The sequence below is a fragment of the Streptomyces sp. MMG1533 genome, assembly GCF_001279775.1.
Classification (GTDB): Bacteria; Actinomycetota; Actinomycetes; order Streptomycetales; family Streptomycetaceae; genus Streptomyces.
In genome coordinates, this window is record NZ_LGDG01000263.1 from 1 (window position 1) to 53,195 (window position 53,195).

Genomic DNA, 53,195 nt, shown 5'->3' on the forward strand with positions numbered 1-53,195 from the left:
GCGAAGCCCACCCCGCGCCCGTCCGCCACCGCGGTCACGTATCCGCGGTACACGGCGCACCACCCCCACAAACGACCGGCCCACGGTGCCACGTCGCCGGTCACCTACGTCCTGCTCATCACCGTGCCCGCGGTGATCGCCGTCGCCGCGCTGCGGCCGCGCTAGTGCTGACCCTGGAGGCACCCCTTGCCGGAATGGCTTGTTCTCACCCTCGCGATGCTGGCCGTCTGCGTCGTGGTGGTCGCCATCACCTTCGTACGGCACCGCAGGGCGCCCGAGGACGAGGACCCCAGCGAGACGCCGGACGTCATCGAGTACATGACGATGTGGATCGGCGTGGTGTACGCCATCGTCCTGGGTCTGGCCATCGCCGGTGTCTGGGAGGCGCGCAGCGCGGCGCAGGACCATGTCCAGGCGGAGGCGCAGGCCCTGCACGAGATCTCGGAGCGGGTCCGGGTCTATCCGACCGACGTCCGTGACCGTATTCGGGACGATGTCAACGCCTATGTCGGACACGTCGTGAACACCGAGTGGGAGTCGATGGCCGACACCGGTCAGGTCACCGACCGGGGCACCGAGCTCCTGGAGCGGGTCCGCACGGACGTCACCGACTACGAGCCGCGGACCGACTTCGAGGCCCAGGCCTACCAGCCGGTCCTCGACCAGATGGCCACCGCGGACCAGGCACGCAACTCCCGGGCGGACTCGGCGGCGCCCACCATGCCGGGCGTGGTGTGGTTCGGGCTCATCGGCGGCGGGGTGGTCACCATCGGGATGATCTTCGCGCTGCAGATCCGGCGCACGCCACGCGAACTGGTCCTCGCCGGGCTGTTCTCCGCGCTGATCGCCTTCCTGCTCTTCCTGATCTGGGACTTCGACGCGCCCTACAGCCGGGGCATCACGGCGTCGGCCGACCCGTTCCTGAGTCTCTTCCCGGACGCCAAGCGCTGACGACGCCCACCGGTACCGCCGCTGACAGGTGCCCACCACAGAGTCGGCCGGGAGACGCCCGGCACGCCGCCGTTGTCCCCCGGCCGCAGGAACGCGATCCCCTGAGCGGCCCACACGCTTGCCCCATTCGCGCGACTGCGATCGCGGAGACGCACACATGTTCCTAGCGTTTCGGTCATCGAGGTGCATTACCGGCGAAGCGGAAAAGGTCCGCAGCTGCTCCTCGGGGACCCGGAGGATTCATCATGCGCGCGATACGCGTGGCTTCGGCCGCACTGCTGGGCGTGAGCGCCCTGACCCTCACCGCCTGCGCCACCCAGGCGAGCGCCGAGACCTCCGGCTTCCGGGTCGCCGTCGTACCCACGACCATCGCGGCGGGCGGACAGGTGACCCTCCGCGCGACCGGCTGCGACCAGGACGTGTTCGTCTCCTCCGGCGTCTTCGACGACCTCACCATCCGCAGGACCCAGACGTCGGCCACGGCCATGGTCGACTGGGACGCCAAACCGGGCGCCATTTACGAGGTGACGTTCCACTGCGGCACCTTCTGGCAGAACGCGAGCCTCACCATCGCCGGCGGCCGCCCCATCCAGCCGACGCCGGTTCCGTTGACCCCCGACCGCGGTGTGCACGCCGGTGAGGGCGGCAGCTTCGCCGGGTTCGACCTCAAGGAGATCGGCCTGGGGGCCGCGCTCATCACGGGTTCGGTCGGGGCGGCGTACTACTTCTCCCGTCGCCGCACCGACGAGGACGGCGCCTGACGGCGCCGACCACGGCACGGGCCTTCGCCCCGGATCCCTGAAGGGACCGGGGCGAAGGCCCGTGCGGGTGCGATCCGGTGTCTCCGAAGGGGGGAGGTCAGACCGGTTTTTGAAGCTCTCGGGCCGTCAGATCCGCTTCTCGGTCCGACGGCGCATCCAGAACACGCCTGCGCCGACGACGGCCGCGGCCACGAGCCCGCCACCGATGGCGATGTCGGTCGGGGTCGCCCCGGTGGAGCTGCCGCCGCCGATACCGCCCTGGACACCGCCGATGACGGTGAAGGCGGCCGGGTTCGTCAGGGTCCGGCCGTTGCAGTTGACCGTGATGCTGTGCGAACCCGGACGCGCGTTGTCGTTGACCGTCGCGGTGCCCTTCGACGTCTGGTTGGCGCCGTGGATCGGCGTCAGCGTGGTGCTCGGGAACGCGTCCGAGGTCATGGTGCCGCCGGTGGGGCAGTCGTCGACGGTGACGGTCAGCTGCCCGCCGCGGGCGATGACACTGGGCAGGGCGACGATGTTGCTCGGGCTGACGCCCATGCCGTCCCGAGCGACGGCCGCGGGGGCGGCGAGCCCGAGAGCGGCGACGGCGGCGCCGGTGACCGCCAGGGCACGAGTAGTACGCATGTGATCCTCCGCGAGAGACGCCCCGGGAACCGTCCCCGGTCGATCGGCGAGAAAACGCCTCCCAGACAGACCCTCAGATGCCTGGCACGGAGCCGCATTTCGGGAATGGTCCGTCCTGGTGAGAGGACACGCCGAGCGATAAGCGCACAATCGGATATCTCCGCAGGTCACGGACCGTCAGAAAATTCCTGCCCGCGGCAACTCGGATGGCGCACCACAGGTGTCCGGGCCACCCGTTCGCGTCCGTCCCGTCGCCGGTTTCCCGCGCGGGACTTAGCGTTCTCGTATGCGCGAACAGACGTGGCGACGGCCGCGTCGAGAGGGGAAGTCGAATGTCTGCGTCCGAGCTGGCCGAACTGGCCGAAGAGGCGGAGCGGCGGAAGAAGCGCGCTCCCTGGGGCGTGATAGCGCTTGTTCTGCTGACCGGCCTCGCGCTCATTCGCAATGGCTCGGGAGAGTTCGACGTCGGGCCGCCGCAGCCCGCGTCGGCGGCCGCGGCGGACAGTCGCCTTCCCGACGGCGCCAGGGCACCCGATCCCCTCCCCTACTCCCTGCCCGACCGGGTCAGGCTCCCTGCGATCCAGGTGGACGCGCCGGTCATTCCGGTGGGCCTGGACGCGGACGGCTGGGTGGCCGCGCCGCCGCCGGAGGACCCGAACCTGGCCGGCTGGTTCACCGGCGGTGTCTCCCCCGGCGAGAAGGGCACCGCGGTCGTCGTCGGCCACGTCGACAACCAACAGGGGCCCGCCGTGTTCTACGGACTGGGGGCCCTGAAGAAGGGCAGTGGCGTCGAGGTCGCGCGCAAGGACGGAAAGACGGCCGTGTTCGAGATCTACGGCATCGAGGTCTTCGCGAAGAACGACTTCCCCGGCGACCGTGTCTACGGTTCCAAGGGCAGCCCCGAATTGCGGGTCATCACCTGCGGGGGCGGTTTCTCCAAGCAGAGCGGTTACGACGGAAACGTCGTCGCATTCGCCCGCCTGGTCGAGGTCCGCTGAGCGATCTCCGACCGGGCGGGCGGCGTATTCCGGTTATGTGTGCTGCCGTCGCGGGACGGTGATGTGGTAACCGGAATCGAGCAGTTGTGGCAGATATTCATGCAGCGCCCGGACACTCTGGGTGCGGTCGCCCCCGGCGTCGTGCGAGAGCACCACGACACCGGGGGCGGCGCCGTTCTCCACGCGCCCGACGATGGTCCGGGTGCCGGGGGTGGTCCAGTCGAGGCTGTCGACGGTCCAGGCCAGCGGTTCCATTCCGAGTTCGGCGCCGAGTTGGAAGGCGGCGCGGTTCCAGGCTCCGTAGGGTGCGCGGAACCACAGGGGCCGCTCGCCGTACGCCTCCTCGATGACGTCGCAGGTACGTTCCATCTCCGAGCGGATCCGCCCGCGGCTCAGGCGGGTGAGCATCGGGTGGGACCAGGTGTGGTTGCCGACGACGTGCCCCTCGTCGGCCATGCGGGACAGCAGGTCCCGGTTGCCGGCCGCCATCGCCCCGCACACGAAGAACATCGCGCGGACGTCGTACTTCGCCAGGGTGTCCAGGATGTCGGGGGTGAAGCGGCGGTCGGGCCCGTCGTCGAAGGTCAGCACCATGGAGCTGCCGCGTCCGGACACGCGCAGGAACGGCTCGCGCCGTACCAGGGTCCGGCCGGGCGCGGTCCGTGGCGGGCCGTATCCGGTCAGGGGCTGGAGGCGGTAGGCGGAGGGCTTGAGTGCGTGGCGCGCCCGGGGGCCGGAAGCGGGGAGGGCGCGCCGTACCGGCTCTTCGCCGTTGACCGCCGCCAGCACTCCGGCCGTGCCGGCCGCGCCGCAGACCGCGGCACCGGCGAGCAACGCCCGGCGCCGTGTGAACAGCCGTGTGAGCAACTGATCCTTCGTCATGACTCATCAGTCGCCCAAGGCGGACCCGGCGCACCGCAGCAACACCGGGGCGGCGGCACGATTCCACCCGCCCGGCCCATTCGCGGTGAACGCGGCCTCACCCGTCCCGGGGAGCACACCGTCAGCGGCGGCGCACCAGCGGGAACGGCAGCGTTTCGCGGATCGTCAGGCCTGTGAGGAACATGATCAGTCGGTCGACGCCGATGCCCAGGCCGCCGGTGGGCGGCATGGCGTATTCGAGAGTGTCGAGGAAGTCCTCGTCCAGTTCCATCGCCTCCGGGTCTCCCCCGGCGGCCAGGAGGGACTGGGCGGTGAGGCGGCGGCGCTGTTCGACGGGGTCGGTGAGCTCGGAGTAGGCGGTGCCGAGTTCGGTACCGAAGGCGACGAGGTCCCAGCGTTCGGCGAGCCGCGGGTCGGTGCGGTGCTGGCGGGTGAGCGGGGAGACGTCGGTCGGGAAGTCCTTGTAGAAGGTCGGCAGCTGGGTCCGCTCCTCCACCAGCCGCTCGTACATCTCCAGGACGACGTCCCCGCGCCCGTCGTCGGCGGTGTACGGCACTCCGGCGCGGTCGCACAGCCGGTGCAGGGCCGGTAGGTCGGTGTCGGCGTCGACCTCCTCCCCCAGTGCCTCGGAGATCGCGCCGTGGACCGTCCTGACCGGCCACGGCCCCGAGATGTCGTACTCCTTGCCGTCCTTGCGGGCCACGGGCGAGCCGAGGGCTGCGGTGGCGGCGCCCTGGATGAGGTCTCGGGTGAGGTCGAGCATCACGTCGTAGTCGGCGTACGCCTGGTAGGCCTCCAGCATCGTGAACTCGGGGTTGTGCTTGTAGGAGACGCCCTCGTTGCGGAAGGTGCGGCCCATCTCGAAGACCTTCTCCAGGCCGCCGACGCACAGCCGCTTCAGGTACAGCTCGGGGGCGATGCGCAGGTAGAGGTCGAGGTCGTAGGCGTTGATGTGGGTGGTGAAGGGGCGGGCGTTGGCGCCGCCGTGGATCTGCTGGAGCATCGGCGTCTCGACCTCCAGGTAGCCGCGCTCCAGGAGGCCCTGGCGCAGGGCCTGTACGGCGGTGGAGCGGGCACGGACCACCTCGCGGGCGTCGGGGCTCGCGACCAGGTCGAGGTAGCGCATGCGGACCTTGGCCTCGGGATCGGTCAGGCCCCGGCGCTTGTCGGGCAGCGGGCGCAGGCACTTGCCGAGGAGCTGCCACGAGGTGACGAAGACGGTGGGTTCGCCCTTGTCGCTCACTCCCGCCGGGCCCGTGGCAGTGATGTGGTCGCCGATGTCGGTGTCGGTCCTGAAGCGGTCCAGGCCGTCGCGCGTGAGGGCCAGTTGGTGATCCCCGGACCAGTCGCGCAGCGTGACGAAGACGATGCCGCCGAAGTCGCGCACCCGCATGATCCGCCCCGCGACGGTGACCCGCTCGCCTTCGCGGACGTCGGCGAGGGCGTGGGTGCGGGCCGGGACGCCCACCGGGTAGGGGTCGATGCCTTCGGCGCGCAGCCGGTCGAGGGTGCGGTGCCGGATGCGGACCTGTTCGGGCAGGTCCGCATCCGGTTCGGCCCCGGCCTCGTCCCCTCCGTCGAGGCCGAGCGCCGAGAGCGACGGCAGCCCTTCGGTGGTGGCCGGCCGCTGCCCGCCCTTCGGGTGCCCTTTTCCCCAGAGTTTGCGCAACGACGGCACGGAGACGAAGCCTTCGGCGATTCCGGAGGCCAGGCCGATGCGGGCGAGGGCGCCGGTCTCGCCGTAGCAGATGAAGCGCGGGTACCAGGCGGGGCGGTACTTGGCGTTGGAGCGGTAGAGGGCCTCCAGCTGCCACCACCTGGAGAAGAACAGGAGCAGGCGCCGCCAGAGTCTGAGCACCGGTCCGGCGCCGATTCGGGCGCCCTCCTCGAAGACCGAGCGGAAGACGGCGAAGTTGAGGGAGATCCGGCGCACGCCCAGTTTGGGTGCCGACGCGCACAGTTCGGCGACCATGAACTCCATGACGCCGTTGGGGGCGCCGCGGTCACGGCGCATCAGGTCGAGGGAGACGCCGTCCCTGCCCCAGGGCACGAAGGAGAGCAGGGCGAGGAGGTGGCCGTCCTGGCCGAGGGCTTCGACAAGGAGGCAGTCGCCGTCGGCGGGGTCGCCGAGGCGGTCGAGCGCCATGGAGAAGCCGCGTTCGGTCTCGGTGTCGCGCCAGGCGTCGGCCTTCGCGACGACCGCCTCCATCTCCTCGTCGGTGAGGGCGGAGTGGCGGCGGACGCGACAGGTGGCGCCGGTGCGGCGGACCCGGTGCACGGCCTGCCGGGTCACGCGCATCTCGCGGCCGTTCAGGTCGAAGTCGGGCACGTGCAGGATGGCCTCGTCGCCGAGTTGGAGGGCGCCGAGGCCGGCACGGGCGAAGGCCGTGGCGCCGTCTTCGGAGGCGCCCATCGCGGCGGGCGCCCAGGCGTGCCGGCGGGCGACGTCCAGCCACGTGGCGATGGCGTGCGGCCAGGCTTCCCGGTCGCCGACGGGGTCGCCGCCGGCGAGGCACACGCCGGCCTCGACGCGGTAGGTGACGGCGGCCTTGCCGCTGGGCGAGAAGACGACGGCCTTGTCTCGGCGGGTGGCGAAGTAGCCGAGGGAGTCCCGGTCGCCGTACCGCTTGAGGAGGGCGCGGATGCGGGCCTCCTCGTCGCCGTGCAGGGCGGCCTCCATGCGCTGCGAGCGGAAGAGCGTGGCGCAGGCGCTGAGCAGGGCGAGGGCACCGAACAGGCCGAGCAGGAAGAACAGGGGGCGGGGCGGGCGGCCGTCGTAGGAACCGCCGGAGACCAGACCGCCGCAGACCCGGTCGGCCGCCCACGCGAGACGCTGGCCGCGCGGCAGGGTGCCCGGGAAGACCTCGACCAGTCCCCAGCCGGCCAGGATCCCGACCGCCAGCCCGACGAACAGGACGGCGAGCGCCCGTCGTACGGCGGCCCGGCGCGAGGCGGCGTAGAACTCCCGCCGGGCCACGATCAGCAGGGCCAGCGCTAGGGCGCACACGACGAGGGACGGGATCGAGTCGCCGTACAGGCCCACCGCGACGCCGAGGACGTCGGCCAGGATCAGCAGGCCGAGGTAGACGACCACCAGCCACCAGGCGACCTTCTTGCGGGCGGCGGTCGCGGCGGCCAGCAGGAACAGGAAGACGGCGTAGGCGAGATTGGCGCTGACCGGGACGACCAGTTGGTCGAGGAACCGGACGACCGGGCGGAGCAGGGTGCGAAGGGGCGGGACGAGGGCGAGGAGCACACAGAGCAGTCCGAGGGCACCGAAGAAAGCGGCGCATCCCTCCGGCACCCTGCTGAGGTAGCCGGCTCCGGGCGGCCGCATCGGGGCCCTGATGTCCTTCGCCGGAGCGTCCTCCATGGTGGCACTCATGTTCCGACTGTAGGAACAGCCCGGCCTCCTCGCCCGTCGAGAAGTCCCGGGCGAGGGCAGGACCTGCGGTTTCCGATAGCCTCGCAGCCGTGACGGAACAGCAGCACTCGCACTCGCACTCTCACCGGTTCGAGCGGGGCACGGACGGCCCGAAGGTCATCGTGGTCGGCGTGGACGGCTCCGACTCCTCGCTCCGCGCCGCGGCATATGCCGGCGGGCTGGCCCGGCGCCAGCACGCGCTGCTCGCGGTCGTGTACGTGCAGCCGATGCTCGCGGCGGGCGCGGCGCTCGGGGCGCCGGTCGCCGACACGACCGACGAGATCGCCGAGGACCTGGTGGCGCAGATCCGGGAGGCGACGGAGCGGACCAAGGGGATATTCGATGTGCGCTGGGAGTTCCACACCTTCCGCGGCGACCCCTACAACGGCCTGGTGAAGGCGGCGGACGACCTCAAGGCGGACGCGGTGGTGGTGGGCGCCTCCGAGCAGGCCGGCCACCGGATCATCGGCTCGGTGGCGGTGCGGCTGGTGAAGGCCGGGCGGTGGCCGGTGACGGTGGTGCCGTAGCCGGGCGGCCCGCCCCGTGGCGGCCGGTGGCGGCAGGCCTGGTGCTCCGGCTCGCGCCGCGGGTCAGCGATATCCGCGCTTCTTCTGCTCGACCCAGACGACCGGGGCGCTCACGGCCATCACCGCCACCACGACGAGCAGCAGCCACGTCGGATGCCCGAAGAACAGCGACACCACGTACGTGACGATCGCCGCCAGGCCCGCCAGGCTCGCCAGGCTCGCCCACAACTCACGCCCGCTCATCGGTTCCCCCTCAACCCACCCCGCCCGACCACGCTCGGGAGCGTGATCTTTTCAGAGGGTGCGGAGGAAGTCGAGAAGCATCTCGTTGAGTGGAGGGCCATCTCCCGCAAGCGGCGCAGGATGTCCTGGTCGATGTCGTCGGCGGTCCGGTGCCGACCGTGCACGCCGCGCCCCATAGGCCGTGAGCCGGCCCTCGATGTCACCGGCGCCCAGCGTGCGCGCGAACTCGGCCCGGATCTCCCGGTTCCGGGGATCCGTGTACCGGACGTCGCCGGTCGCGGCCCCCGCAGGTGACCACCGCGCGGACGAGCTCCGGGTACTCCAGCACCGTGTCGGTGGCGATCACCCCGCCCATCGACAGGCCGACGAGGACCGCGGGTCCCGCGTCGAGGTGGCGCAGCAGGGCGGCGAGGTCATCGGCCCGGCGGAACGGCTCGGTGGCCACCGTCACCGCCGTCCTGGCGCGGGAACACACCCTCAACCGGCAGGTGGGCGGCGATCTGACCGGCGCCGAGGTGCGGGCGGGCGTGCGGGTGCCGACCGAGATGGTGCGCACCTTCGACCACGTGGACATCGACTGACCCGGACTACTTCCCCATCACCAGCCCGTCCTTCGCCGCACCCCGGCTCAGCACCACGTCCCGGATCCGGTCGCGCACCCCGCGCATCTCGGCGCCATGGGCGAGCGCCTGGTTGAGGTTCACCACCCGGCCGGCGTCGACGTCGAACACCTGCGGCACGAACTCCGCCTTCGTCACCCGCCAGCGCTCCCCCGGCCCGGCGGGCGGGGCGAACGTGAAGCGGCCGACGGTGGACTGGTTGCCGCGCGGGTCCTGTGCGCCCTGGTGGTTGAACATCTCGCCCGCGATCTGGTCGCCCATGCCGTAGATCACCCAGGTGCCGTTGACCTTTTCGTACGCCTGCGGGACGTGCGCATGGGTGCCGAGGATCAGGTCGATGTCGGGGCGGCCGCCGGTGCGGGCGGCCGTGAGTGCGCCGGCCAGGGAGAGTTGGCGCTCGTCGGGCTCGTCCTGCCATTCGGTGCCCCAGTGCATGGACACGACGACGACGTCGGCGCCCGCGGCCCGGGCCGCCCGGGCGTCCGCGACGATCTTGTTCTCGTCGATCAGGTTGACGGCCCAGGGCTGCCCCTGCGGGAGCGGGAACCCGTTCGTGTCGTACGTGTAGGCGAGGTGCGCGACCTTCGCGGGACCCGCGCGCAGCACCGTGACCGTGCGCGCCTCGGCCTCGGTGCGCGCCGAACCGGCGTGGCCCACGCCCACACGGTCGAGGGCGTCCAGGGTGCGGCGGATGCCGTCGGCCCCGTCGTCGAGGCTGTGGTTGGAGGCGGTGGAGCAGCCGTCGTAGCCGGTGGCGGCGAGGCCCGTGGCCACTTCGGGCGGGGACTTGAACGTGGGGTAGCCGGTGTAGTCGCCGTTCTCGCCGTAGACGGTCTCCATGTGACACAGCGCCAGATCGGCGCGGGAGACGAGCGGCTCGACGCCGGCGAGCATCGGACGGAAGTCGTAGCCGGTGCCGCCCGAGTCGAAGCGGGCGCGGTCGATGATGGAGCTGTGCGGGAGGACGTCGCCGGAGGCGACGAGCGTGAAGCCCTTGTCCTTGGTCGGCGCGGGATGTCCCGGCCGGGCGGGCGCCCCCTGGTCCTGGGCCTGACAGGCGGCGCCCGCGGCGAGGAGGGCCGTGAGGGCCAGGGCCACCTGCCGTCTGCGTGCAATCATCAGTTCACCCCACTGTGATCATATTTACTCACAAATAGGTATGATGCTGGAGACGCCCGCAAACAACCTTTTCGCCCTCTTTAGCCCGTCCGGAGCGCGCGAACGGCCGGATGCGGACCGTTCGTCGAACCGTTCGTCGACGCGATCGACCGTCCGCCGCAGACATGTGCGCCCGCCCTGTCCAGAAACGGCCCCCTGTTGTGCCATACGGCCATGACGGCCGGAACCACTCTCAGAAACGGGACGACCGCCGAGCACGAGCTCGCCGCACTGCAGCGGGAGCACGGCCGGCCCCTTTTCGCGCTCTTGCTCCGGCTCTGCGACGGCGACCGGCAACGCGCCGAGGACCTCGTGCAGGAGACCCTCGTCCGCGCCTGGCAGCATCCCGAGGCCCTGCGCGCCGACGACTTCGAGTCCGTACGGCCGTGGCTGCTGACCGTGGGACGGCGACTCGCGATAGACGCGCGGCGGGCCCGGCAGGCGCGGCCCCCGGAGGTCGGCGACGCGATCCTGGAGAACGCCCGGGTGTGCGGCGACCACGCCGAGCGGGCGGCCGCCACCCTCGATGTGCGCGAGGCTGTGAAGACACTCACTCCGGAGCACCGTGAAGTCCTGGTGCTGGTGTACTTCCAGGGGGCGAGTGTGGCGGAGGCCGCGGAAATCCTCGGGATTCCGCCCGGTACCGTGAAGTCCCGCGCGTACTACGCGCTGCGCGCCCTGCGCCGGGTGCTTCCCGGATATGCGGCCGACCTGCGGTGAAACCCATGGCCGAGTCAAACCTCCGTAAAGCGCCTTGCCCCTGACCCCGGTTGAGTAATCGGCTGTCCTCATCCGTGTTCCGCACTGGGGCCCGGCAACGGGCGACGCGCACGCACCGGAGGAAGGCAGGAAGGAATGCTGCACAGAGGTCAAGAGAGCACGGACGGCGCCGGTGGCGGCGAACTCACCGTCCCCATGGCGTGGTTGTACGCCGAATACATCGCCGACGAGCTACTGCGGTCCGGGGATCTGATGCCGCCGACGTCGTTCGAGTTCCGAGCCGGGCGGGACGCCCTCGCCCTGACCATCTTCCTGTCCGACACCGACGGTGAACTGTCCGGCATCCAGGTCGTCTCCCAGCTGGACAACTGGCTGTCGCTGACGGCGTACGACCAGCCGTGGCAGGACTGGGTGGACGAGCGGATGACCGCGCTCGCCGCCGACGCGGTCGTCGCCGGCGGCCCCTCCCCCGACCTCGATCTGGCCCGGGCGGCCTGGCGCTGGCTGGAGGAGACCGAGCTGCTCGCGCCCGATCTGAACGCGGTGCCGGGAGGCGGTCCGGTGATCGGTGAGGACGAAGGGCCCAAGGTATGGACGCCTGCCTGGCAGCTCGGGTTGCCTCTGGGACACCTCGCCATCCACCTTTTTTAGATTCGTTTCGACTCGGACCAATCCGCGGGTCCGGCCGCTCCGAATCGTTGGTTGCGATTCTGTGTGCGCCTTGAGTGATTCGGCGGCCTGGTGCGTACCGGTGGGAGCAAGGAGTAACCCCACCCGCACCCAACGGCACGAGGATTCGTCATGAGGTCCCTGGAGAGGCATCGCGACGTCGGCGCGTACGCGCTCGGCGTGCTGGACGAGGCGGACGCGTTCCGCTTCGAGGACCACCTCATGGAGTGCCCCCGCTGTGCGGCACACGTGACCGAATTCGGGCCCGCGACCCGGCAGTTGATGCTGTACCGACGGGCGACACCGCGCGTCGTGCACCCCGCGGCACAGCCCGGTCCCCGGATGCTGGAGCGGCTCCTCGGCGAGGTCGCGGCACGGCACCGGGCGCGCCGCAGGCGACTGTGGTACGTCGTGGCCGCGTCGGTGGTGCTCGCGGTGGCCGGCTCCGGAGTCGTGATGATGACGAGCGGCGCCGAGGGGGCCGCTCGGGTCACCGCGACCGACGAACGCTCGGGTGTGTGGGCCGAGGTCACCACCGAGGACGAGGCCTACGGCAGCGACGTGGAGCTCAAGGTCAAGGACGGCGCCGGCCCCCGCTCCTGTCTCCTCATCGCCATCGGCCACGACGGCTCCGAACAGACGATCACCAACTGGGACGTCCCCAGCCACGACGCCCGCCCCAACACCATGCGCGGCGGCTCGTGGATGCACCCCGACCAGATCGCCCGCTACGAGGTCCGCACGGCGGACGGGGAGCACCTGGTGACGCTCCGGTCCCGCCAGTAGGCGCGTACGCGAACCAGGGTCACCGAGGTGGTGCGACGCGTCTCCTGGCACCGGGCCAGGTCACTTGAGCAGCCGCGACAGCCTTCGGTCCGCCAGCGGCCTGCCGCCCGTCTGGCAGGTCGGGCAGTACTGGAGCGAGGAGTCGCTGAAGGAGACCTCGCGGATGGTGTCGCCGCAGACCGGACAGGGTTCGCCGGTGCGGCCGTGGACGCGTAGGCCGCTCTTCTTCTCGGCCTTGAGGCGGCCGGCCGCTACGCCCCGGGAGCGCTCGATCGCCTCGGTGAGGGTCGTGCGGAGAGCCTCGTAGAGTCTGCTCGTCTCCTCCGGGGTGAGGCTCGAGGTCGGTTTGAAGGGGGACATCTTCGCCGCGTGCAGGATCTCGTCGCTGTAGGCGTTGCCCACGCCGGCGATGAGGCTCTGGTCGCGCAGGGCTCCCTTGATCTGCCGGCGTTCACCGTCGAGCAGGGCGGCGAGGCGGGCCTCGTCGAAGTCGTCGGCGAGCGGGTCGGGGCCGAGGCGGGCCACGCCCGGGACCTGCTGCGGCTCGTGGACGACGTACACCGCGAGGCGCTTTTGGGTGCCCGCCTCCGTCAGGTCGAAGCCCGCGCCGGTCTCCAGGGCCACCCGCAGGGCGAGGGGGCCCTTGCCGGGGCGGGGCGGGCCGTCGGGGAGCCTGTCCTTCCAGTGGAGCCAGCCGGCGCGGGCCAGATGGGTCACCAGGTGCGGGCCGCCGTCCGTCTCCAGGTCGAGGAACTTGCCGTGCCGGTGCACGGCGGTGACCTCGCGGCCCTCGACGGCGGTGAGCGGAGGGTCGTACGTCTTCAGGACACTGATCGCCACGGGCAGCACCCGGACGATCTCGTGGCCGACCAGGTGCTCGGTGAGGAAGTCCTTCAGCGCTTCGACCTCGGGGAGTTCCGGCATACGTCCAGAGTGCCACCGGTTGCGGGAGTGCTCAGGTCCGCTCCGGCACCACGAACTCGCACCACACGCACTTGCCGCCGCCCCGCGCATCCACGCCCCACACGTCGGCGAGCAGGTCCACGAGAAGCAGGCCCCGGCCGGAGACACCCGACTCACCCGCGTCCCGACGGCGCGGCAGGGCGCTGGAGGAGTCCTCCACCTCGACGCGCAGACGGCGGTCGCTGCCGGTGAGCACCCGCAGGGTGACGATCGCGGAGCCCTCGGTGTGCATCAGGGCGTTGGTGATCAGTTCGTCGGCGGCGAGTTCGATCTCGTCGGAGAGCTGCCCGGCGCCCCAGGCGCCGACCGCGGCGCGGATCATGTGCCGGGCCTCGGTGAGGGCCTTGGAGTCGCCGGGTGCCACATGCTGCAGGAGCCGGGCCCCGGACCGGGGAACATCCAGGCCGCGGCGGCGCAGCAGGAGCAGGGCGACGTCGTCGTCGCCGGCGCGTACCTCGGCCACGTCGATCAGGCGGTCGGCGAGGGCGCGGACGTCGTCCGGGCCGGTGGCGATGAGGGACGTCAGGATCTGCATACCGTCGTCGAGGTCGGCGCCGGGCCGTTCGACCAGGCCGTCGGTGCACAGCAGCAGGGTGTGGCCGGGGTCCAGTTCGAGGGTGGCGACGGGGTATTCGAGGCGCCCGAACTCGGCGGACAGGCCGAGCGGAAGTCCGCCCTCCACGGAGACACGGCGGCAGCCGCCGTCGGGGCGGCGGACGAGAGGGTCGATGTGGCCGGCCCGGACCACCTGGACCACGCCGGTGGACAGGTCGGCCTCCGCGTACAGGCAGGTCGCGAAGCGGTCGGTGTCGAGTTCGTGGAGGAAGACGGAGGCCCGGGCCATCACCGTCGCCGGGTTGTGCCCCTCGGCGGCGTACGCCCTGAGGACGATGCGCAGCTGGCCCATGACGGCGGCGGCGTGCGTGTCGTGGCCCTGGACGTCCCCGATGACGGCACCGACACGGCCGCCCGGCAGCGGGATGACGTCGTACCAGTCGCCGCCGATGTCCCGGCCGAGGGAGCCCGCGGCATTGCCGGCGCGATAGCGGACGGCGATGTCGGCGCCGGGGACGCTGGGGATGGTGCGCGGCAGCATGGCCTGCTGGAGCCCGGTGGCGAGGTCCATGTCCTGCTCGTAGAGCATGGCGCGCATGAGGCTCTGCGCGATGCTGCTGCCGAGCGCGACCAGGACGTTGCGGTCCTCCGGCGAGAAGCCGTGCCGGTCGCTGTAGAGCAGGCCCATGGCGCCGATCGGGCGGGCCTCGACGATGAGCGGGAGGTAGGCCGCCGAGGTGATGTTCAGGTCGGTGATGTGCGGCCAGAGGATCGGGTACCGGTCCGCGAACTCCTCCGGTGACTCGATGAAGCGCGGGCTGAGAGTCCGGACGGCCTCGCTCATCGGGTAGGGCTCGTCGATCCGGGTGACGTCGGTGCCGGGGACGAAGCTGCCCGCGGGGCCCTCGGCGACCAGCCGGATGCGGTCGGCCTCGACCAGGCCGAAGACCAGGCTGGTGGCACCCAGGTGGGTGAGGCCGTGGGTGTCCTTGAGCACGTCGATGACGTCCTGGACGGTGCGGGCATGGGCGAGGGCGGCGGTGGTGAGCTGCACGACGTTGGTCTGTTCGCGCAGGGCCGCGTCCAGGGCGGCCTGCTCGCGGCGGACCTCGCTGTCTCTGAGTTCCTGGGTGGCGTCCCGGACGATGCCGATGATCCGGCGCGGGCGGCCCGTCTCGTCGCGCCGGATGTAGCCCTGGGTGTGGGTCCAGCGCAGGGTGCCGTCGCGGCGGCGGATGCGGAAGTAGGCGCCGTAGTTCTCGCTGCCGTCCTTCATGGCCTTGGAGACCAGGGCGTCCAGCCGGTGGCCCTCGGCCTGCGGGATCCGGATACCGAGGGTCGTCGGGTAGCCGTCGTACTCGTCGGGGCGCAGGTCGAAGACCTCGTGGGCCTGGGCGTCCATGTGGAACAGACCGTTGTCCAGGTCCCAGTCGAAACTGCCCATGCGGTTGAGCGCCAGGATCGGATCCGGGTGGGCGGGCCAGTCGTCCGGGAGTGACAGGGCGCTCGCTCCCCGATCAACCATGGGGCCACCTTGCCAGGATTTGTCGGATTCTTCGACCGGGAGGCAGGCCTCTCGGTCACTGCCGTCAGCTGTCGAAGAGGTCGGTGGGGCTGCCGAAGACACTGTCAGTACCGGCCGGATCATCGGGGATCAGGCCGCCGCCGTCGGGCACGTCGGGGGTGTCCGGCACGGTCTCGGGGCCGAGCTCGTCCGGGGAGTCGCGGAAGGTGCCGGAGCCCTCGGCCGTGGGATCCCCGAAGGTCGGCACCTCCGGGGCCGTCGTCCCGGAATCGGGCACGCCCGTGCCGTCCGACGGGACGAGCGGGCGCTCCGGCTCGCCCGTCGGGGGCGTGGCCGCGACGGTGGCCGCGGGGCAGTGCGCGGCCTCGTTCGTGGACGGTGTCGTGGAGGGGGCTGCTGAGGGGGCCGGAGAGGGGGCCGTGGACGTGTCCGTCGGTTCGCCCGTCGGTACGCCTGTCGGTACGCCTGTCGGTACGCCCGTCGGCGCCTCGGCCGGTACGTCGTCGTCGGCGCCCGGTGTGACGGTGACGGTCGGGGTCGCGCAGTCGGTCGTCTCCGGGGAGGAGCTCGCGGACCTGCTCTCGTCGTCGGGGGACGCGCTGCCCTCGCCCGGCGAGGCACTGAAGGAGCTCTTGCCGGGGGTCGGCGTCAGCGGGTCCGGCACGGGCACGACACGGTCGTGGCGGACGTCGTGGCCGATACGCCGCTCGATCCAGGTGTTGTTGGCGACGCCGATGATCGTGATGTCGGTGATGACCTGGGTGGTCGGGGCCACCACGATCACCCGGTCGGGCCGGTATCCGGCCCAGGGGCGCCCGCCGGCGCCCGCGCTTGCGTGCGTCGCCACCGGCGGCTGCAGCGGGTTGCCGCAGGCGCAGCGGACGCGTGGGACGCCCCGGTTGTCGACGAGGACGGCGGTGCCGGCCTGGAGGACCGACTGGTAACTGGTCACCCGCCCGGCGCTGTAGCCGTGGTTGGTGACCCGCGTGTCGGCGCGCAGCGCGACCGGGGCCAATCCGCGCAGATAGGCCGGGATCGCCGCCTGGGAGATGCCCTCGACCTGAGCGAAGGCGCGGGCCTTCGCCCGGTCGGCGGTCAGGTGATCGATCTGCAGGTCGACGTCGCAGCTGCCGACCCGCTCGGCGCCGCCGTAGAGCCCGGGCGTCCCGCCGGACACCGGCCGTACGGCGGTCGGCCCCGACCGGCCCGGTTGCGGCGTTCGGGTGATCGGGGGCGGTGCGGCCGTCGAGGTCGCCGTGGAGTCCGTGAAGGGATCGGGCCCCTGGTCCACGACCGGCTGGAGGAAGAGTTCCCCGCTCGCCTTCGTGTCCCTGTCCCCGTCGCCGCCGCAGCCGGCGACGAGCAGCGCCGCCGAGAGCGCGCAGGCCGCGACGAGCGTTCCGGTGGGTATGCGCACCACACTCTCCCGTCCATCCCGTCCATCCCGTGCGGCGCCGCCGTCGGGGGCACCGCAGTTGCCACAATTGTCTGCTTCACTCACTTGGGTTACGCAAGCGGAGACCGAGGTACACGGAGAGTTACCCGGGGTCCGGCGCGAGAATGGAGAGGAGGAGCGCACGGCCGTGGATTGGTTCACCGCATCCGAGTACTGGATGAGCCGGCTGGTCTTCCAGCGGGCTCTGGCCGTCCTGTACCTCGTGGCGTTCCTGACGGCGGCCCTGCAGTTCCGTGCGCTGATCGGCGAGCGCGGCATGCTGCCCGTCCCGCGCTTCGTCGAGCGGATGCCGTTCAAGCACGCCCCTAGCCTCTTCCAACTCCGGTACTCGGACCGGTTCTTCGCGGCCTGCGCGTGGACGGGCTGCGCGGTGTCGGCGGCACTCGTCGCGGGACTCGACTCACGAGTCCCGCTGTGGGCCGGGATGCTGCTGTGGCTGGTGCCGTGGGTGCTGTACCTGTCGATCGTGAACGTCGGCCAGACCTGGTACGGCTTCGGCTGGGAGTCCCTGCTGCTGGAGGTCGGCTTCCTCGCCGTCTTCCTCGGCAACGACGAGGTGGACCCGCCGGTCGTGGTGCTGTTCCTGCTGCGCTGGATCCTGTTCCGCGTCGAGTTCGGGGCGGGCCTGATCAAGATGCGCGGCGACGAGTGCTGGCGGAAGCTGACCTGCCTCGACCACCACCACGAGACCCAGCCGATGCCAGGCCCGCTGAGCTGGTTCTTCCACCATCTGCCCAGGCCCCTGCACCGGGTGGAGGTGGCCGCCAACCACGTCACCCAACTCGTGGTGCCCTTCTTGCTCTTCACCCCACAACCGGTCGCCACGGCGGCGGCCTCGCTGATGATCCTCACCCAGCTGTGGCTGGTGCTGTCGGGCAACTTCTCGTGGCTGAACTGGATCACCATCGTGCTGGCCCTGTCGGCGGTGGAGTTCCCGGCCGATCCGCCGTCGCTGCCCGCCACCCCGCTCTGGTACGAGGCGCTCGTCCTCACGGTCGCCGCGCTGCTCGTCGGGCTCAGTTACCACCCGGTCCGCAACATGCTCTCCCGCCGCCAGGTCATGAACCGTTCCTTCGACCCGCTGCACCTGGTCAACACCTACGGCGCCTTCGGGAGCGTCAGCCGGGTTCGCTACGAGGTGGTCGTCGAGGGCACGGACGACGACGTACCGCGCGAGGACTCCGACTGGCGTGAGTACGAGTTCAAGGGCAAGCCGGGCGATCCCCGGCACTGGCCTCGCCAGTTCGCGCCGTACCATCTGCGCCTCGACTGGATGATGTGGTTCGCCGCGCTGTCACCGGCGTACGCCGGATCCTGGTTCGGCACCATGGTGGAACGGCTCCTGGAGAACGACCGCGACACGCTGAAGCTGCTGCGCCGCTCCCCCTTCCCGCCCGACGCCCCGCCCCGCTACATCCGTGCCCGCCTCTTCCGGTACCGGTACACGACCTGGCGTGAGCTGCGGGAGACGGGCGCGTGCTGGGAGCGGACGTACGTGCGGGAGTACCTGCCGCCGACGCGGCTTGCGGGGGTGGCTCAGAGGTCGTAGACGCGGATGGCGGTGGTCTCGAAGACCTGGGCGTGGTCCTCCGCTCCGATCAACTGCCGTGCGAGGTCCAGCACTTCGCCGTACGTCGCCTCCGTCGTGCACACCGGCCAGTCCGAGCCGAACATCAGCCGGTCGGGGCCGAAGGCGTCCAGCACCGTGTCGGCGTACGGTCGCAGGTCCTCGACGGTCCAGGAGCCGGGGTCGGCCTCGGTGACCATGCCGGACAGCTTGCAGACCGTGTTGGGCAGGGCGGCGAGGGCGCGGGCGTCGGAAGCCCAGGGTTCCAGGGCGCCGGAGGCGATGGGTGGTTTGCCCAAGTGGTCCAGGACGAAGGTGAGTTCGGGCAGGGAGGCCGCCGCCTTGGCGCAGGCCGGGAGCTGGTGGGGCAGCACGACCAGGTCGTGGACCAGCCCCGCTTCGGCCACGGCGGTCAGGCCGCGTCGTACGTCCGCCCGCAGCAGCCACTCCGGGTCCGGCTCGCCCTGGACCTGGTGCCGGATGCCCTTGAGGTACCGCCCGCCTGGGAGTTCCCGCAGCCTGGCCAGCTCGTCGGCGGCGTCGGGGCGGGTGAGGTCGATCCAGCCGACGACTCCCGCGACCAGATCGTGCCGTGCCGCGAGGGCCAGGAACTCCGGGGTCTCCCCGGGCACGGTGACGGTCTGGACGAGGACGGTGCGGTCGACCCCGGCCGCATGGGCCTCGGGTACGAGATCCGCGAGAGTGAAGTCCCGCCTGAGCGGGCTGTGTTCCTCGATCCAGTCCTGGTCCCGTACGGACAGGTCCCATACGTGGTGGTGCGCGTCCACGGTCACGGCAGCTCCCACACCACGGGCAGCCCCGCGTCCGCGCCCTCACCGGAGTAGTCGTGCGCCACGTCCAGCAGCTCGCCCATGCGGGCCTGCCAGGCGACGTTGACCGGCAGTTTCTCCAGCTCCGCGAGGAGGCGGGCGTAGTCCGCGCACTCCAGGACGTGGAAGAGGTCGGTGCCGCTGCGCCAGATCGTCCAGGAGGTGGCACCGGCGGCGCGGATCGCGTCGGTGAGTTCGACCGGGACCTCGCGGTGGGCGGCCTCGTACTCGTCGATCCGGTCGGCGCGGACCTTGGTGTGCAGGGCGACTCTCATGACGGCTCCTCGGCGGGAACGGGGGCGTCGGCGGGAAGGAGGCCGGTGTCACGCGCCTCCTGCCAGAAGGCGGTGGGGACGATGGCCGCGAACTGGTCGGCGCAGTCGTGGACTTCGGCTGCCGAACGGACGCCGACGAGAACGCTCGCGACGGCCGGATGGGCGGCGCAGAAGGCCAGCGCCGCGGCCCGCAGGGTGGTGCCGTGCCGGTCGGCGACGGACTTCAGGCGCAGGGCGCGGTCCAGCACCTCGGCGGGTGCCTGGGCGTAGTTGTACGTGGCTCCCGGCCTCGGGTCCGCCAGCAGGCCGGAGTTGAAGGCGCCGCCGATGACGACGGACGTGCCGCGTTCCACGGCCGCCGGGAGCAGCTCGGTGAGGGCGTCCTGGTCGAGCAGGGTGTAGCGGCCGGCGCACAGCACCACGTCGACGTCCGTGTCGCGGACGAAACGGGTGAGCAACTCGGACTGGTTCATGCCCGCGCCGATCGCGCCGACCACACCCTCCGAGCGGAGTTTCTCCAGGGCCGGATAGCCCTCCCGGAAAGCCTGTTCGGCGTGGTCGTCGGGGTCGTGGAGGTAGACGACGTCCACGCGGTCGAGGCCGAGCCGCTCCAGGCCGGCCTCCAGGGTGCGCCGTACGCCGTCGGCGGTGAAGTCCCACACGCGGCGGTGCGTGGCGGGGACCGCGAAGCCGTTGGCGAGATCGTCACCGTCCGCGGACCACGGTTCCAGACGACGGCCCACCTTCGTCGAGACCGTGTACTGCGCGCGGGGATGCTCGCGCAGGGCCGCGCCGAGCCGGCGTTCGGACAGGCCGATGCCGTAGTGCGGGGCGGTGTCGAAGTAGCGGACGCCCCGCTGCCAGGCGGCGCTCACCGCCTCGTGCGCCTGTTCCTCGCCGACCTCGGTGAAGAGGTTGCCGATCGCGGCGGCACCGAAGGCGAGCGCGCTGACCTCGACGCCGCTTCGGCCCAGCGTGTTCACCGGCCCACCGGCCGAAGGCGCAGGCCCTGCATGCCGCCGTCGACGGCGAGTGAGGTGCCCGTGGTGGCGCCGGACAGCGGGCTCGCCAGGTAGGCGATCGCACCCGCGACCTCGTCGGCGCTGACGAGGCGGCCGGTGGGCTGGCGGGCCTCCAGGGCGGCGCGTTCGGCGGCCGGGTCGGGGGCCTTGGACAGCAGGCGACCGATCCACGGGGTGTCCGCCGTGCCAGGGTTGACGCAGTTGACGCGGATGCCCTCGCGGACGTGGTCGGCGGCCATGGCGAGGGTGAGGGAGTACACGGCGCCCTTGGTGGCGCTGTACAGCACCCGCTGCGGCAGACCCGCGGTGGCCGCGATGGACGAGGTGTTGACGATCGCGGCGTGCGCGGATTCCCGCAGGTGGGGCAGGGCGGCGCGGGCGACGCGGACCATGCCGACGACATTGACGTCCAGGACGCGGTGCCACTCCTCGTCGTCGTTGTCCTCGACGGTTCCCTGAGCGCCGATGCCCGCGTTGTTGACCAGGACGTCGAGTCCGCCGAGGTCGGCGACGGCCGCGGCCACGGCCTGCCGTACGGAGGCGTCGTCGGTGACGTCGGCCCGGTAGGCGAGCAGCGGCTTCTCGACCGACGACGGATCGAGGTCGAGTACGGCGACCTGGGCGCCGCGCGCGGCCAGGAGTTCCGCGGTGGCCCGGCCGAGGCCGGAGGCGCCGCCGGTCACCAGGGCCTTGAGGCCCTCGAAGTCGCTCATGCCGCCTGTCCCTTCGTGTCTGAGCCCTTGAGGTCGGCCACCCAGAAGGCGCCGTCGGGGAATGTGTACCGCGCGATCGACTCGGGCCGCATCGCGGCCGAGAAGCCCGGCGTCGTGGGTGCCGTGTAGTGACCCTCGCGGATCACCACCGGGTCGAGGAAGTGGTCGTGCAGATGGTCGACGTACTCGATGACCCGGTCCTCGGTGGTGCCGGACAGGGCCACGTAGTCGAACATCGAGAGGTGCTGGACGAGTTCGCACAGGCCGACACCGCCCGCGTGCGGGCAGACCGGGACGCCGAACTTGGCCGCGAGGAGCAGGATCGCGAGGTTCTCGTTGACGCCGGCGACGCGGGCCGCGTCGATCTGGACGACGTCGACGGCGCCGGCCTGGAGGAGCTGCTTGAAGACGACCCGGTTCTGCACGTGCTCGCCGGTGGCGACCTTGACCGGGGCCACCGCCTTGCGGATCGCCGCGTGGCCGAGGACGTCGTCGGGGCTGGTGGGCTCCTCGATCCAGTACGGGTCGAACTCGGCGAGCGCCTTCGTCCAGCGGATCGCCTCGTCGACGTCCCAGCGCTGGTTGGCGTCGATCGCCACGCGGATGCCGGGGCCGACGACCTGGCGGGCGACGCGGCAGCGCCGTACGTCGTCGTCGAGGTCGGCGCCGACCTTCAGCTTGATCTGCCGGAAGCCGTCGGCGACGGCCTCGGCTGCGAGCCGGGTGAGTTTCTCGTCGTCGTAGCCGAGCCAGCCCGGGGAGGTGGTGTAGGCGGGGAAGCCTCTGGCGAGGAGGTCCGTGGTGCGTTCGGCGGCGCCCTCCCGGCCCTTGCGCAGGAGTTCCAGGGCCTGTGCGGGGGTGAGCGCGTCGGTGAGGTAGCGGAAGTCGATCTGGCCGACCAGCCACTCGGGGTCGGCCTCGGCGAGCAGCCGCCACAGCGGCTTGTCGGCGCGCTTGGCGGCCAGGTCCCACACGGCGTTGGTGACCGCGCCGATCGCCATGTGCATCACGCCCTTCTCGGGGCCGAGCCAGCGCAGCTGACTGTCCCCGATCAGGTCCCGGAAGAGCGACCCCGGGTCGGCGCACACCTCGTCCACGGACCGTCCGACCACATGGTGGCGCAGCGCGTGGATCGCGGCGACCTGGACCTCGTTGCCCCGCCCGATGGTGAAGCTGAAACCGTGCCCCTCCGGCCCGTCCTCGGCGTCGGTGCGCAGCACGACGTACGCGGCCGAGTAGTCGGGGTCCGGGTTCATCGCGTCGGAGCCGTCGAGCTCGCGCGAGGTGGGGAAACGGATGTCGTAGGTGTCGACCGCGGTGATGCGGACGGGCGTCGGGGACACAGATGGCCTTTCGGTCGGTGGCGGGGTCGGGGCGTGGTCAGTCCTGGGCGCGGCCCGTCGTCACGCGGGCGATCATGAGGGCGACCAGGATGATGCCGCCGTAGATGGCCTGGATCCAGAAGGACGGCACCTGGGCGAGGGTGAGCAGGTTCTGCACGACACCGAGCAGGAGTACGCCGGTCAGGGCGCCGAACATGGTGCCCTTGCCGCCGTCGAGGCTGATGCCGCCGATCACCGCGGCCGCGAACACGGTGAAGATCATGTTCTGGCCCTGGTTGGCGCTGATGGCGCCCACGTAGCCGGTCTGCATGATGCCGCCGACGGCGGCGAGGACGCCCGCGACGACGAACACGCCGAGCATCACGCGCTCGACGCGGATACCGGCCGCGCGGGCCGCGTCCGCGTTGCCGCCGATGGCGTACAGGGCGCGCCCGATGCGGTGGTACTTGAGGACGAACCCGGCGAGGGCGAAGGCGATCGCGGCGACCCACACCGACATGGGGATGGTGAGGAAGGTGGTGGTGGCGAGGGAGTAGAAGCCGTCGGGCATGCCGAACAGCGTCTTGCCCTTGGTGGCGCCGACGAGCAGACCGCGCAGCACGATCAGCATCGCGAGCGTCACGATGAACGCGTTCAGCTTGAACTTGACGACGAGGATGCCGTTGAAGGCGCCGATCACGCCGCCGACGACGAGGATCGCCAGCATGGCGAGCGCGGCCGGGAACTCCGTGCCCCAGCCGGACTGGGCGACCGGCAGGACGAGGAGCGCGCCCACGGCGGGCGCGATACCGACGACGGATTCCAGGGACAGGTCGAACTTGCCGGTGATCAGGACCAGCGACTCGGCCAGCACCACCATCGCGAGGGCGGCCGATGCGCCGAGGATCGAGATCAGGTTGCGTTCGGTGAGGAACGAGTCGTTGACCACCGCGCCGAGCACCATCAGCAGCAACAGGGCGGGGACGAGGGCGAGTTCGCGGGCCCGGCGCAGCAGGACGGTCCTGGCCGACCGGGCGGCGGGGGTGTGGAGCGGGGCGAGCGGCGGGGCCGCCTTGGTGTCAGCCATGGTCCACTCCTTCGATGGAGGCGATCAGCTCGTGGTCGCGCCAGCCCGCCGGGTGCTCGGCGACCACACGGCCGTGGAAGAGGACGAGGACGCGGTCGCAGCGCCTGAGGTCGTCGAGTTCGTCCGAGACGACGAGCACGGCGGTGCCGTCGTCGCGGGCGTTGTCCACCCGCGCGAGCAGGGACTCCTTGGACTTCACGTCGACGCCCGCGGTGGGGTTGATCAGGACCAGCAGGCGCGGGTCGGAGGCGAGGGCGCGGGCCATGACGACCTTCTGCGCGTTGCCGCCGGACAGGTCGGAGACGGGCTGGTCGGGGCCCTCGGTGTGGATGTCGAGGCGTTCGATCAGCTCGGTGGCGAACCCCCGTTTGCGGTCGGTGCCGACGAAGCCGAAGCGGCCGAGCCGGTCGAGGACGCTCATGGTGGCGTTGTCGCCGATGGTCATGCCGATGACCAGGCCCTGGGCGTGCCGGTCGCGGGGGACGCAGCCGACACCGGCCTTCAGCGCGGCCTGCACATCGCCGAACGGGAGCTGCTTTCCGTCCAGTTGGGCTGTTCCGCGCGTGGGGGTGTGCAGTCCCGTGAGCGACTCGGCGAGTTCGATCTTGCCGCTGGCGCTGGAGCCGGCGAGTCCCACGACCTCGCCGCGGCGGACGGTCAGGTCGATGTTCTCGTACGACTCGGCGGTGAGCCCGCGCGCTTCGAGGAGGACGGGAGCGCTGTCGTCGACCAGCACTTCCTGGACCGCCTGTTCCGCGATCGTCTCGATGGACTCCCCCGCCATGGCCTCCACCAGCGCCGCCTTCGGCAGGGCGGCGACGGGAGCCGTGGTGATCCAGCGGGCGTCCCTGAGGACCGTCACGGTCTGGCACACCTCGTACACCTCCTGGAGGTGGTGCGAGATGAACAGGAAGGTGACCCCGGAATCCTGCAGAGCGCGCATACGGCCGAAGAGCCGCTCGATCTCGCGGTTGTCGAGCTGGGCGGTCGGCTCGTCGAGGACGATGAAGCGGGCCCCGAAGCTCAACGCCCGGGCGATCTCGACCATTTGACGGTCCTCGACCTTGAGGTCGGCGGTGCGGGCCTCCGGGTCGACGCGCACGTCCCAGGCGTCGAGGAGCTCGGCCGCCTCGGCCTTGAGCCGCCGCCAGCTGATGAAACGGCGCTTGAGCGGCTGCCGGTTGATGAACAGGTTCTCGGCGACCGTCAACTCGGGGACGACCGTGGGCCTTTGGTAGACGCAGGCGACCTTGCGGCGCCAGGCGTCCCGGTCGGCGAGCGGGGGCGCCGGTTCGCCGTCGAAGCGGACCGTGCCCTCGTCGGGTGCCTGGAGGCCGGTGAGGAGCGTGACGAGGGTCGACTTGCCCGCGCCGTTGCGGCCGACCAGGGCGTGGGACTCGCCGGGCAGGACGGTGAGCCTGCCGTCGGCGAGGGCGGTGGTGGGGCCGTAGCGCTTGACGATGCCCCGCGCTTCCACGAGTGGGATGACCTGGGCTTCCTTTACCTGGCTCATTCGACCGTGTTGCCCCACAGCTTGGGGTCGTCGACGTTCTCCTTGGTGACCAGGGGCGCGGGCAGCTGGTCCTCGAGGATGCCGCTGGGCAGCTTGACGATCGTCGAGTCGTGGTCGGTCGGGCCGGGCTCGAACGTCTTCCCCTGCATCGCCGCCTTGATGTAGTACATGCCGTACTTGGCGTACAGGTCCGCGGGCTGGGAGACGGTGGCGTCGATCTCGCCCTTGCGGATCGCGTCGTACTCCTGCGCAATGCCGTCGTTGGAGACGATGGTGATGTGCCCCGCCTGGCCGGCCTTCTTCAGCATCCCCTTCGACTTGAGGGTCTGCAGGGTCGGCGCGAGGTAGACGCCGCCGGCCTGCAGGTAGATGCCCTTGATGTCAGGGTTGGCGTTCAGGAGTGTGTCCAGCTTCGAGGCGGCCGTGTCGGACTCCCACTTGGCGGGGATCTCCAGCACCTTCAGCTTCGGGAAGTTCTTCTTCACACAGGCACGGAACGCTTCGGAACGGTCGCGGCCGTTGACCGAGGCGAGGTCGCCCATGATCTGCACGACCTTGCCCGAGGAGATCTCCTTGCCGAGGTACTGGCAGGCCTTCTCGCCGTACGCGACGTTGTCGGCGCGTACGACCATGGCGACCTTGCCCTTGTCCGGGGCCACGTCGACGGCGACGACCGGCACACCCTTGCGCTCGGCCTGGTCGAGTCCGGCCTCGATGGCGGCGCTGTCCAGGGGCGCGACGACCAGGCCCTTCACGCCCTGGTTGAGCACGTTGTTGATGTCGGTGATCTGCTGCGAGGGATCGCTGTTGGAGTTGACCGTCTTCATCGCGTCCACGCCTTCGGACTTCGCCATCTTCGGCACGTAGTCGTTGTACGACTGCCAGAACGGTGAGGTCAGCAGGGGCAGGATCACCCCGACCTTGCCCTCGCCGTCGCCTCCCGCGCCGGAGGCACCACCCGAGTCCTTGGTGCTGCCGCACGCGGCGAGCACGAGCGAGGCTCCGACGGCCGTGGCCACCGTCCCGACGCTCCGCAACCTGTTCCGCTTCCCCACTGTCCTGCCGGGCATCTGGTGGCTCCTCATTGAGCGTGTTCGAGCAGATGCCCGCATACTTATCAGACCACTCTGCCGAAAGAACACCCTCCGTCGGCATATTTTCCCGACTTGGCGCCGTAGTGGTCCTACCACTCTGATGGTTAGACTGCGGCGCACCCGGTAAGTGGAGGAATGGCGTGGACGAGACAGCCCCGCAGAAGGGCACCGTGACGCAGCGCGCCATCGAGCAGATCAAGGCGATGATCGGCGAGGGGCGGCTGGAGCCCGGCCAGCGTCTGCCGACCGAGCGCGATCTGGCGGTCCAGCTGGGCATCTCCCGCAGTTCGATGCGGGAGGCGATCCGCGCCCTCACGGTGCTGGGCGTGCTGGAGGCCCGGCACGGGTCGGGCATCTACGTCACCCAGCTCGAGGCCGGCGACCTGCTGGAGACCTTCGGCGTGGTCGCCGATCTCTCCCGCGGCCCGCGCCTGGTGGAACTCCTCGAGGTGCGCCGCATTCTGGAGTCGACGGCGACCGCGCTGGCCGCGGCCCGGATCACCCCGGACCAGCTCGCGGAGGTCGAGAAGCACCTGACGGCGATGAACGCCACCGAGGACCCGGAGGTGATCCTCGCCCACGACCTGGCCTTCCACCGCGAGATCGCCACGGCCGCCGGCAACGAGACCATGGCCGCCATCCTGGACGGCCTGTCCTCCCGCACCTTCCGCGCCCGCGTCTGGCGCGGCTACCAGGAGGAGGGCGCCTTCGCCCGCACCCGCCGCGAACACGCCGCGATCCACCGCGCGCTGGTCGCCCGCGACCCGGAGGCGGCGCGGGCGGCGGCGGCCGCGCATGTGGGAGAGGTGGAGCAGTGGCTGCGCTCCCAGGTGGCGGACAATGTCCGCTGAACACGGGTCGCGGGACGCCTGATCAGGGGCTGGGGGACGCTGCGGTATGGAGATCGAGCCGGTCACCCCGTCCACACCACGGCCCGTGCGACGGCCCACGCTGGTGCAGGGCTGGCATGAACTGACCTTCCTGCACTGGCCGGTGGAGCCGGAACGGGTGGCGGGGCTGCTGCCGGCCGGCACCCGCCCGGACACCCTGGACGGCGTCACCTACGTCGGGCTGGTCCCGTTCCTGATGCGCGGCGTCGGCCTGGGACCGGGGCCTGGCCTGCCCTGGCTCGGCACGTTCTGCGAGACGAACGTACGGCTGTACACGGTGGACGACCAGGGCCGACGTGGCGTCGTGTTCCGGTCGCTGGACGCGGCCCGCCTGCTTCCCGTACTGGTCGGCCGGCTCGGGGTCCGCCTGCCCTACACGTGGTCGGCGATGCGCCTGCGCCGCACGGGCGATGTGATCACCTACAGCTGCCGACGGCGGGGCTCCGGGGACGGCGGGTCGGCGAGCCGTGCGCAGGTGCGCACCGGGCGGCCGATCGCGGAGCCCACACCGCTGGAACACTTTCTGACCGCCCGGTGGGGTCTGCACGTCTCGTGGCACGGTCGCACCGTGCACCTGCCGAACGAGCACGCGCCGTGGCCGCTGCACCGGGCCGAGTTGCTCGACCTGGAAGACGATCTGGTCACGGCCGCGGGCCTGCCGCGCATGACCGGGCCGCCGGTCAGTGTCCTCTACTCGCCGGGCGTCACCGTGCGGTTCGGCGTCCCCTCTCCCCTGTCACAGCCGGCCGGTCGGGGCCGATAGACGGTTCGTGGCCGCATCGGCCCCGACGGATGCTGTCATCCCCGGCGCAACCCGTCACGGACGTGGTCGCATCCGCCCAGGGCACCCTCGACGACGTGGTGGCCGTCGCCGGGGTCGCCGCCGCGACCGAGCCGGGCTCCTCTGTGCCGGCCGACGCCCTCGGGAATCGGGCGCCCGTCTCCGCCGGTCGGGAGACAATGGCCGTATGCGGTCATGGGGTACGGCCTGTGTCGCCGCCGTGCTGGTGCTGGTGGCCGCGACCGGCTGCACCGGAGGCGGCGACGACGGTGACGCCACGCGCACCAGCCCGTCCGCGTCCACCCGCACCGCGAGCCCGGCGCCCACCGCGACGCCCTCCCCCGCTCCCACGCCCGTCGACCCGGTGTCGATCCCGGGCCTGATCCGGCGCGAGCACAAGGGCTCCGACCTGCGGCTCGGCACCGTCCTCGCCCGTACCTCCGCCTACACCGGCTACCGGGTGACGTACGAGGCGAACGGGCTGACGATCTCGGGGCTCATGAACATCCCGACCGGCAAGGGGCCCTTCCCGGCGCTGGTCCTGGCCCACGGCTACATCGACCCCGCCGTCTACACCACCGGCCGGGGCCTCGCCCGCGAACAGGATCTCCTGGCCCGCAACGGCTATGTCGTCCTGCACACCGACTACCGCAACCACGCGGGCTCGGACAAGGATCCCGACAACGACGTGAACCTCCGGTTCGGCTACACCGAGGACGTCATCGGGGCGGCGATGGCCCTGCGGTCGTCCGGGCGTCCGGAGATCGACGGCGACCGCATCGGGCTGCTGGGCCGGTCGATGGGCGGCGGTGTCGTCTACAACACCCTGGTGGTCGCCCCGGGCCTGTTCGACGCCGCCGTCGCCTTCGCACCGGTCAGCTCGCGACCGGAGGAGAACATCGACCACTTCCAGCGCCCCGCCGGGGACCCGATCGTCGCCGAGATAGAGGCCGAGCACGGCAGCCCGGAGGAGAACCCGACCTTCTGGAAGGAAGTGTCGCCGATCACCTACGTGGACCGGGTGACCGAGCCGCTGCTCATCCACCACGGCACCGCCGACGACACCTGCCCCATCGTCTGGACCCGGCGGACCGTGGCCGCGTTCGAGAAGGCGGGCAAGGACGTTCGGCTCCGCACCTACCCCGGCGAGGGCCACACCTTCTCTTCGCAGTGGCCGCGCTCGATGGACGCCACCATGGCGTTCTTCGAGCGCCACCTGCGCTGAAGCCGCTCAGACCCGCGAGCGGTACAGCCCGAACTCCGCGATCCGTACGGCCTCCCGAGCCCCCGTCACACGGACCCGCCACCGCCGCGCCCGGACCGGCGCGGCGAGCAGCAGGATCCGGCTCGCGCCGATCGTGCCCGCCCGGGCGACCTGCGACCAGGATCCTTCGCGATGAGCCTCGACCACGAAGCTCTCCACCTGCTGGCCGTGCCGGATGTCCTCCGCCAGCCGGATCCGGTCGACCTCACGTTCCGCGCCCAGGTCGAGCGTGACCCGCCCCGGGGAGACGGTGGTGGGGGCTCCGGTCGCCAGGTTCTCGGGGAGTTCCCGGTCCACCCGCTCACGGAACTCCCGCAGCCGAACCACGTCCGCGGCGGGCAGCAACCCGTCGGTGTCCGGCGGGACGTTGAGCAGGAGCACCGAGTTGCGACCCACGGACCGGAAGTAGATGTCCGTCAACTGCTCCACCGTCTTGGGCTGTTGGTCGGCGTGGTAGAACCAGCCGTCCCGGATGGACACGTCGCACTCGGCGGGCCACCACTGCAGGTAGTCGGCGACCGGCTGGGCCCGGACGAGCGCATCCCGGCTGCCCATGTCGGGAGCGTCGTAGGAGAGCGCGTAGTCGGTGCGGCCGTAGTCCTTCTCCTGTACCGGTACGACGCTCCACTCGTCCTCGCGGGCCAGCCCGCCCTCGTTGCCGACCCAGCGCACGTCGGGTCCGGACACGGCGATCGCGGCGTCCGGGGCGAGTGTGCGCACCAGGGTGTACCAGCTGTCCCAGTCGTACTTCTCGACCTTGTCCGGCGGGATGTGTCCCTGGGCGCCGTCGAACCACACCTCGTCGATCGGGCCGTACTCGGTGAGGACCTCGTGGAGCTGGTTGAGCATGTGGGCGCCGTAGTCGGTGGCCTGGAGGGTGTACGTCCGCTGTGGTGTGCGGTCGTCGCCGTCGACGGGGGTGGGGATGGTGTGCTCGGTGCGGGCGCTGCCGTTGGCGTACACGCCGTGCAGGTACTGGTTCTCGTCGGCGGGCGAGATGTAGACGCCGACCTTGATGCCGTGGCGGCGCATGGAGTCGGCGAACGAGCGCAGTACGTCGCCCTGTCCGCCCTGCCAACTGCTGGACGCCACACTGTGGTCGGTGTAGCGGGAGGGGTAGAGGACGAAGCCGTCGTGGTGCTTGACGGTGAGGATGGCGAGCTTGAAGCCGCCGTCGCGCAGGGCTCTCGCCCACTGGTCGGTGTCGAGGCCGGTCGGCCGGAAGACGTCGGGGTCCTCGTCACCGGTGCCCCATTCGAGGCCGGTGAAGGTGTTCACGCCGAAGTGCAGGAACGCGGTGCGCTCCAGGCGCTGCCAGGCGATCTGCCGTGCGGTGGGCCGGACTTGGGATGCCTTGCGGACCAGGTCGGCCTCGGTGTCGTCCGGGGAGACGGGAATGCGCTGGCGGGGGTCTTCCTCCGCGGCGGACGCCGGCAGGGCCGGGACTCCGGTCACGGCGAGTGCGGTGGCGGCGGTGACGAAGAGGCGTCGGGAGACGGTCATGGGGTGGGACTCCTCGCGTCAGTGGGCGGTCAAGTGCCAGAGGGCGGGCGGCTGTTGGTCGGCCGGGTACTGCACGAGCGAGCCGTCGACGGCCACTCGCACGGCCATCTGCGTGATCGCGTTGACCAGGCGATAGCCGCCCTCGGCGGGTTCCAGCTCCCAGCGCTGCATGGTGTTCGCGGCGTCGCAGCTCTGCGCGGTGGCCTCGGCGCCCGGCTGGAGCGGCACGTTGAGCGTGAGCTTTCCGCCACGTATCTCCAGGCAGCCTTCGTCGGTCCGCAGGGTCGCGTAGCCGTCGGCCGTGCGCCGCACCTCGGCGTCGAAGGACCGGCCGTCCGTCTTGAAGGTGTACGTCCCGTCCGCCACCGGAACCCGGGCCAGGTCCCGCCATCCGGGCGCGTGCCCGACGGCCGTACCGCGTGCGGTGAACCCGTCGTACGTGGCGTCGGGGTGCGGGTCCCCCCAGGTGGCCTGGGCGAGGTGACGCAGGGCGGGCCACAGGGCGACGGAGACCTCGTTCTCGGTCTCGCCGCGGCCGTTGTCGGGCCAGAGGCTGATCTTCGCGCCGGTGATGCCGTCACCGGAGGCCAGTTTCTCGCCCTCGAAGCTGCGCGGGTCCCAGCTCTGGTCGTACAACCCCTCGGTGTCACTGTGGAAGCCGCCGCGGACGAGGTACAGCGCGTAGGCCGCGTTCATCAACGGGTAGCCCTGCGCGAGAAGTCGGCTCGGTTTCGTCGCCACGTTCAGCCAGTGCTCGACGGTCGTGTCCGCCGCCACCGGCACGGTGTTGGCGCCGGTGAGACCGTCGTTCCAGATGCGCAGCTTCTTGCCCTTGGACGCGGCGTAGGCGTGGACGCGGTTGACGAAGTCGATGAACGCGTCCTGCGGTGTGGCGCCGGGCCCGTACTTCTCCTGGGCGTACTTCAGGACCTGCGGGTACTTGGCGAAGTCGGAGCCGAGCATGTACTCGTCGGCTCCCATGTGCCAGGAGCCGGCGGTGAAGACCTGGGCGTACTCGTCGATCAGGCTGGTGTAGTAGTCGAAGGCGGCCGGCCGGGTGATGTCGAGGCGCGAGGGCTGCTTGGCGCCGTCGGAGTCGGTCAGCTGCAGATCCGGCCGGTTCTCTATCCACGGGTCCATGTGCCCCGGGGAGTTGATCTCGGGGATGATCTCGACGTGGTACCGGTCGCCGAGGGCGACGAGGCGGCGGATCTCGTCCTTGGTGTAGTAGCCCCACGTGTTGGCCTCGGGGTGGGCGTCGCTCTTCACCTTCAGTTCGAGGAGCAGCTGGTTGAGCTTGTGGTACGCCATCTCGCGGACGAGGTTCTCCAGCCAGGGCAGCGAGATGTGGATGTAGCAGGCACAGACGCCGGCCCCCCGCTCCCGGTAGCGCGGCACGTCGACGGTGCGCCCCGCCGGGATCCGGTCGCCCTGCGCGAGGAGCTGGAGGAGGGTCCGGGTGCCGTAGAAGGCTCCGGCCCCGGTCGCGCCGGTCACCGAAAGCCGCTCCCCCGCGCGGAGTTCGTAGCCCTCGTCGCCGAGCGCCGCCCGGGAAGACCGTACGTCGATAACGATGTCACCGGCGCGGGCGCCGCCGGTCACCACCGGGACCCGGCCATGACCCGCCGCCTTGAGATCGTCGGACAGGGTGGCGGCGACCCTGCGTTCGGCCGGACTGTCCGCCACCAGGCGGGTGCCGGGCCGGAAGGCGTAACTGCCGGAGGCGGGTGTCCAGTCGGACAGGGCGGGCCCGGTGACCGGCGGACCCTGCTCCTGCCGCGCGAGGGCCGGAACCGGCGCCAGGAGCAACATCAGCACCGCCATGATGCCGACCAATCTCAGCCGTTTTCTCATGAGCGACTCCCCATTCATCGGAGGCCTGATGATTGGCTCGACCTCTCAGCCTGTCAATGGGGCCCGATGACGCAGAAGTTGGGCCAGTGATCGGATGACCTGCCGGGTCAATCGACGTGGTCGACCGTCGGACCGCGAAAAGTCCAAGAAGACCGGTCCGAATGTCCAAGCGCGATCGCTCTCGACGCGGCGTCCGCTCCCGGGCAGAGTTCTCCCTACGTACCCACCAGTAGCCTCCGAGGAGCGCCCGTGACCAGCTGGGTCGGCCGGACCGCCGCCGAGATCGCCGCCGCCGTACGCGAGAAGCGGGCCACGCCCCGCGAGGTGGTGGCCGAGCACCTCGCCCGGATCGAACGGCTCGACGCCCGCGTCGGCGCGTTCCGGGTGGTCCGGGCCGAAGCGGCGCTCGCCGAGGCCGACGAGGTGGCCGCGCGGGGCGACCTGGGCGAACTGCCCCTGGCGGGCGTGCCCGTGGCCGTCAAGGACAACCTCGCCGTGCGCGGCGAGAGCATGCGCATCGGGTCCGCGGCGACGCCCGAGACGCCCTCCGGGGACGACCATGTCACCGTGGCCCGGCTGCGGGCGGCGGGTGCGGTGGTCGTGGGGCTGACCAACGTGCCCGAACTGTGCGTCTTCGGCACCTCGGAGGGCGTCCACGGCACCGCCCGCAACCCGTGGGACACCTCGCGCACCGCGGGCGGCTCGTCCGGGGGCAGCGCGGCCGCGGTCGCCGCCGGCCTGGTGCCGATCGCGCTGGGCAACGACGGGATGGGCTCCCTGCGCATACCCGCGGCCAACTGCGGCCTGGTCACCATCAAGCCGGGCCCCGGGGTGGTGCCCGCGGGCATCGGCGACGGCGACTGGTTCGGCATGTCCGAGAACGGGCCGCTCGCCACGACGGTCGAGGACGCGCGCCTGATGCTGTCGGTCCTCGCGGACACCGAAGTCGTACGGCGGGACGCGTCCGCCACGCACCGGGTCGCCGTCTCCCTGCGCAGCCCGATCGCCGGAGTCGCCGTCACCAGGCCGTATACGACCGCGGTGCGGGAGGCGGCGGAGCAGCTCATGAAGGCGGGGCACCGGGTACGCCGGGCCGATCCTCCGTACCCGCTGTCGCTGAGCTTCACGTCGCTGGCCCACTGGACGGCCGGCACCGCGGTGGACGCGCGGGGCCTCGACCGGCGGCAGCTGACGCGGCGCACCCGGGTGCACGCGACCGTGGGCCGCGGCTTCGTGAACACCGTCCGGTCCGGCGAGGGACGGGAGGCGCTGCGCCGGCGCCTGGAGCCGTTCTTCGGCGAGTACGACGTCCTGCTCACGCCGGCACTGGCCCGCCGCTCCCCCAAGGCCGCGGCCTGGCACGAGCGGGGCTGGCTGCGCAACGTCCTGGCCAACACGAACTACTCGCCGCTGACCCCGCCGTGGAACCTGACCGGCTGGCCGGCGATGTCGGTCCCGTTCGGCACCCTGCCCTCCGGCGCCCCCTGCGCCGTACAGCTGGTGGGGCTTCCGGGTTCGGAGGCGGATCTGCTGGCGGTCGCGGAGCAGTTGGAGGCGCGGCACCCGTGGCAGCGGACGGCACCTCTGGAGTAGAGGTGCGTCAGAGGGCCTTGTACATGATGTGCAGGCCCACCCTGCCGTGCCGGGGGTGTTCGTAGGCGTTCGGGACCGTGCCGAGGATCGTGAAGCCGAAGGAGGTCCACAGCTTCACGGCCGGGTTGGTCTCGACGACGGCGTTGAACACCATGCCCCGGTAGCCCTGGTCCTTCGCCGCGTCCAGGATGTGCTCGGCGAGGGCGCGGCCGATGCCCCGGCCACCCTGGTCGGGGTCGACCATGAAGCCCGCGTTGGCGATGCCGGCGGCGGGGCCGCCGTAGTTGGGGGTGAGGTAGGCGGAGGCGACGAGGGCGCTGGTGTCGTCCTCGACGACGTAGACGCGTTTGGCCGGGGCCATCCACAGGGCGCGGGCCGCCTCTTCGGAGGTGTCCGGGTCCCAGGCGTAGGTCTCGGCGGCGGCGACGATCCGGTGCCAGAAAGGCCAGATCCGTGGCCAGTCCTCGGCCACGGCTTCTCTGATCAGCATGGGCGTGAGTTTCGCACGCCCATGCTCTCGGCGATCGCGACGGGTGCTGCCCTGGGTCAGTCCACGCTGGGCAGGATGTGGGGCTCGGCGAGGTCGTCCTCGTAACCGGCCAGGCGGATGGGGGCGGACCGGGCCCACACGTCGAGGCTGCCGATCTCTCCGGGCCGGCGGCCGGCGCGCTCCGTGCGTTCCTTGGGGCGCTGTTCGCGATTCGTCTTCTCCGGTGTCACCGCGCACTCCTTATGTGTCGGGTCACCCTCGGGGCGTACCTGCCCAGTCAACGGCCTGGTTCTCGACGCCTGCTCGGGTGTGGCTAGAGGCAGTTCGGACGCGGTGGCGCCGGTTGTTCGTACGAGATCGAGCCGTGGTGAACGGGCGTGTCCCATGACGGACCTTGGGTGTGGGTAGGACCCCGTACTGCTGTCCGTCCGCTACAGATTAACCAAATGAGCGGGTGGCCGCTCGATAGGGCTGAAAACAAGCGGTAACTATCCGGAGTCTTCCCCTGTTCGGCCAGGCGCGATATGCGTCGGTTCGTCACATCATGCATGGTTTGAGTGTCGCCCGTATGGCCCAGGCCGCCGAACAGGCGACGCAGTTCAGATCCCGTTGGCCGATTCGCAAGCAGGCCATGATCTGCTGGCGGACGGCAACGGCTTGTCCTGCGGGAGGACGGACGCATGGAGCTGCGCAGTGTCGAAGAGCTGATGGATCTGCTGAACGCCTGCCGGGGCGCGTGGGCCACACCGGGCCTCGGAGGCGGCCGGGTCGATCTGCACCAACACGCGCTGCGGACCGCCGCGCTGCTGCGTCGCACCCGCCCCGCCGACAAGGAGCTCCAGGTGGCGGGGCTGGTGCACGCGATCGGTCCGCTGCTGCGGCCGGGCGAAGGCGCCGCGCAGGCCGACTGCGCGGCCGACCCGGTCCGCGCCCTGCTCGGCGAGCGCGTCGGCGCCCTCGTCCGCGGGCACGTTCCGGACGGCAGTCCCGCCGACGACGACCTGTCGCGCCTGCGCCAGGCCGACGAGGAGGCCCGGATCGCCGGGTTCGACGCGGGTGTCCTGGAGGACTGGCGCACGGTGCTGGAGCTGGTGGCGGCGCGGAACTCGCGTCTCGGGGCTGTCGACTGACGGTCCGTCATGAGACGGTACGCCGATGACGCCGTCGTACGGACCCGGAGGAACCCCAGGAGCCCAAGGAACCCCAGGAGCCCCAGGAGCCCAAGGAGTCCAAGCCAACCGAGGACTCCAGGGTTTCCAGGGTTTCCAGGGCAAGACTGCGATCGTCACCGGCGCCACGCGCGGGATCGGGCGGGCCGTCGCCGGGCAACTGGCCGAGGCCGGGGCGCTGGTGTGCGTGACCGCGCGCGACGCCGACGACGTACGGCGGACTGCCGGGGAGCTGGGCGGCATCGGCCTTGCGGGCAGCGTGGCCGACCCGGCCCATCCGACGGAGGTCACGGAGCTGGTCCTGCGCGAGTTCGGGCGGATCGACGTGCTGGTCAACAACGCGGCGACCAACCTGCCGTACGGCCCGCTCATGGAGGCGGATCCGGACGCCTGGCGCGAGGCGTTCACGGTCAACGTCGAGGCACCTTTGCGGCTGGTGCAGTGCGCGTGGCGGGCATGGATGGGCAAGCACGGCGGCGTGGTGGTGAACGTCTGCACGGAGGGCGCCGGACATGTCGGGCCGGGTGTCGGGGCGTACGGCACCAGCAAGGCGGCCCTGCTGCACCTGACCCGGCAGCTCGCGGGCGAACTCGCCCCGAAGGTACGCGTCAACTCCGTCTCCCCCGGCCTCGTACGCACCGAGATGGCGCGCTTCGTGTGGGAACCGGGCGAGCCCGAGGTGGCGGCGGGGCTGCCGCTCGGGCGGATCGGGGAGCCGGGGGACGTGGCGCGGGCGGTGGTGTGGCTGGCCTCGGACGCGGCGGGCTGGATCACCGGCGCCGACCTGCTGGTCGACGGGGGCACGCGGGTGCGGGCCGCGTACGCGTCGGCGCCGTACGCGGTGCACGAGCGGCTGCGGTCCGGGGCGCCGCCGGATGCCGGTACGGGCACCCCCGGACACCACTGAGCACGAGCCACGTGCGCGGGTGCCCGAGGTCGGGGCGGCTACGCGATCGCCCCCGACAGGGCGACAGGCCCGAGGGTGGGCCTGCATGGAGTCGAACCAGGAAGTACGCGTGACCATCGCACCGGGCACACCGGCACGCGTCCTACCGTAGGCCGACGGCACCCCGCCGGCCAACGGATTTGCGCCCTACCACTTGCCCGGCGCGTAGTCCTTCAGGAAGACGCCGTACACGTCCTCGCCCTCCTCGCCGCGGACGATCGGGTCGTAGACGCGGGCCGCGCCGTCGACCAGGTCGAGGGGGGCGTGGAAGCCCTCCTCCGCGAGGCGCAGCTTGTCGTAGTGCGGGCGCTCGTCGGTGATCCAGCCGGTGTCGACCGAGGTCATGAGGATGCCGTCGGTCTGGAACATCTCCTGGGCGCTGGTCCGCGTCACCATGTTCATCGCGGCCTTTGCGGCGTTCGTGTTCGGGTGGCCGGCGCCCTTGTAACCGCGGCCGAAGACGCCTTCCATGGCCGAGACGTTCACGACGTGCGCGCGTCCGCTCCTCGCCTTCCCGGCGGCAGCCGCCATGACCGGGCGGAGCTTGCTGATCAGGACGAACGGCGCCGTGTAGTTGCACAGCTGGGTTTCGAGGAGCTCCACCGGGGAGATCTGCTCGATCGTCTGCACCCAGGTGTTGCTGTCGACGACGTCGGGGACCAGGCCGCCCGCGTCGATGGCGGTGCCGTCGAGGTGCCGGGCGACACTGGCGTTGCCCGCGACCAGGGCGAGGTCGGCCACCTGCTGCGCGTCCATGCCGGAGATTCCGGCGGGCAGGGCGGCGAGGCCGTCCACCGCGCCGGAGCCGAAGGCGCCGATGACGTGGTGGGCGGGGAGCTCCCCGGCGGGCAGCGGGGCGCTCTCGCCCTCGACCAGGGCGGCGTAGGCGGAGGGCAGGCGGCGCACGGTCTGCGTCGCGTTGTTGATGAGGATGTCCAGGGGGCCCGCCTCGGCGACCTGGTCGGCGAGGGCCACGGCCTGCGCCGGGTCGCGCAGGTCGATGCCGACGACCTCGAGGCGGTGCATCCAGTCCGCCGAGTCGTCCATGGCCTTGAAGCGGCGGATGGCGTCCTTCGGGAAGCGGGTGGTGATCGTCGTGTGCGCGCCGTCGCGCAGCAGCCGCAGCGCGATGTACATGCCGATCTTGGCGCGGCCGCCGGTGAGCAGGGCGCGCTTGCCGGTGAGGTCGGCGCGGGCGTCGCGCTTGGCACGGTTCAGGCGGGCGCAGTCGGGACAGAGCTGGTGGTAGAAGTAGTCGACTTCCACGTACCGGGCCTTGCAGGTGTAGCAGGAGCGCGGGCGCTGGAGTATCCCCGCGACCTGCCCCTCCTCGGTGCCCGACGACGGCAGGATGCCCTCCGTCTCGTCGTCGATGCGCTGGGCGGAGCCGGTCGCCGTGGCCTCCGTGACCGCCTTGTCGTGCGCGGTCTTGGCGGCCCGGCGCTCCTGGCGGCGGCGCTGCTTGACGGTGCGGTAGATGCCCGCGGTGGCGCGACGCACGGCGATCGCGTCGGGGTGGTCGACGTCCAGCTTGTCGAGCTCCTCGAGCACGCTGAGGCAGACGGCGAGCCGCTCCGGGTCGATGCCGGGACCGTAGACGATCTCGTCCGTGGTCGCCGAGCCGTTGTCTGTCACCGTCATGGCCGCTGCCGTTCCCTGGGTGTTTCGTGCGGCGCTCCGACGGCGACGCGTTCGAACGGGGAATTTTACGGAGCACCGGGCCGCAGCGCCAAACCCGCGACGATCATGGGTCGCAGGCAGTGATCAGCGTCTCCACCTCCTGGGTCACGGCGAGGGCCAGCCGGTCGAGATCCGGTACGGCCGTGGCGTCGGCGACGAGCCCGTAGTGGACGCGCCCGCGGTACGTCGAGATGGCGACCGCGAGGGACTGGCCGCGGGCCAGCGGGGCGAAGGGATAGACCTCCGTCACGGGGTTGCCGCCGAGCTTCAGACCGATGCCCGGCAGGGGCACGCTGGTGACCAGGATGTCGAACCAGAGCCGGGCGGCCTGGCTCACGAAGGGGCCGCCCAGCCGGTGGCCGAGCGCCGGGACGTGGTCGGCGAGCAGGGCGACGGCGCCGGCGCCCCGGTTGGGCCCGGCGTCCTTGTTCCGGTCCATGGCCGTACGCACCGTGGCGAGGCGGCCGAGCGGGTCCGGGTCGGCGACGGGAAGCCGTATCAGGTACCCGGAGAGCCGGTTGCCCTGTGGGTGGGCGGTGCGCGGGCGGCGCCGGGACACGGGGATCAGGGCGCGGGGCGCCACGCCCTCGCTGCCGTCGCCGCGCTCGTCGAGCCAGCGGCGCAGGGCACCCGCGACGACGGCGATCAGGACGTCGTTGACGGTGCCGCCGACGGCCTTGCGGACGCGGTGCACGTCGTCGATGTCGACGGCGACCCCGGCGGTGCGGCGGGTCCCGGTGGACTGGGCGGTGAGGGCGGCGGACGTGCGGACGTCCAGGGTGGAGCGGGCGACCGAGGCGCCGATGTCCAGAGCCCGGCTCACGTCGGACAGGGCACCGCGCACCAGTCCCGGCAGTCTGCGGACGTCCGGGAGGAGGCCGCGCGGCGGCTCGGCGGGGCGAGGACGGCGGGTCGGCACGTCCATGGGGTCCAGGATCGCGGCGGCGAGCGTCAGCGCGCGCAGGCCGTCGGCCAGGGCGTGGTGGAACTTGAACAGCACGGAGAAGGAGACGCCGTCCTCCCCCGGCAGCACATGCGCCTCCCACGGCGGCCGGTCCCGGTCCAGCGGCCGCTGCATGAGCCGGCCGGCCTCGGCCTGGAAGTCCGCGGTCGGGGCGTGCAGGGTGACATGGTCGAGCGGGTCGAAGTCCGGAGCGGGGTCACGCGCCGCGCCGCCGAAGGCCCCCGGGAAGCCCAGGGGCCACACGTCCCGGATCCGCATCCGCAGTCCGGGCACCGCGGCGGCCCGGGCGGCCAGCAGGTCGGCCGCGTGGGCGCCCGCCGTGGGCGAGTGTGCCGTGAAGACGCCGAGCGCACCCAGGTGCATGGGGTGCTCGGCGGATTCCATGTTCCAGAACGCCAGGTCGAGAGGTGCGAGCAGGTCAGGAGTCAATGGCTTGCCTCGCGTCGACGAAGGGTGAGTCAGCAGTCAATCGCCCCCCGGCGATTACGGTCAAGTACGATCAAGCTACACACAGTTAACATCAGATTAAGTCCGACCGTCGATGTCCCAGCTGCAACAGGGGCACCGAAGGACGCGATCAGGGCACCTGCTGGCCCTTGCCCAGCCCGATGACTCCGCCCTTGGACACCGTGTACAGCTCGGCGTCCCGCTCGGGATTCACACCGATGGTCGCGCCGGGCGGCACCTCGACGTTCTTGTCGAGCACGGCGCCCCGCACCACGGCGCCCCGCCCGATGTGCACGTTGTCGTGCAGCACCGAGCCCTGGACGACGGCTCCCGGGTCGACCACGACACCCGGCGAGAGGACCGACCGGGTGACCTGGCCGCGGATCAGGCAGCCCGCGCTGATGATGGACTCGCTGGCGATGCCGCCGGCGTTGAAGCGGGCCGGGGACAGTTGGTACGAGTGGGTGTAGATGGGCCACTGCCGGTTGTAGAGGTTGAACGCGGGGCGCTCGGCGATCAGGTCCATGTGGGCGTCGTAGTACGCGTCCAGCGTGCCGACGTCCCGCCAGTAGCCCTGGTCGCGGGTGGTCTCGCCGGGCACGTGGTTGGCGCTGAAGTCGTAGAGCTGGGCCTCGCCGCGGTCGGTGAGCTGGGGCAGGATCGAACCGCCCATGTCGTGCACCGACTTCGGGTCCTCGGCGTCCCGCTGCAGCGCCTCGATGAGGGCCTTGGTGGTGAAGATGTAGTTGCCCATCGAGGCGAACACGCGCTCCGGGTCGTCGGCCAGGCCGGGCGGGTCGGCCGGCTTCTCCAGGAACCGCTCCACCGTCTGGCCGTCCGAGCCGGGAGTGATCACGCCGAACGACGGCGACTCGCCACGCGGGACGCGTATCCCGGCCACCGTGACACCCGCGCCGCTCTCGATGTGCTGGGCGAGCATCTGCCGCGGGTCCATGCGGTAGACGTGGTCGGCACCGAAGACGGCCACATAGTCGGGGCGTTCGTCGTGGACCAGATTCAGGGACTGAAGAAGCGCGTCCGCGCTGCCCAGGTACCAGCGCGGGCCCAGTCGCTGCTGGGCCGGGACCGGGGTGACGTAGTTGCCGAGCAGGCTGGACATCCGCCAGGTGGTGGTGATGTGCCGGTCCAGCGAGTGCGACTTGTACTGCGTGAGGACGCAGATGCGCAGGATGTCGCCGTTGACGAGGTTGGACAGGACGAAGTCGACCAGGCGGTACGTGCCGCCGAAGGTGACCGCGGGTTTCGCCCGGTCCGCGGTCAAGGGCATCAGGCGCTTGCCCTCTCCGCCCGCCAACACGATTCCGAGCACCGAAGGACCACCACGACGCATGGCCTCTCCCCTCACCCTGGTTGATCCATTCCTGCCCCTGAGCAGGTCACGCTACGCCTGTTCGAGAAACTCCCGTCGCACTAATCCTGTTTGAGGATCCCCTCGTAGAGCCGGACCGTGCGCCGGGCGACCGCTTCCCAGCCGAACTCGCCCACCGCACGCTCCCGCCCCGCCTCACCCATCTCCCGCGCGGCCGCCGGGTCCCCGAGGACCGAGTCCAGCGCCCGCGCGAGACCCGTCTCGAAGCCGTCGTCCACCGGGACGAGTAACCCCGTCTTGCCGTCGTCCACGACCTCGGGAATACCGCCGACCCGCGAGGCCACGACGGGGGTCCCGCACGCCATCGCCTCCAGGTTGACGATGCCGAGGGGTTCGTACACCGAAGGGCAGACGAACACCGCGGCGTGCGTGAGAAGTTGGATCACCTCGGGGCGCGGCAGCATCTGCGGGATCCAGTGCACGCCCTCGCGGACCCGGCTCAGCTCCCGGAAGAGGTCGCGGAACTCCTGGTCGATCTCGGGGGTGTCGGGGGCACCCGCGCACAGCACCACCTGCGCGGCCGGGTCGATGTCCCGGACCGCGCGCAGCAGGTGGGGGACGCCCTTCTGGCGGGTGATGCGGCCGACGAACAGGACGTACGGGCGGGTCGGGTCCAGGCCGACGCGGCGCAGGACGTCGGTGCCGTGGTCCGGTTGGTAGAGGGTGGTGTCGATGCCGTTGTGCACGATGTGGACCTTGGCCGGATCCAGCGCCGGGTAGCAGCCGAGGATGTCGTCGCGCATGGCGCCGGAGACGGCGATCACTCCGTCGGCGGACTCGATCGCGGTGCGCTCCGCCCAGCTGGACAGGGCGTATCCGCCGCCGAGTTGCTCGGCCTTCCAGGGGCGCAGGGGCTCCAGCGAATGGGCGGTCATCACATGCGGGATGCCGTACAGCAGCTTGCCGAGGTGGCCGGCGAGGTTGGCGTACCAGGTGTGGGAGTGGACCAGCTCCCGGCCTTCGAGGCCGGCGGTCATCGCGAGGTCCACGGAGAAGGTGCGCAGCGCGTCGTTGGCGGTGTCCAGCGCGGACCAGGGGCGGTGGCGGATCACGCCCTCCGCGCGGCCCTCGCCCCAACAGTGCACATCAAGGTCGACGAGGGATCTCAACTCCCGGGCGAGGAACTCGACATGGACACCCGCACCGCCGTACACGTCCGGCGGGTACTCCCGGGTCAGCAGGCCCACTCGCACCCGGAACCCCCTGTCTCAGCGGCTGGTTGCCCTTCATGGTCACCCAGATGCGGCGCGCGGGGAAGACCGCGGTGCTCGTGTGAAGCAACAGTCACCGCACACTCCTCCGCCGGGCACACGGTAGTAGAGGCAGCAGCTGCGCCGTCGGAAGGCGGTCCCGGTGAGAGTGCCGGCGCCGGCGAGGAGGGGGTGGGCGAGGAGTTCCACGGTGCGGGCGCGGGCCGACGCGGCCACGTCCGTACGGCCGTGGGCCCGAGCCCAGCCGTCCAGCTGCCGGGCGGCACCCGCGAGCGCGGAGGCGGCGTTGCCCCACAGCAGACCTTCGGCGACTCCGTACCGGTCGTGCAGGTTGTCGTTCAGCGGCTGGAGGTGCCCCCGCAGCACGACGTCCGCGAGGGTCGCCGCGTCCGCGGGCAGCGGCCGTACGACGGACAGCCACAGGTCGTCGGGGGCACTGCCGTCGGGATCCCAGTGCAGCAGGCGCGGGTCGAGGTCGGGGATCCGGCCGTAGAGGGCGGCGCAGCCGAGGGCCACGGACCACAGGCGGGCCGCGAGCCCCTGCTGAGCGACCGAGGCCGCGATCCGCACCTCGGGAGCACGAAGGGCGTTCCCTACTTTCCGGACACGGAAAGTCATGGAAGTCATAGAATTGCCGTAAAGGTCCGACGGACCGTTCTCGTACATGTGCGCGAGCGTCGACGGTGACGCGGCCGGGACTCCTGCCGCGCCTGGTGTCGTGCGAAGGGCGAAGAAGCCGCCGAGCTGACGCAGTGCGGCGAGATCGGGGTCGAGGTCCACGAAGACCAGTAGTACCAAGGCCTCTAGGGGCTCCGACCACTAGGGGTCCGCCCAGGGTCACCCACCCTGGGGATGATGGCGCCCGATTCGTACTCCATCGGCAGTAGGACCCATTGCCTGCTCAGGGACGACGACGGGAAGAACTTTTCACGGGATCGTGTTGGTTATGGAAGCCGACCGTACGCCGCGCCGGGCTCAGCGCCCCCGCCTCACGCAGAGGAGTCGCTCATGAGTGCCCTCGCGTTGTCCGTGCTGCTGTCGTTCGTCTCCGCCGTGGCGTACGCGGGCGGAGCGATCGTCCAGGAGCAGGTGGCGGTCTCTTCCCCCGGTCAGCAGTACGCGCCGCTGCGCCGGCCCATCTGGTGGGCGGCGGTCGCGCTGAACGGCCTGGGCGGACTGCTGCACGTGGTGGCGCTCGCCTACGGCCCGCTGAGCCTGGTCCAGCCGCTGGGTGCGCTGACCATCGTCTTCGCCCTGCCCATGGCGGCACTGTTCGTCGGCCGCAAGGCCGGCGCGACGGCGTGGCGCGGCGCGATCATGGCGACGGTCGGTCTCGCCGGTCTGCTCTCCCTGGTCGGCGCGTCCGACGCGCAGTCGCTGGACACCGCGCAGCGGGTGGGCGTGGCCGTCGTCACCGCCGGTGCGGTGATCACGCTGATGATCGCCGGCCGGGCCGCACACCGGCACCCGGCGGTGCGCAGCATCCTGCTGGCGATCGCGTCCGGCATAGCGTTCGGCATGTCCTCGGTGTTCACGAAGACCGTCGCCGTCGACTGGACGGGCGGGGTCTCCACGGCCGACGTGCCGTCCCTGGCGGTGATCGGCGTCCTGGCCACGGCCGGCATGCTGCTGTCCCAGGCCTCCTACCGCGGCGCGGGCCTCGCGGCCCCGCTGGCCACGCTCACGGTCGTGAACCCGGTGGCGGCGGCCGCGGTCGGCATCACGATGTTCGGCGAAACCTTCCGCTACGGCACGACGGGCACCGCCCTCGCACTGAGCTGCGGTGTCGTGGCGGCCGGCGGCCTGATCCTGCTGACCACGGAGCGGATGGAGCGCACGCACGCGGAGTCGGCGGAGCCGCTCCCCGAGCCCGCCGTCCGGCCGGTGGCGCACCTGCCCGAGCGGGTCCCTGCCGAGGGACCGTCGGCGCGGGTGCCGGAGCAGCCGGTCGTCGCGGGGGTGCGGGAGGGCGTGCTCGTCCCGACCCCGTCGACTGCGGCGATTCAGGAAGCCGCGCTCGTCCCGGGCCCGGCGGCTGCCGCGATCCCGGAAGGCGTGCTCGTCCCGGGCCCGGTGCCGCCACCGGCGCTGGAAGGTGTCCCACCGGTCCTGGAGAGCGTCCCGCCCGCCCTGGAGGAGGCCCCGGGGGACACGGAGCCGCCGGAGCCCGACGTGCCGCCGTATCTCTACGGTCCCTTCTACGGCGGCCCCTTCATCCCGCTGCCGGTCCGCAACCGGCACCGGACCCGCGTCAAATCCTGACGCCGCCGGCCCGCAGATAGGCCACCGGGTCGATGTCCGTTCCGAAGCCGGGCCCCGTCCGCACCTCGAAGTGCAGATGCGGGCCCGTACTGTTGCCCGTGGAGCCCGAGCGGCCGATGCGCCGCCCGCCTCCCACCGTCTGCCCGGCCTTCACGGAGATCGCCGACAGATGCGCGTACTGGGTGTAGCGGCCGTCGGAGTGCCGGATCACCACCTGGTACCCGAACGAACCGCCCCACCCGGCGGTGACGACCTCGCCGGCCGCGACCGCCTGCACGGACGTGCCGGTGGGCACGGCGAAGTCGACGCCGGTGTGGTAGCCCTTCGACCAGGAGGAACCCGCCTTGTGGTAGGGCGTGCCCGTGGCGGCGTTCACCGGGGAGACCACGGAATGGCCGGTCGTGGCCTTCTCTTCGGTGTCCTGGGTGTTCTGGGTGCCCGAAGAGGCCTTCTCGCCCGTGGACTTGCTGCTGGTGTGGGTGCTCGCGGTGGTGCCGGCGGCCTCCTGACCGCGCACCTTCAGCCGCTGGCCGGGCATGATCAGGTCGGGGTCCGAGCCGATGGTCTGCCGGTTGGCCGTGTACAGCCCGCGCCAACCGCCCTGGACGCGCTGGGCGTCGGCGATCGCAGAGAGCGAGTCGCCGCGGACCACCGTGTACATCTCGGCGGTCCCGGCCCGGGACTGGGGCGTGGTCTGCGGCTGTACGTCCGCCACGGAGCCGCTGCCCGTCTTCTTCGCGGTGCTGTCGCCGGTCCCGGCGGGACGGATGTCCGGCGTGTCGCCGCCCCGTGTCAGCCCGGCCCGCCCCGAGCACACCGGCCAGGCTCCGGGCCCCTGCCCGTCCAGCACCTTCTCCGCCACGGCGATCTGCTGGTCCTTGGTGGCCAGATCCGCCCGGGGCGCGTACCGCGTGCCGCCGTACGCCTCCCAGGTGGACCGGGTGAACTGCAGTCCGCCGTAGTAGCCGTTGCCGGTGTTGATGTTCCAGTCGTTGCTCGACTCGCACGCGGCGACCTTGTTCCAGGTGTCCACGTCGGCGGCCTGCGCGGCCCCGGCACCGATGAGCGGCATCGCCATCCCGGCGCCACCCGCCGTGACGGTGAGCGAGGCGCGGTTGATCCTGTTCGGCTGATACCGGCGGTGCCGGCCGCGTACGGCCATGAAAAGCCCCCCTCGACATGCGTCAGGAGGGGCAAAAGTAAGCGCTGCGAACAGGCCATGACAAGACGGCAATCGGCCGCGCTGCGGCCCCAAGCAACAAGGAACGACCGCCAGTTGCGCAGCGGCTGAGGCAGGTGGGGCTTCCCGTGCGTATCAGCCTGCGGAACACCGCACACCCCGGACGTGCGGTCGCCGTACCGGCACGTCAGGATGGTCGAGGGGCAATACTGACGGGCACGACCGGCACCACCGACAACCGGATCCCCGGATCCTTGAGGAGCCAACCGAATGAGCACTTCAGCCCAGATCGGCGTCACGGGACTCGCGGTCATGGGCCGCAACCTCGCCCGCAACTTCGCGCGCAACGGCTTCACGGTCGCGGTGCACAACCGGACGGCGTCGCGTATGCACGCGCTGGTTGAGGAGTTCGGGAGCGAGGGGGACTTCGTCGCGGCCGAGACCGCCAAGGACTTCGTGGCGGCGCTGGAGCGGCCGCGGCGTCTGGTCGTCATGGTGAAGGCCGGTGAGCCGACCGACGCGGTGATCGAGGAGTTCGCCCCGCTCCTGGAGCCCGGCGACATGATCATCGACGGTGGCAACGCGCACTTCGCGGACACCCGTCGCCGGGAGCGCGCGCTGCGCGAGCAGGGCATCCACTTCGTCGGCACCGGCGTCTCCGGCGGCGAGGAGGGCGCCCTGCACGGGCCGAGCATCATGCCGGGCGGCTCCAAGGAGTCGTACGAATCGCTGGGACCGATGCTGGAGAAGATCTCCGCGAAGGCGGCGGACGGGGCGCCCTGTGTGACGCACGTGGGTCCGGACGGTGCCGGGCACTTCGTGAAGATGGTGCACAACGGTATCGAGTACGCCGACATGCAGCTGATCGGCGAGGCGTACCAACTGCTGCGCGATGTCGCCGGATACGAGCCCGCGCAGATCGCCGAGATCTTCCGTACGTGGAACACCGGGCGGCTCGACTCCTACCTGATCGAGATCACCGCCGAGGTGCTGTCCCACGTTGACGCGGCGACCGGCAAGCCGTTCGTGGACGTCGTGGTGGACGAGGCCGAGCAGAAGGGCACCGGTCGCTGGACCGTCCAGATCGCCCTCGACCTCGGCGTCCCGGTCTCCGGCATCGCGGAGGCGGTCTTCGCCCGCTCGCTGTCCGGTCACGCGGCGCTTCGGGATGCCTCGCGCGGGCTTGCCGGACCGAAGGCGTCGCCGCTGAGCGAGTCCGAGGCCGGGGCCTTCGCGGACCGGGTGGAGCAGGCGCTGTACGCCTCGAAGATCGTGTCGTACACGCAGGGCTTCCACGAGATCGCCGCGGGCAGTGAGGAGTACGGCTGGGACATCGACCTCGGCGCCGTCTCCTCGATCTGGCGGGGCGGCTGCATCATCCGCGCGGCCTTCCTGGACCGTATCCGCGCCGCGTACGACGCCCGGGCCGACCTGCCGAGCCTGCTGGCGGACGAGACGTTCGCGCAGGAGATCGCGGCGGCCCAGGACGACTGGCGCGAGGTCCTCGTCGCCGCCACCCGCCAGGGCGTCCCGACGCCGGGCTTCGCCGCCGCCCTCGCCTACTACGACGCACTGCGCGCCGAGCGGTTGCCCGCGGCGCTCACGCAGGGGCAGCGGGACTTCTTCGGCGCGCACACCTACCGGCGCACCGACCGGGACGGATCGTTCCACACGCTGTGGGGCGGGGACCGGTCGGAGGTTTCCGAGTAGGCGGGCGTCGCGGAAGTTCAAAGCGGCGGTGGGCGGCCGAGCGGCCGTCCACCGCCGCTTTGCGCTCCGGAGGGCCCGGGGACGGGCGCATTTTGCGCCGAGGGCCCGGGGGCGGGCGGACCCGGCTCAGGACAGCGGCGGTCCCGGCTCCGGGTTCGGGACGGGCTCCGGCCCCGGCGGGATCGGGGACGGGGAGGGCTCCGGGGTCGGCCGCGGGGGTTGGTTCGGGTCCGGGCCGGGCGCGGGCGGAGTCGGGTCCGGGCCCGGCGGAGGCGGCGCCGGGTCGGGGTACGGCTTCGGGGGCTGGGGATCCGGACCGGGCGTGGGCCCCGGCCCGGGGCCCGGTGTGGGGTCCGGGTGGACGGGGTCGGGGTACGGGTTCGTCATGGCGTCCTCCGGCCAGTCGGTCGACGTCGGCTCTGGACTACTCCCCCGCGTACCCGACGGCAGCGCCACCACTCACTCGGCCGCGTGAAGGCGCTGAGCCGGGTGGGTCTGCCGGTGTGCGCGCCGCGTAGGTACTCGCCGTGTGCGGGACCGCCGCGCGTCTGCCGGGTGCTTCCCGTTATGCGAACCGGCCGGGCTGGTGGTCGCCGGCGGGCCGCCGGACGATGACGTTCCCGCGGTTGAAGGCGTTGACGAGGGCGATGGCGAGAGCGATGGCGAGGTCGCGCACCAGGGCGGCGAACTGCTCCTCGTCGTGGTGCTCGGCCGCATTCGCCCAGGCGTTCAGCCGAGACCCAGGGTGCACTCCTATGCCGAGTCGGCGGCTACACCTCCCTGACGCAAACAAGCTCGGCACGATGTGACATGAGCGAATGTGACGCCATCTCGCGGGTGGTCGTCAGGAGTCGGGCCGGGAAGGAGCGGCTGAGGCGCAGTGGCCGAAGCGGAGTGGCCGAGGCGCAGTGGCCGAAGCGGAGTGGCCGCGACGGAGTGGTCGAGGCGCAGTGGCCGCGACGGAGTGGTCGAGGCGGAGTGCTCGGACCGGGTCGCTCAGAACCGTCCCGGATGCGCCACCAGCCACTCCTTCGCCGCCCGCAGCAGCTCCGGGTCGGCCGGCGGAGCCTCGTCGGGGTGGCGTTCGGCCCACTTGACGACGTACGGGCACAGCGGGGCGACGACGATGCCCTCGCGCTTCGCCGTGGCGAACAGCTCACGCGCGAGGGAGCCCGCGATGCCCTTCCCCTCGTGGGCCGGTTCGACGATCGTGTGGACCGGAACGAGCGCGCCCTCGGGCGATTCGAGAACGAAGTACTCGATGTGGCCGACCACTTCACCCGAACCGTCGCCGATCGCCTCCAGGCGGCCCGCCGCCCGGTCGTCGCGGATCTCGATGTCGCTCATGGGCACGCTCCTGGTCCGAAGATCGCCGAAAGTCAGGGGTCAGGCCACCACGGCCTGCGGGCTGCGCTCCTGGTCCGAGCCAGGCACCGGCTCGGACGGGTCGGCCCCCAGGGCCACGACGCGGTTGTCGCGGTCCACGTGCACGACCCGGGGCTCCAGTGCCCGCGCCTCGGCGTCGGTCACCTGAGCGTAACTGATGATGATCACCAGATCGCCGGGATGGACGAGGTGGGCGGCCGCTCCGTTGATACCGACGACGCCCGAACCGCGCTCGCCTTCGATGACGTACGTCTCGAGCCGGGCGCCATTGGTGATGTCGACGATGTGGACAAGCTCGCCGGGCAGCAGGTCGGCGGCGTCGAGCAGGTCGCCGTCGATGGTCACCGATCCCACGTAGTGCAGGTCGGCCTGGGTGACGGTGGCACGATGGATCTTGGACTTGAACATGGTGCGCAGCATGGAGGCACTCCCGGACCTAGGCTCCCTGCCTGCGTTCTTGCAGGTCAAGGGCTGTTTCCTTACCTTACAACGTGTCGCAGTTCCGGTCAGCATGCGCGGGGTTCTTGAGGACTCACGCTGACCAATCGCCGACTTTCCTGACGCGCCGTCAGGTCGCTCTCCGGGTCCATCGGCTCCCCAGACCTGCAGCCACAACGACGGCGACCAGCCTACGCACCGGCCACCACCGACCTCCGTGACCTTCGCCACTGCCGACCTGCATGCTCCGGATGTCTGCAGCAGCGGGACCGCCCCGCGCCGGGAAGGTCCGCCCTGCGCTCGGCGACCTCCGGACGCGGCCGTAAGTGCGATCCTCCGCAAGACGTTGGACGTGCGCAAAACGGTCACCAGCACAACCGGATCTCATGCAGGGAGAACGGGTTGAGCAAGCTGCAGTAGTCGACGGTGGAGAGCAGGGCGTCGGTTTCACGCATCACGCGATCGAACAGAACCGATCGCAGAGCGCAAGAAAGAGTGATCGCCCTGCGGAATCCCTGTCAAGACTCCGCGCTCAGCAAGTCATGACGGACCGGGTTCGGCCACAAGCCGCACATGCGGGCAGCCGGACCGGACGGACAGGCCTGACATGACTGCCCCTCGAACCGTCCCGGGCGGAGCAATTCCACTTGAGCTGGAGATGTGCATGCCGGGCACGCCTTCCTCAGGCACCTGCGGCACCTCGCTCCGCCCGGCCACGGGCCTCGACGGCCACCAGCACCTCAGGCAAGTGACGTTGCGAGAACACTTGACGTGCGGTCGACGGCTGCGTACACATTGACCGCGCGGTCAGACCGCGTGGTCATGTTACTGAGCTCGTTCGATGTATGCACAGGCCTGGGAGACTTCATGACAACAGGGGTGGAGCGCGGAGCAGGCTCCGCCGTGCCGCGCAGTGCGGACGTGGCCAGGCTGGCCGGCGTCTCACGCAAGACGGTCTCCCGGGTCCTCAACAACGAGCCGTACGTCTCCGCCGAGTCCCGTCAGCGTGTCCTCGCGGCCGCCGAGGAGCTCGGCTACCGGCGGAACCACGCGGCCAGGGCACTGGCCTCGGGACGCACCCGTTCCATCGGTGTCGTCGCTCTGGGCACCGCCGGGTATGGAACCGCCTCCCTGCTCGTAGGCATTGAGCAGGCCGTACGGAACGCCGGTTACGCACTTCGCGTGGTCAACACACCGGACGGCGACCCGGAAAGCATCGCCGAGGCCGTGGAATCACTCCTCGAACAGGGCGTGGACGGCGTCGTCGTCTCCGAACCCGTTGTCGAGGGAGAAGTCCCGCTCGGTGTCGACGTGCCGGTCCTCTTCCTCGGAGCGCCACCCTCGTTCGCCGCCGCCCGGACACTGACCGTCGGTGTGGGCGCCCATCAGCTGGCGCGCGCGGCCACCGAACACCTGCTGAACCTGGGACACGCGACCGTCCATCACCTCGCGGGGCCGCGGCGGTGGTACGCCACCAAGGACCGCATCGAGGGATGGCGTGCGGCGCTGGCGGCACGGGGTGCGCACGAACCGCCTCTGCTGAACGGTGACTGGTCGGCGGCCTCCGGGTATGCCGCGGGCCGCGGGCTGGCCTCGGACCGCTCGGTGACCGCGGTGTTCGCCGCGGGCGACGAGATGGCCATCGGACTGATCCACGGCCTGCGGGAAGGCGGTCGTCGTGTGCCGGACGACATCAGTGTCGTCGGTTTCGACGGCAACCCCGTCTTCGCCTACGTCTCGCCTCCCCTGACCACCGTCCGTCAGCCCTTCGAAGCCGCGTCGAGCGAAGGAATCCGGCTTCTCCTCCACGCCATCGAGAATCCCGACACCGAACTGCCACCCGCGAACGACCCACCCGTCGAACTCGTCGTCCGCGGCTCGACCGCACCTCCCCCCTCCCTCTGACCCAACCCCCTGCATCCCTGCTGCGGTGCAGGCCCACACGCCTGGGCGCCCACAGCTCGCCAATGCGCGCTTGTCGCTCCGCGCCCCCCGGTGCTCGCGAGTCGCGCCCGGCAGCGTCGCCCGGCCGTACCCCGGGAGACGCGCCCAAAGAACTCCGTCGCTTCCGCGGGATCTCTCCCAGGGCCGGCGGGCACCGAAAAAAAACCTCCCCTCCCCTCCCCCGCTTGGGAGCCGCACATGTCCCCCGCACAGCCAGGCGCCAGACCCGACGCCGCCCCGCGTCCCCGCCCCACCACTCTCCTGTTCCTGCTGCTCGCCCTGATCGTCGCGGCGGCGGCTCTGATCCTGCCCGCGGCGGGCAGGGCAGACGCCATCTCCCGCCCCGCGCAGACGATGTACACGCCGCCGCCGGACGCGCCCGCCCCCGGCTCGCTCTACCCGCGGGCGATGCGTCTGCAGCACAACGGCTCGGCCAACGGCACCCTTCTCGCCACCTTCGAGCAGTGGACCAACAGCAAGCCGGTCTTCCCGATCTACCGCAGCACCGACAACGGCAACGCCTGGACGAAGATCTCGGAGGTCGCCGACACGCAGAACGGCTGGGGCATGCGCTGGGAGCCCAAGCTGTTCGAACTCCCCAAGGCCATGGGCGGCTTTCCCGCCGGCACGATCCTGGCTGCCGGTGACTCAGTCCCTGCCGACCGGTCGGCGACCAAGATCGACCTGTACGCCAGCACCGACCGCGGGCAGACCTGGACCTTCGTCAGCAACATCGCCACCGGTGGCGAGGCGATATCCAGCAACGGCCACACCCCCGTATGGGAGCCCTACTTCCTGGCATCCGGCGACAAGCTGATCGTCTACTACTCCGACCAGCGCGACACCGCCCACGGCCAGGAGATCGTCCACCAGGCCTCCACGGACCTGCGCGCCTGGGGACCGGTCGTCGACGACGTGTCGATGCCGACCTACGCGGACCGGCCCGGCATGCCGGTGGTCACCCGGCTGCCCAACGGCAACTACGTGATGACCCACGAGTACTGCAACGCGCCCGAGGGCGGCTGCTCCGTGTACTACAAGATCTCCGCAGATCCCGAGGCGTTCGGCTCCGTCAGCGGCCGGGTGCTGCGGGCGACCGACGGCACCATTCCCAGCGGGGCGCCATTCGTCACCTGGCTGCCCACCGGCGGCCCCAACGGCACCCTCGCCGTCAGCGGCGACACCGTGGAGGACCTGTTCCTCAACACCCAGAACGGTGACCCGAACGCCTGGACCCGTATCCGCGCCAACGTCCCGCGCGGCTACAGCCGCGGCTTGCTCCCCCTGGCCGACGGGCACAGCCTGATGGTCTTCAGCGGTGGCCGCAACGGCGTGAGCACCCTCAACCCCATCCAGTACAGCACGATCGACCTGGGCGGCGGGATCTCGGACGGCGCCACCTACACCGTGTCCAACGCGAACAGCGGCCTGAAGCTCGCCATCGCGGGCGGTTCCACCGCCAACGGCACCGCCGCCACCCAGCAGAGCGCCGACAACGCCACCGACCAGCAGTGGCGCTTCGCAGCGCAGCCCTCCGGCTACTTCAAGATCTTCAACGTGGCCAGCGGCAAGGTCCTCGGCGTGGAAAACCAGTCCACCGCCAATGGCGCCAGGATCCTCCAGTGGGACGACAACGGCACCCTCGACCACGAATGGGCCGTCGCCCCGAACCCCGCCGGCGGCTACACCCTGACCAACCGCGTCACCGGCAAGAACCTCGAGATCCCGAACGCCTCCACCACCACCGGAACCACCGCGGGCCAGTGGAGTGACACCGGCTGCGCCTGCCAGCGCTGGAACCTCACCCA

The 53,195-nt window shown here is 71.2% G+C and carries 49 protein-coding genes; 19 read left to right on the forward strand and 30 right to left on the reverse strand.

All coding sequences use genetic code 11. The features are described 5' to 3' along the window. Positions 1 to 186 precede the first annotated feature (186 nt). The gene (locus ADK57_RS39800; RefSeq protein WP_078973588.1) at positions 187 to 951 is read left to right on the forward strand and encodes a DUF4239 domain-containing protein; all 765 of its coding nucleotides are present in this window, start codon (positions 187 to 189) and stop codon (positions 949 to 951) included. A gap of 245 nt (positions 952 to 1,196) precedes the next feature. Then, the gene (locus ADK57_RS39805) at positions 1,197 to 1,712 is read left to right on the forward strand and encodes a hypothetical protein (RefSeq protein WP_053754605.1); all 516 of its coding nucleotides are present in this window, start codon (positions 1,197 to 1,199) and stop codon (positions 1,710 to 1,712) included. 126 nt (positions 1,713 to 1,838) lie between these two features. Here the strand turns inward: ADK57_RS39805 and ADK57_RS39810 are convergent, their stop codons facing one another. Beyond that, positions 1,839 to 2,336: a hypothetical protein gene (locus ADK57_RS39810; RefSeq protein WP_053754606.1), complete on the reverse strand. Its 498-nt coding sequence runs from the start codon at positions 2,334 to 2,336 to the stop codon at positions 1,839 to 1,841. A 332-nt stretch (positions 2,337 to 2,668) separates the two neighbouring features. Between ADK57_RS39810 and ADK57_RS39815 the strand changes: the two genes are divergently transcribed. Further along, a complete protein-coding gene (locus ADK57_RS39815; RefSeq protein ID WP_053754607.1) occupies positions 2,669 to 3,334 on the forward strand; it encodes a class F sortase in 666 nt (221 codons plus the stop codon). 33 nt (positions 3,335 to 3,367) lie between these two features. Here the strand turns inward: ADK57_RS39815 and ADK57_RS39820 are convergent, their stop codons facing one another. After that, entirely contained in the window at positions 3,368 to 4,216 is an 849-nt protein-coding gene (locus ADK57_RS39820; protein WP_053754608.1) for a polysaccharide deacetylase family protein, read from the reverse strand. 121 nt (positions 4,217 to 4,337) lie between these two features. Beyond that, a complete protein-coding gene (lysX, locus tag ADK57_RS39825; RefSeq protein WP_078973589.1) occupies positions 4,338 to 7,601 on the reverse strand; it encodes a bifunctional lysylphosphatidylglycerol synthetase/lysine--tRNA ligase LysX in 3,264 nt (1,087 codons plus the stop codon). Positions 7,602 to 7,690: 89 nt separating this feature from the next. On the opposite strand from lysX, the gene ADK57_RS39830 reads away from it, so the two are divergent. After that, on the forward strand, positions 7,691 to 8,167 hold the full coding sequence (locus ADK57_RS39830; RefSeq protein WP_053754609.1) for a universal stress protein: 477 nt from the start codon (positions 7,691 to 7,693) through the stop codon (positions 8,165 to 8,167). Between the two features lie 63 nt (positions 8,168 to 8,230). On the opposite strand, the gene ADK57_RS39835 is transcribed toward ADK57_RS39830, so the two are convergent. Next, on the reverse strand, positions 8,231 to 8,410 hold the full coding sequence (locus tag ADK57_RS39835; RefSeq protein WP_053754610.1) for a hypothetical protein: 180 nt from the start codon (positions 8,408 to 8,410) through the stop codon (positions 8,231 to 8,233). 199 nt (positions 8,411 to 8,609) lie between these two features. After that, complete coding sequence (locus ADK57_RS51745; RefSeq protein WP_420711963.1) at positions 8,610 to 8,855, reverse strand: alpha/beta fold hydrolase; 246 nt, start codon at positions 8,853 to 8,855, stop codon at positions 8,610 to 8,612. On the opposite strand from ADK57_RS51745, the gene ADK57_RS51750 reads away from it, so the two are divergent. Further along, positions 8,848 to 8,991, forward strand: coding sequence for a hypothetical protein (locus ADK57_RS51750; protein ID WP_324612263.1), 144 nt, complete (start codon positions 8,848 to 8,850; stop codon positions 8,989 to 8,991). The genes ADK57_RS51745 and ADK57_RS51750 overlap by 8 nt on opposite strands. A gap of 6 nt (positions 8,992 to 8,997) precedes the next feature. Here the strand turns inward: ADK57_RS51750 and ADK57_RS39845 are convergent, their stop codons facing one another. Continuing rightward, on the reverse strand, positions 8,998 to 10,149 hold the full coding sequence (locus ADK57_RS39845; RefSeq protein ID WP_053754611.1) for a CapA family protein: 1,152 nt from the start codon (positions 10,147 to 10,149) through the stop codon (positions 8,998 to 9,000). Between the two features lie 213 nt (positions 10,150 to 10,362). Here ADK57_RS39845 and ADK57_RS39850 point away from each other — a divergent pair, with 213 nt between their 5' ends. The 3 genes from ADK57_RS39850 (at position 10,363) to ADK57_RS39860 (ending at position 12,363) form a co-directional block, all read left to right on the forward strand. Next, positions 10,363 to 10,908: a sigma-70 family RNA polymerase sigma factor gene (locus ADK57_RS39850; protein ID WP_053754612.1), complete on the forward strand. Its 546-nt coding sequence runs from the start codon at positions 10,363 to 10,365 to the stop codon at positions 10,906 to 10,908. A gap of 135 nt (positions 10,909 to 11,043) precedes the next feature. Then, positions 11,044 to 11,559 (forward strand): hypothetical protein, encoded by a 516-nt coding sequence (locus ADK57_RS39855; RefSeq protein WP_053754613.1) that lies wholly within the window; start codon positions 11,044 to 11,046, stop codon positions 11,557 to 11,559. A 150-nt stretch (positions 11,560 to 11,709) separates the two neighbouring features. Continuing rightward, positions 11,710 to 12,363: a zf-HC2 domain-containing protein gene (locus tag ADK57_RS39860; protein WP_053754614.1), complete on the forward strand. Its 654-nt coding sequence runs from the start codon at positions 11,710 to 11,712 to the stop codon at positions 12,361 to 12,363. 60 nt (positions 12,364 to 12,423) lie between these two features. Here ADK57_RS39860 and ADK57_RS39865 read toward each other — a convergent pair whose 3' ends face one another. From ADK57_RS39865 to ADK57_RS39875, 3 genes are all read right to left on the reverse strand, one after another. After that, positions 12,424 to 13,287, reverse strand: a complete 864-nt coding sequence (locus ADK57_RS39865; RefSeq protein WP_053754615.1) for an Fpg/Nei family DNA glycosylase — start codon at positions 13,285 to 13,287, stop codon at positions 12,424 to 12,426. Positions 13,288 to 13,318: 31 nt separating this feature from the next. Beyond that, the gene (locus ADK57_RS39870; protein WP_053754616.1) at positions 13,319 to 15,406 is read right to left on the reverse strand and encodes a SpoIIE family protein phosphatase; all 2,088 of its coding nucleotides are present in this window, start codon (positions 15,404 to 15,406) and stop codon (positions 13,319 to 13,321) included. A 64-nt stretch (positions 15,407 to 15,470) separates the two neighbouring features. Then, on the reverse strand, positions 15,471 to 16,823 hold the full coding sequence (locus tag ADK57_RS39875) for a DUF6777 domain-containing protein (protein WP_053754646.1): 1,353 nt from the start codon (positions 16,821 to 16,823) through the stop codon (positions 15,471 to 15,473). Between the two features lie 166 nt (positions 16,824 to 16,989). On the opposite strand from ADK57_RS39875, the gene ADK57_RS39880 reads away from it, so the two are divergent. Beyond that, a complete protein-coding gene (locus ADK57_RS39880) occupies positions 16,990 to 18,411 on the forward strand; it encodes a lipase maturation factor family protein (RefSeq protein ID WP_053754617.1) in 1,422 nt (473 codons plus the stop codon). On the opposite strand, the gene ADK57_RS39885 is transcribed toward ADK57_RS39880, so the two are convergent. Genes ADK57_RS39885 through ADK57_RS39920 form a run of 8 tightly spaced genes read right to left on the reverse strand, consistent with a single transcriptional unit; the run spans position 18,399 to position 26,261 of the window. Further along, positions 18,399 to 19,223, reverse strand: a complete 825-nt coding sequence (locus ADK57_RS39885) for an amidohydrolase family protein (RefSeq protein ID WP_053754618.1) — start codon at positions 19,221 to 19,223, stop codon at positions 18,399 to 18,401. The genes ADK57_RS39880 and ADK57_RS39885 overlap by 13 nt on opposite strands. Continuing rightward, on the reverse strand, positions 19,220 to 19,534 hold the full coding sequence (locus ADK57_RS39890; RefSeq protein WP_053754619.1) for an L-rhamnose mutarotase: 315 nt from the start codon (positions 19,532 to 19,534) through the stop codon (positions 19,220 to 19,222). Before ADK57_RS39890 ends, ADK57_RS39885 begins: the two co-directional genes overlap by 4 nt. Next, positions 19,531 to 20,517 (reverse strand): aldo/keto reductase, encoded by a 987-nt coding sequence (locus tag ADK57_RS39895; protein WP_053754620.1) that lies wholly within the window; start codon positions 20,515 to 20,517, stop codon positions 19,531 to 19,533. Before ADK57_RS39895 ends, ADK57_RS39890 begins: the two co-directional genes overlap by 4 nt. Continuing rightward, positions 20,514 to 21,269, reverse strand: coding sequence for an SDR family NAD(P)-dependent oxidoreductase (locus tag ADK57_RS39900; RefSeq protein WP_053754621.1), 756 nt, complete (start codon positions 21,267 to 21,269; stop codon positions 20,514 to 20,516). Before ADK57_RS39900 ends, ADK57_RS39895 begins: the two co-directional genes overlap by 4 nt. After that, positions 21,266 to 22,612: an L-fuconate dehydratase gene (locus tag ADK57_RS39905; RefSeq protein WP_053754622.1), complete on the reverse strand. Its 1,347-nt coding sequence runs from the start codon at positions 22,610 to 22,612 to the stop codon at positions 21,266 to 21,268. Before ADK57_RS39905 ends, ADK57_RS39900 begins: the two co-directional genes overlap by 4 nt. Positions 22,613 to 22,649: 37 nt before the next feature. Continuing rightward, positions 22,650 to 23,678: an ABC transporter permease gene (locus ADK57_RS39910; protein ID WP_053754623.1), complete on the reverse strand. Its 1,029-nt coding sequence runs from the start codon at positions 23,676 to 23,678 to the stop codon at positions 22,650 to 22,652. After that, complete coding sequence (locus ADK57_RS39915; RefSeq protein ID WP_053754624.1) at positions 23,671 to 25,191, reverse strand: sugar ABC transporter ATP-binding protein; 1,521 nt, start codon at positions 25,189 to 25,191, stop codon at positions 23,671 to 23,673. The genes ADK57_RS39910 and ADK57_RS39915 overlap by 8 nt, the downstream gene beginning before the upstream one ends. Further along, positions 25,188 to 26,261, reverse strand: coding sequence for a sugar ABC transporter substrate-binding protein (locus ADK57_RS39920; protein ID WP_053754625.1), 1,074 nt, complete (start codon positions 26,259 to 26,261; stop codon positions 25,188 to 25,190). The genes ADK57_RS39915 and ADK57_RS39920 overlap by 4 nt, the downstream gene beginning before the upstream one ends. 164 nt (positions 26,262 to 26,425) lie before the next feature. On the opposite strand from ADK57_RS39920, the gene ADK57_RS39925 reads away from it, so the two are divergent. From ADK57_RS39925 to ADK57_RS39935, 3 genes are all read left to right on the forward strand, one after another. Beyond that, on the forward strand, positions 26,426 to 27,136 hold the full coding sequence (locus ADK57_RS39925) for a FadR/GntR family transcriptional regulator (protein WP_053754626.1): 711 nt from the start codon (positions 26,426 to 26,428) through the stop codon (positions 27,134 to 27,136). 46 nt (positions 27,137 to 27,182) lie between these two features. Beyond that, complete coding sequence (locus ADK57_RS39930) at positions 27,183 to 27,938, forward strand: YqjF family protein (protein WP_053754627.1); 756 nt, start codon at positions 27,183 to 27,185, stop codon at positions 27,936 to 27,938. A 205-nt stretch (positions 27,939 to 28,143) separates the two neighbouring features. Continuing rightward, complete coding sequence (locus ADK57_RS39935; RefSeq protein WP_063786085.1) at positions 28,144 to 29,181, forward strand: alpha/beta hydrolase family protein; 1,038 nt, start codon at positions 28,144 to 28,146, stop codon at positions 29,179 to 29,181. A 6-nt stretch (positions 29,182 to 29,187) separates the two neighbouring features. Here the strand turns inward: ADK57_RS39935 and ADK57_RS39940 are convergent, their stop codons facing one another. Both ADK57_RS39940 and ADK57_RS39945 read right to left on the reverse strand, forming a co-directional pair. Next, complete coding sequence (locus ADK57_RS39940) at positions 29,188 to 30,723, reverse strand: alpha-L-fucosidase (protein ID WP_053754628.1); 1,536 nt, start codon at positions 30,721 to 30,723, stop codon at positions 29,188 to 29,190. 18 nt (positions 30,724 to 30,741) lie between these two features. Next, entirely contained in the window at positions 30,742 to 32,577 is a 1,836-nt protein-coding gene (locus ADK57_RS39945; RefSeq protein ID WP_053754629.1) for a beta-N-acetylhexosaminidase, read from the reverse strand. Positions 32,578 to 32,826: 249 nt separating this feature from the next. On the opposite strand from ADK57_RS39945, the gene ADK57_RS39950 reads away from it, so the two are divergent. Next, positions 32,827 to 34,170, forward strand: coding sequence for an amidase (locus ADK57_RS39950; RefSeq protein ID WP_053754630.1), 1,344 nt, complete (start codon positions 32,827 to 32,829; stop codon positions 34,168 to 34,170). Between the two features lie 7 nt (positions 34,171 to 34,177). On the opposite strand, the gene ADK57_RS39955 is transcribed toward ADK57_RS39950, so the two are convergent. Then, positions 34,178 to 34,660, reverse strand: coding sequence for a GNAT family N-acetyltransferase (locus tag ADK57_RS39955; protein WP_053754631.1), 483 nt, complete (start codon positions 34,658 to 34,660; stop codon positions 34,178 to 34,180). A gap of 56 nt (positions 34,661 to 34,716) precedes the next feature. Further along, complete coding sequence (locus tag ADK57_RS49505) at positions 34,717 to 34,890, reverse strand: hypothetical protein (protein WP_107082809.1); 174 nt, start codon at positions 34,888 to 34,890, stop codon at positions 34,717 to 34,719. A 450-nt stretch (positions 34,891 to 35,340) separates the two neighbouring features. Between ADK57_RS49505 and ADK57_RS39960 the strand changes: the two genes are divergently transcribed. After that, positions 35,341 to 35,790, forward strand: coding sequence for a hypothetical protein (locus ADK57_RS39960; RefSeq protein ID WP_053754632.1), 450 nt, complete (start codon positions 35,341 to 35,343; stop codon positions 35,788 to 35,790). 25 nt (positions 35,791 to 35,815) lie between these two features. After that, positions 35,816 to 36,736, forward strand: coding sequence for an SDR family oxidoreductase (locus tag ADK57_RS39965; RefSeq protein ID WP_078973590.1), 921 nt, complete (start codon positions 35,816 to 35,818; stop codon positions 36,734 to 36,736). A gap of 186 nt (positions 36,737 to 36,922) precedes the next feature. Here ADK57_RS39965 and ADK57_RS39970 read toward each other — a convergent pair whose 3' ends face one another. The 5 genes from ADK57_RS39970 to ADK57_RS39990 form a co-directional block, all read right to left on the reverse strand. Then, complete coding sequence (locus tag ADK57_RS39970) at positions 36,923 to 38,416, reverse strand: SDR family NAD(P)-dependent oxidoreductase (RefSeq protein ID WP_053754633.1); 1,494 nt, start codon at positions 38,414 to 38,416, stop codon at positions 36,923 to 36,925. 103 nt (positions 38,417 to 38,519) lie between these two features. Beyond that, a complete protein-coding gene (locus ADK57_RS39975) occupies positions 38,520 to 39,848 on the reverse strand; it encodes a wax ester/triacylglycerol synthase family O-acyltransferase (protein ID WP_053754634.1) in 1,329 nt (442 codons plus the stop codon). A 148-nt stretch (positions 39,849 to 39,996) separates the two neighbouring features. Further along, complete coding sequence (gene glgC, locus ADK57_RS39980) at positions 39,997 to 41,217, reverse strand: glucose-1-phosphate adenylyltransferase (RefSeq protein ID WP_053754635.1); 1,221 nt, start codon at positions 41,215 to 41,217, stop codon at positions 39,997 to 39,999. An 80-nt stretch (positions 41,218 to 41,297) separates the two neighbouring features. Beyond that, positions 41,298 to 42,449: a glycogen synthase gene (gene glgA, locus ADK57_RS39985; RefSeq protein ID WP_053754636.1), complete on the reverse strand. Its 1,152-nt coding sequence runs from the start codon at positions 42,447 to 42,449 to the stop codon at positions 41,298 to 41,300. Between the two features lie 39 nt (positions 42,450 to 42,488). Further along, positions 42,489 to 43,265 (reverse strand): (2Fe-2S)-binding protein, encoded by a 777-nt coding sequence (locus ADK57_RS39990; RefSeq protein WP_078973591.1) that lies wholly within the window; start codon positions 43,263 to 43,265, stop codon positions 42,489 to 42,491. Positions 43,266 to 43,475: 210 nt separating this feature from the next. On the opposite strand from ADK57_RS39990, the gene ADK57_RS39995 reads away from it, so the two are divergent. Beyond that, complete coding sequence (locus ADK57_RS39995; protein WP_053754637.1) at positions 43,476 to 44,729, forward strand: DMT family transporter; 1,254 nt, start codon at positions 43,476 to 43,478, stop codon at positions 44,727 to 44,729. On the opposite strand, the gene ADK57_RS40000 is transcribed toward ADK57_RS39995, so the two are convergent. Beyond that, on the reverse strand, positions 44,719 to 45,891 hold the full coding sequence (locus ADK57_RS40000) for a transglycosylase family protein (protein ID WP_053754638.1): 1,173 nt from the start codon (positions 45,889 to 45,891) through the stop codon (positions 44,719 to 44,721). The genes ADK57_RS39995 and ADK57_RS40000 overlap by 11 nt on opposite strands. A gap of 288 nt (positions 45,892 to 46,179) precedes the next feature. On the opposite strand from ADK57_RS40000, the gene gndA reads away from it, so the two are divergent. Continuing rightward, positions 46,180 to 47,619 (forward strand): NADP-dependent phosphogluconate dehydrogenase, encoded by a 1,440-nt coding sequence (gene gndA / locus ADK57_RS40005; protein WP_053754639.1) that lies wholly within the window; start codon positions 46,180 to 46,182, stop codon positions 47,617 to 47,619. 565 nt (positions 47,620 to 48,184) lie between these two features. Here the strand turns inward: gndA and ADK57_RS40010 are convergent. The 3 genes from ADK57_RS40010 to panD form a co-directional block, all read right to left on the reverse strand. Beyond that, positions 48,185 to 48,370, reverse strand: a complete 186-nt coding sequence (locus ADK57_RS40010; protein WP_053754640.1) for a hypothetical protein — start codon at positions 48,368 to 48,370, stop codon at positions 48,185 to 48,187. 245 nt (positions 48,371 to 48,615) lie between these two features. Further along, complete coding sequence (locus ADK57_RS40015) at positions 48,616 to 48,966, reverse strand: GNAT family N-acetyltransferase (RefSeq protein WP_053754641.1); 351 nt, start codon at positions 48,964 to 48,966, stop codon at positions 48,616 to 48,618. Positions 48,967 to 49,005: 39 nt separating this feature from the next. Then, positions 49,006 to 49,425, reverse strand: coding sequence for an aspartate 1-decarboxylase (gene panD / locus ADK57_RS40020; protein ID WP_053754642.1), 420 nt, complete (start codon positions 49,423 to 49,425; stop codon positions 49,006 to 49,008). Positions 49,426 to 50,310: 885 nt separating this feature from the next. On the opposite strand from panD, the gene ADK57_RS40025 reads away from it, so the two are divergent. Continuing rightward, positions 50,311 to 51,348: a LacI family DNA-binding transcriptional regulator gene (locus ADK57_RS40025; RefSeq protein ID WP_199830785.1), complete on the forward strand. Its 1,038-nt coding sequence runs from the start codon at positions 50,311 to 50,313 to the stop codon at positions 51,346 to 51,348. A 237-nt stretch (positions 51,349 to 51,585) separates the two neighbouring features. Beyond that, a partial coding sequence (locus tag ADK57_RS40030) for an RICIN domain-containing protein (protein WP_053754644.1) occupies positions 51,586 to 53,195 on the forward strand: 1,610 nt, incomplete at its 3' end.

Excerpts from the sequence above, each read along its gene's own strand:
- ADK57_RS39965 (WP_078973590.1), top strand. The coding sequence starts at position 35,816 with ATGACGCCGTCGTACGGACCCGGAGGAACCCCAGGAGCCCAAGGAACC.
- ADK57_RS39960 (WP_053754632.1), top strand. The coding sequence starts at position 35,341 with ATGGAGCTGCGCAGTGTCGAAGAGCTGATGGATCTGCTGAACGCCTGC.
- ADK57_RS39870 (WP_053754616.1), bottom strand. The coding sequence starts at position 15,406 with ATGGTTGATCGGGGAGCGAGCGCCCTGTCACTCCCGGACGACTGGCCC.
- ADK57_RS39865 (WP_053754615.1), bottom strand. The coding sequence starts at position 13,287 with ATGCCGGAACTCCCCGAGGTCGAAGCGCTGAAGGACTTCCTCACCGAG.
- ADK57_RS39815 (WP_053754607.1), top strand. The coding sequence starts at position 2,669 with ATGTCTGCGTCCGAGCTGGCCGAACTGGCCGAAGAGGCGGAGCGGCGG.
- ADK57_RS39920 (WP_053754625.1), bottom strand. The coding sequence starts at position 26,261 with ATGCCCGGCAGGACAGTGGGGAAGCGGAACAGGTTGCGGAGCGTCGGG.
- ADK57_RS40015 (WP_053754641.1), bottom strand. The coding sequence starts at position 48,966 with ATGAGCGACATCGAGATCCGCGACGACCGGGCGGCGGGCCGCCTGGAG.
- ADK57_RS39940 (WP_053754628.1), bottom strand. The coding sequence starts at position 30,723 with ATGACCGTCTCCCGACGCCTCTTCGTCACCGCCGCCACCGCACTCGCC.
- panD (WP_053754642.1), bottom strand. The coding sequence starts at position 49,425 with ATGCTGCGCACCATGTTCAAGTCCAAGATCCATCGTGCCACCGTCACC.
- ADK57_RS39945 (WP_053754629.1), bottom strand. The coding sequence starts at position 32,577 with ATGAGAAAACGGCTGAGATTGGTCGGCATCATGGCGGTGCTGATGTTG.
- ADK57_RS39900 (WP_053754621.1), bottom strand. The coding sequence starts at position 21,269 with ATGAGCGACTTCGAGGGCCTCAAGGCCCTGGTGACCGGCGGCGCCTCC.
- ADK57_RS39855 (WP_053754613.1), top strand. The coding sequence starts at position 11,044 with ATGCTGCACAGAGGTCAAGAGAGCACGGACGGCGCCGGTGGCGGCGAA.
- ADK57_RS39805 (WP_053754605.1), top strand. The coding sequence starts at position 1,197 with ATGCGCGCGATACGCGTGGCTTCGGCCGCACTGCTGGGCGTGAGCGCC.
- lysX (WP_078973589.1), bottom strand. The coding sequence starts at position 7,601 with ATGAGTGCCACCATGGAGGACGCTCCGGCGAAGGACATCAGGGCCCCG.
- ADK57_RS39935 (WP_063786085.1), top strand. The coding sequence starts at position 28,144 with ATGCGGTCATGGGGTACGGCCTGTGTCGCCGCCGTGCTGGTGCTGGTG.
- ADK57_RS39890 (WP_053754619.1), bottom strand. The coding sequence starts at position 19,534 with ATGAGAGTCGCCCTGCACACCAAGGTCCGCGCCGACCGGATCGACGAG.
- ADK57_RS40025 (WP_199830785.1), top strand. The coding sequence starts at position 50,311 with ATGACAACAGGGGTGGAGCGCGGAGCAGGCTCCGCCGTGCCGCGCAGT.
- ADK57_RS40000 (WP_053754638.1), bottom strand. The coding sequence starts at position 45,891 with ATGGCCGTACGCGGCCGGCACCGCCGGTATCAGCCGAACAGGATCAAC.
- ADK57_RS39970 (WP_053754633.1), bottom strand. The coding sequence starts at position 38,416 with ATGACGGTGACAGACAACGGCTCGGCGACCACGGACGAGATCGTCTAC.
- ADK57_RS39860 (WP_053754614.1), top strand. The coding sequence starts at position 11,710 with ATGAGGTCCCTGGAGAGGCATCGCGACGTCGGCGCGTACGCGCTCGGC.
- gndA (WP_053754639.1), top strand. The coding sequence starts at position 46,180 with ATGAGCACTTCAGCCCAGATCGGCGTCACGGGACTCGCGGTCATGGGC.
- ADK57_RS39955 (WP_053754631.1), bottom strand. The coding sequence starts at position 34,660 with ATGCTGATCAGAGAAGCCGTGGCCGAGGACTGGCCACGGATCTGGCCT.
- ADK57_RS39915 (WP_053754624.1), bottom strand. The coding sequence starts at position 25,191 with ATGAGCCAGGTAAAGGAAGCCCAGGTCATCCCACTCGTGGAAGCGCGG.
- ADK57_RS39820 (WP_053754608.1), bottom strand. The coding sequence starts at position 4,216 with ATGACGAAGGATCAGTTGCTCACACGGCTGTTCACACGGCGCCGGGCG.
- ADK57_RS39845 (WP_053754611.1), bottom strand. The coding sequence starts at position 10,149 with ATGATTGCACGCAGACGGCAGGTGGCCCTGGCCCTCACGGCCCTCCTC.
- ADK57_RS39930 (WP_053754627.1), top strand. The coding sequence starts at position 27,183 with ATGGAGATCGAGCCGGTCACCCCGTCCACACCACGGCCCGTGCGACGG.
- ADK57_RS39995 (WP_053754637.1), top strand. The coding sequence starts at position 43,476 with ATGAGTGCCCTCGCGTTGTCCGTGCTGCTGTCGTTCGTCTCCGCCGTG.
- ADK57_RS39810 (WP_053754606.1), bottom strand. The coding sequence starts at position 2,336 with ATGCGTACTACTCGTGCCCTGGCGGTCACCGGCGCCGCCGTCGCCGCT.
- ADK57_RS39910 (WP_053754623.1), bottom strand. The coding sequence starts at position 23,678 with ATGGCTGACACCAAGGCGGCCCCGCCGCTCGCCCCGCTCCACACCCCC.
- ADK57_RS39850 (WP_053754612.1), top strand. The coding sequence starts at position 10,363 with ATGACGGCCGGAACCACTCTCAGAAACGGGACGACCGCCGAGCACGAG.
- ADK57_RS39835 (WP_053754610.1), bottom strand. The coding sequence starts at position 8,410 with ATGAGCGGGCGTGAGTTGTGGGCGAGCCTGGCGAGCCTGGCGGGCCTG.
- glgC (WP_053754635.1), bottom strand. The coding sequence starts at position 41,217 with ATGCGTCGTGGTGGTCCTTCGGTGCTCGGAATCGTGTTGGCGGGCGGA.